General features: G+C 62.1%; 56 protein-coding genes and 1 riboswitch (2 of these 57 running past the window's edge). Of the genes, 32 read left to right on the top strand and 24 right to left on the bottom strand.

Going from position 1 to position 57119, the window contains the following annotated elements:
* A protein-coding gene (locus ACWF6P_RS20170; protein WP_452622219.1) for an ABC transporter transmembrane domain-containing protein crosses the window boundary here: on the top strand, positions 1-1557 show its 3' portion. 69 nt of this gene lie to the left of the window's left edge; 1557 of the gene's 1626 nt are visible here — the last part of the coding sequence; its start codon lies off the left edge, out of view; the stop codon is at positions 1555-1557.
* Positions 1554-3335 (top strand): ABC transporter ATP-binding protein, encoded by a 1782-nt coding sequence (locus ACWF6P_RS20165; protein ID WP_452622218.1) that lies wholly within the window; start codon positions 1554-1556, stop codon positions 3333-3335. The genes ACWF6P_RS20170 and ACWF6P_RS20165 overlap by 4 nt, the downstream gene beginning before the upstream one ends.
* Positions 3336-3369: 34 nt before the next feature.
* Here the strand turns inward: ACWF6P_RS20165 and rlmB are convergent, their stop codons facing one another.
* Genes rlmB through carD form a run of 5 tightly spaced genes read right to left on the bottom strand, consistent with a single transcriptional unit; the run spans position 3370 to position 7442 of the window.
* Entirely contained in the window at positions 3370-4347 is a 978-nt protein-coding gene (gene rlmB / locus ACWF6P_RS20160; protein WP_230816683.1) for a 23S rRNA (guanosine(2251)-2'-O)-methyltransferase RlmB, read from the bottom strand.
* A 2-nt stretch (positions 4348-4349) separates the two neighbouring features.
* The gene (gene cysS, locus ACWF6P_RS20155; RefSeq protein ID WP_095970890.1) at positions 4350-5744 is read right to left on the bottom strand and encodes a cysteine--tRNA ligase; all 1395 of its coding nucleotides are present in this window, start codon (positions 5742-5744) and stop codon (positions 4350-4352) included.
* Between the two features lie 11 nt (positions 5745-5755).
* A complete protein-coding gene (ispF, locus tag ACWF6P_RS20150) occupies positions 5756-6232 on the bottom strand; it encodes a 2-C-methyl-D-erythritol 2,4-cyclodiphosphate synthase (protein ID WP_095970889.1) in 477 nt (158 codons plus the stop codon).
* Positions 6233-6931, bottom strand: coding sequence for a 2-C-methyl-D-erythritol 4-phosphate cytidylyltransferase (gene ispD, locus ACWF6P_RS20145; protein ID WP_378448209.1), 699 nt, complete (start codon positions 6929-6931; stop codon positions 6233-6235). It abuts the gene before it with no gap.
* 22 nt (positions 6932-6953) lie between these two features.
* Positions 6954-7442 carry an RNA polymerase-binding transcription factor CarD gene (gene carD, locus ACWF6P_RS20140; RefSeq protein WP_003945666.1) on the bottom strand — a complete coding sequence of 163 codons (489 nt, stop codon included), beginning with the start codon at positions 7440-7442 and terminating at the stop codon, positions 6954-6956.
* 265 nt (positions 7443-7707) lie between these two features.
* Here carD and ACWF6P_RS20135 point away from each other — a divergent pair, with 265 nt between their 5' ends.
* Positions 7708-8343: a copper chaperone PCu(A)C gene (locus tag ACWF6P_RS20135; RefSeq protein WP_378448208.1), complete on the top strand. Its 636-nt coding sequence runs from the start codon at positions 7708-7710 to the stop codon at positions 8341-8343.
* 98 nt (positions 8344-8441) lie between these two features.
* A complete protein-coding gene (gene radA, locus ACWF6P_RS20130; protein ID WP_378448207.1) occupies positions 8442-9875 on the top strand; it encodes a DNA repair protein RadA in 1434 nt (477 codons plus the stop codon).
* A gap of 23 nt (positions 9876-9898) precedes the next feature.
* Here the strand turns inward: radA and ACWF6P_RS20125 are convergent, their stop codons facing one another.
* Positions 9899-10459 (bottom strand): PaaI family thioesterase, encoded by a 561-nt coding sequence (locus tag ACWF6P_RS20125; protein WP_378448206.1) that lies wholly within the window; start codon positions 10457-10459, stop codon positions 9899-9901.
* Between the two features lie 96 nt (positions 10460-10555).
* Here ACWF6P_RS20125 and disA point away from each other — a divergent pair, with 96 nt between their 5' ends.
* Positions 10556-11641, top strand: a complete 1086-nt coding sequence (gene disA, locus ACWF6P_RS20120; protein ID WP_024487741.1) for a DNA integrity scanning diadenylate cyclase DisA — start codon at positions 10556-10558, stop codon at positions 11639-11641.
* Positions 11642-11666: 25 nt separating this feature from the next.
* Here disA and ACWF6P_RS20115 read toward each other — a convergent pair whose 3' ends face one another.
* Positions 11667-12410 (bottom strand): DUF4232 domain-containing protein, encoded by a 744-nt coding sequence (locus ACWF6P_RS20115; RefSeq protein ID WP_378448205.1) that lies wholly within the window; start codon positions 12408-12410, stop codon positions 11667-11669.
* A 97-nt stretch (positions 12411-12507) separates the two neighbouring features.
* A complete protein-coding gene (locus ACWF6P_RS20110; RefSeq protein WP_007726896.1) occupies positions 12508-13146 on the bottom strand; it encodes a carbonic anhydrase in 639 nt (212 codons plus the stop codon).
* A gap of 228 nt (positions 13147-13374) precedes the next feature.
* On the opposite strand from ACWF6P_RS20110, the gene ACWF6P_RS20105 reads away from it, so the two are divergent.
* From ACWF6P_RS20105 to ACWF6P_RS20060, 10 genes are all read left to right on the top strand, one after another.
* Positions 13375-14241: an MlaE family ABC transporter permease gene (locus ACWF6P_RS20105; RefSeq protein WP_452622217.1), complete on the top strand. Its 867-nt coding sequence runs from the start codon at positions 13375-13377 to the stop codon at positions 14239-14241.
* On the top strand, positions 14241-15086 hold the full coding sequence (locus tag ACWF6P_RS20100; protein WP_452622216.1) for an MlaE family ABC transporter permease: 846 nt from the start codon (positions 14241-14243) through the stop codon (positions 15084-15086). The genes ACWF6P_RS20105 and ACWF6P_RS20100 overlap by 1 nt, the downstream gene beginning before the upstream one ends.
* Positions 15083-16264, top strand: a complete 1182-nt coding sequence (locus ACWF6P_RS20095; protein ID WP_452622215.1) for an MCE family protein — start codon at positions 15083-15085, stop codon at positions 16262-16264. Before ACWF6P_RS20100 ends, ACWF6P_RS20095 begins: the two co-directional genes overlap by 4 nt.
* Complete coding sequence (locus tag ACWF6P_RS20090) at positions 16261-17271, top strand: MCE family protein (RefSeq protein WP_452622214.1); 1011 nt, start codon at positions 16261-16263, stop codon at positions 17269-17271. Before ACWF6P_RS20095 ends, ACWF6P_RS20090 begins: the two co-directional genes overlap by 4 nt.
* Positions 17268-18260: an MCE family protein gene (locus ACWF6P_RS20085; protein ID WP_378448200.1), complete on the top strand. Its 993-nt coding sequence runs from the start codon at positions 17268-17270 to the stop codon at positions 18258-18260. Before ACWF6P_RS20090 ends, ACWF6P_RS20085 begins: the two co-directional genes overlap by 4 nt.
* Complete coding sequence (locus tag ACWF6P_RS20080) at positions 18257-19336, top strand: MCE family protein (protein ID WP_452622213.1); 1080 nt, start codon at positions 18257-18259, stop codon at positions 19334-19336. Before ACWF6P_RS20085 ends, ACWF6P_RS20080 begins: the two co-directional genes overlap by 4 nt.
* Positions 19336-20409: an MCE family protein gene (locus ACWF6P_RS20075; RefSeq protein WP_452622212.1), complete on the top strand. Its 1074-nt coding sequence runs from the start codon at positions 19336-19338 to the stop codon at positions 20407-20409. Before ACWF6P_RS20080 ends, ACWF6P_RS20075 begins: the two co-directional genes overlap by 1 nt.
* Entirely contained in the window at positions 20406-21656 is a 1251-nt protein-coding gene (locus ACWF6P_RS20070) for an MlaD family protein (RefSeq protein WP_452622211.1), read from the top strand. The genes ACWF6P_RS20075 and ACWF6P_RS20070 overlap by 4 nt, the downstream gene beginning before the upstream one ends.
* Complete coding sequence (locus tag ACWF6P_RS20065; RefSeq protein ID WP_452622210.1) at positions 21653-22192, top strand: hypothetical protein; 540 nt, start codon at positions 21653-21655, stop codon at positions 22190-22192. The genes ACWF6P_RS20070 and ACWF6P_RS20065 overlap by 4 nt, the downstream gene beginning before the upstream one ends.
* Positions 22193-22341: 149 nt before the next feature.
* Positions 22342-23223 carry an HhH-GPD family protein gene (locus tag ACWF6P_RS20060; protein WP_378536154.1) on the top strand — a complete coding sequence of 294 codons (882 nt, stop codon included), beginning with the start codon at positions 22342-22344 and terminating at the stop codon, positions 23221-23223.
* Here ACWF6P_RS20060 and ACWF6P_RS20055 read toward each other — a convergent pair.
* Positions 23220-24236 (bottom strand): hypothetical protein, encoded by a 1017-nt coding sequence (locus tag ACWF6P_RS20055; protein ID WP_452622209.1) that lies wholly within the window; start codon positions 24234-24236, stop codon positions 23220-23222. The two genes, ACWF6P_RS20060 and ACWF6P_RS20055, sit on opposite strands and share 4 nt — an antisense overlap.
* A 49-nt stretch (positions 24237-24285) precedes the next feature.
* The gene (locus tag ACWF6P_RS20050; RefSeq protein ID WP_452622208.1) at positions 24286-25197 is read right to left on the bottom strand and encodes a hypothetical protein; all 912 of its coding nucleotides are present in this window, start codon (positions 25195-25197) and stop codon (positions 24286-24288) included.
* Between the two features lie 224 nt (positions 25198-25421).
* Between ACWF6P_RS20050 and ACWF6P_RS20045 the strand changes: the two genes are divergently transcribed.
* Together ACWF6P_RS20045 and ACWF6P_RS20040 are read left to right on the top strand one after the other, a co-directional pair.
* Complete coding sequence (locus tag ACWF6P_RS20045; RefSeq protein WP_452622207.1) at positions 25422-28112, top strand: LuxR C-terminal-related transcriptional regulator; 2691 nt, start codon at positions 25422-25424, stop codon at positions 28110-28112.
* A 38-nt stretch (positions 28113-28150) separates the two neighbouring features.
* Positions 28151-28576, top strand: coding sequence for an HIT family protein (locus tag ACWF6P_RS20040; RefSeq protein WP_378534940.1), 426 nt, complete (start codon positions 28151-28153; stop codon positions 28574-28576).
* Here the strand turns inward: ACWF6P_RS20040 and ACWF6P_RS20035 are convergent.
* Entirely contained in the window at positions 28561-29298 is a 738-nt protein-coding gene (locus ACWF6P_RS20035) for an alpha/beta fold hydrolase (protein WP_452622206.1), read from the bottom strand. The genes ACWF6P_RS20040 and ACWF6P_RS20035 overlap by 16 nt on opposite strands.
* 45 nt (positions 29299-29343) lie before the next feature.
* Here ACWF6P_RS20035 and mhuD point away from each other — a divergent pair, with 45 nt between their 5' ends.
* From mhuD to ACWF6P_RS20020, 3 genes are all read left to right on the top strand, one after another.
* Entirely contained in the window at positions 29344-29652 is a 309-nt protein-coding gene (gene mhuD, locus ACWF6P_RS20030; RefSeq protein WP_007726927.1) for a mycobilin-forming heme oxygenase MhuD, read from the top strand.
* Positions 29653-29740: 88 nt separating this feature from the next.
* Positions 29741-29879: riboswitch (cobalamin riboswitch) on the top strand.
* A gap of 25 nt (positions 29880-29904) precedes the next feature.
* Positions 29905-30099, top strand: a complete 195-nt coding sequence (locus ACWF6P_RS20025; protein WP_003945915.1) for a CbtB domain-containing protein — start codon at positions 29905-29907, stop codon at positions 30097-30099.
* Positions 30090-30866, top strand: a complete 777-nt coding sequence (locus tag ACWF6P_RS20020; protein WP_378534934.1) for a CbtA family protein — start codon at positions 30090-30092, stop codon at positions 30864-30866. Before ACWF6P_RS20025 ends, ACWF6P_RS20020 begins: the two co-directional genes overlap by 10 nt.
* 58 nt (positions 30867-30924) lie before the next feature.
* Here the strand turns inward: ACWF6P_RS20020 and ACWF6P_RS20015 are convergent, their stop codons facing one another.
* Positions 30925-32760, bottom strand: coding sequence for an NAD(P)-binding domain-containing protein (locus ACWF6P_RS20015; RefSeq protein WP_452622205.1), 1836 nt, complete (start codon positions 32758-32760; stop codon positions 30925-30927).
* Between the two features lie 211 nt (positions 32761-32971).
* Between ACWF6P_RS20015 and ACWF6P_RS20010 the strand changes: the two genes are divergently transcribed.
* Complete coding sequence (locus tag ACWF6P_RS20010; RefSeq protein WP_378639130.1) at positions 32972-34435, top strand: MFS transporter; 1464 nt, start codon at positions 32972-32974, stop codon at positions 34433-34435.
* 39 nt (positions 34436-34474) lie between these two features.
* Here the strand turns inward: ACWF6P_RS20010 and ACWF6P_RS20005 are convergent, their stop codons facing one another.
* Positions 34475-35620 carry a hypothetical protein gene (locus tag ACWF6P_RS20005; protein WP_452622204.1) on the bottom strand — a complete coding sequence of 382 codons (1146 nt, stop codon included), beginning with the start codon at positions 35618-35620 and terminating at the stop codon, positions 34475-34477.
* A gap of 220 nt (positions 35621-35840) precedes the next feature.
* Here ACWF6P_RS20005 and ACWF6P_RS20000 point away from each other — a divergent pair, with 220 nt between their 5' ends.
* Together ACWF6P_RS20000 and ACWF6P_RS19995 are read left to right on the top strand one after the other, a co-directional pair.
* A complete protein-coding gene (locus tag ACWF6P_RS20000; RefSeq protein WP_452622203.1) occupies positions 35841-36620 on the top strand; it encodes an acetoin reductase in 780 nt (259 codons plus the stop codon).
* A 59-nt stretch (positions 36621-36679) separates the two neighbouring features.
* Entirely contained in the window at positions 36680-37981 is a 1302-nt protein-coding gene (locus tag ACWF6P_RS19995; RefSeq protein WP_452622268.1) for a GAF domain-containing protein, read from the top strand.
* Here ACWF6P_RS19995 and ACWF6P_RS19990 read toward each other — a convergent pair.
* Genes ACWF6P_RS19990 through ACWF6P_RS19980 form a run of 3 tightly spaced genes read right to left on the bottom strand, consistent with a single transcriptional unit; the run spans position 37927 to position 40683 of the window.
* Positions 37927-38571, bottom strand: a complete 645-nt coding sequence (locus tag ACWF6P_RS19990) for a DsbA family oxidoreductase (protein ID WP_223257813.1) — start codon at positions 38569-38571, stop codon at positions 37927-37929. The genes ACWF6P_RS19995 and ACWF6P_RS19990 overlap by 55 nt on opposite strands.
* Before the next feature lie 55 nt (positions 38572-38626).
* Entirely contained in the window at positions 38627-39280 is a 654-nt protein-coding gene (locus ACWF6P_RS19985) for a response regulator (protein ID WP_452622202.1), read from the bottom strand.
* A gap of 47 nt (positions 39281-39327) precedes the next feature.
* The gene (locus ACWF6P_RS19980; RefSeq protein ID WP_452622201.1) at positions 39328-40683 is read right to left on the bottom strand and encodes a sensor histidine kinase; all 1356 of its coding nucleotides are present in this window, start codon (positions 40681-40683) and stop codon (positions 39328-39330) included.
* 24 nt (positions 40684-40707) lie between these two features.
* Here ACWF6P_RS19980 and ACWF6P_RS19975 point away from each other — a divergent pair, with 24 nt between their 5' ends.
* Together ACWF6P_RS19975 and ACWF6P_RS19970 are read left to right on the top strand one after the other, a co-directional pair.
* Complete coding sequence (locus ACWF6P_RS19975; RefSeq protein ID WP_452622200.1) at positions 40708-41223, top strand: DUF4352 domain-containing protein; 516 nt, start codon at positions 40708-40710, stop codon at positions 41221-41223.
* Positions 41220-41702: a hypothetical protein gene (locus ACWF6P_RS19970; RefSeq protein ID WP_378639106.1), complete on the top strand. Its 483-nt coding sequence runs from the start codon at positions 41220-41222 to the stop codon at positions 41700-41702. Before ACWF6P_RS19975 ends, ACWF6P_RS19970 begins: the two co-directional genes overlap by 4 nt.
* Here ACWF6P_RS19970 and ACWF6P_RS19965 read toward each other — a convergent pair.
* A complete protein-coding gene (locus ACWF6P_RS19965; RefSeq protein ID WP_452622199.1) occupies positions 41677-42111 on the bottom strand; it encodes an OsmC family protein in 435 nt (144 codons plus the stop codon). The two genes, ACWF6P_RS19970 and ACWF6P_RS19965, sit on opposite strands and share 26 nt — an antisense overlap.
* Positions 42112-42209: 98 nt before the next feature.
* The gene (locus ACWF6P_RS19960; RefSeq protein WP_452622198.1) at positions 42210-43433 is read right to left on the bottom strand and encodes a TetR/AcrR family transcriptional regulator; all 1224 of its coding nucleotides are present in this window, start codon (positions 43431-43433) and stop codon (positions 42210-42212) included.
* A gap of 340 nt (positions 43434-43773) precedes the next feature.
* Here ACWF6P_RS19960 and ACWF6P_RS19955 point away from each other — a divergent pair, with 340 nt between their 5' ends.
* From ACWF6P_RS19955 to fadD5, 3 genes are all read left to right on the top strand, one after another.
* On the top strand, positions 43774-44763 hold the full coding sequence (locus ACWF6P_RS19955; protein ID WP_452622197.1) for an NAD(P)H-dependent flavin oxidoreductase: 990 nt from the start codon (positions 43774-43776) through the stop codon (positions 44761-44763).
* A complete protein-coding gene (locus tag ACWF6P_RS19950; protein ID WP_452622196.1) occupies positions 44760-45539 on the top strand; it encodes an enoyl-CoA hydratase in 780 nt (259 codons plus the stop codon). The genes ACWF6P_RS19955 and ACWF6P_RS19950 overlap by 4 nt, the downstream gene beginning before the upstream one ends.
* Before the next feature lie 95 nt (positions 45540-45634).
* Positions 45635-47224, top strand: coding sequence for a fatty-acid--CoA ligase FadD5 (fadD5, locus tag ACWF6P_RS19945; protein ID WP_452622195.1), 1590 nt, complete (start codon positions 45635-45637; stop codon positions 47222-47224).
* 57 nt (positions 47225-47281) lie between these two features.
* On the opposite strand, the gene ACWF6P_RS19940 is transcribed toward fadD5, so the two are convergent.
* The 5 genes from ACWF6P_RS19940 to ACWF6P_RS19920 form a co-directional block, all read right to left on the bottom strand.
* Positions 47282-47761 carry a nucleoside deaminase gene (locus ACWF6P_RS19940; RefSeq protein WP_378546273.1) on the bottom strand — a complete coding sequence of 160 codons (480 nt, stop codon included), beginning with the start codon at positions 47759-47761 and terminating at the stop codon, positions 47282-47284.
* Between the two features lie 77 nt (positions 47762-47838).
* On the bottom strand, positions 47839-50382 hold the full coding sequence (locus ACWF6P_RS19935) for an ATP-dependent Clp protease ATP-binding subunit (RefSeq protein ID WP_003945604.1): 2544 nt from the start codon (positions 50380-50382) through the stop codon (positions 47839-47841).
* 297 nt (positions 50383-50679) lie between these two features.
* Positions 50680-51570, bottom strand: a complete 891-nt coding sequence (locus ACWF6P_RS19930; RefSeq protein WP_378639081.1) for an esterase/lipase family protein — start codon at positions 51568-51570, stop codon at positions 50680-50682.
* Between the two features lie 5 nt (positions 51571-51575).
* Entirely contained in the window at positions 51576-52517 is a 942-nt protein-coding gene (locus ACWF6P_RS19925) for an esterase/lipase family protein (protein ID WP_378639077.1), read from the bottom strand.
* A gap of 105 nt (positions 52518-52622) precedes the next feature.
* A complete protein-coding gene (locus tag ACWF6P_RS19920) occupies positions 52623-52961 on the bottom strand; it encodes a histone-like nucleoid-structuring protein Lsr2 (protein ID WP_378546685.1) in 339 nt (112 codons plus the stop codon).
* 183 nt (positions 52962-53144) lie between these two features.
* On the opposite strand from ACWF6P_RS19920, the gene ACWF6P_RS19915 reads away from it, so the two are divergent.
* The 4 genes from ACWF6P_RS19915 (at position 53145) to ACWF6P_RS19900 (ending at position 56424) form a co-directional block, all read left to right on the top strand.
* Positions 53145-53939 (top strand): hypothetical protein, encoded by a 795-nt coding sequence (locus ACWF6P_RS19915; RefSeq protein ID WP_452622194.1) that lies wholly within the window; start codon positions 53145-53147, stop codon positions 53937-53939.
* A gap of 85 nt (positions 53940-54024) precedes the next feature.
* A complete protein-coding gene (locus tag ACWF6P_RS19910) occupies positions 54025-54837 on the top strand; it encodes a hypothetical protein (RefSeq protein WP_452622193.1) in 813 nt (270 codons plus the stop codon).
* A complete protein-coding gene (locus ACWF6P_RS19905) occupies positions 54830-56050 on the top strand; it encodes a hypothetical protein (RefSeq protein WP_378639066.1) in 1221 nt (406 codons plus the stop codon). The genes ACWF6P_RS19910 and ACWF6P_RS19905 overlap by 8 nt, the downstream gene beginning before the upstream one ends.
* Positions 56047-56424, top strand: a complete 378-nt coding sequence (locus ACWF6P_RS19900; RefSeq protein WP_452622192.1) for a hypothetical protein — start codon at positions 56047-56049, stop codon at positions 56422-56424. Before ACWF6P_RS19905 ends, ACWF6P_RS19900 begins: the two co-directional genes overlap by 4 nt.
* A gap of 48 nt (positions 56425-56472) precedes the next feature.
* Here ACWF6P_RS19900 and lysS read toward each other — a convergent pair whose 3' ends face one another.
* On the bottom strand, positions 56473-57119 hold the 3' end of the coding sequence (gene lysS, locus ACWF6P_RS19895) for a lysine--tRNA ligase (protein WP_452622191.1). It continues 865 nt past the right edge of the window; 647 of the gene's 1512 nt are visible here — the last part of the coding sequence; the start codon falls outside the window, past its right edge — the gene reads right to left on this strand; its stop codon occupies positions 56473-56475.

Below are 57119 nucleotides of genomic sequence, written 5' to 3'. Positions count from 1 at the left end.
CGCGGCCCGCGACTGGTTGCAGCCGTCACCGGTCAGGCGTCGTACCAGGTCGCTCAAGCCCTCATTCCGGTGCTGATCGGCACCGTCGTCGATCGGGCAATCGGAAAGTCCGACAGCACAGCACTTCTCGTGTGGCTGGCGGTGCTGTGCGCTCTGTTCGTCGGACTCGCCCTGTCGTGGCGCATCGCAGTTCGCCTGAACACACAGGTCTTCGTCTACGGCGAACACGACCTACGACTGAACGCTGCCAGACGGGTACTCGACGCAAGGGGCATGCAAGCTCAGCGTTCGACGGGTGAAGTCCTCACTATCTCCACTTCGGACGCCTCGCACGTCTCGGGCTTCTCTTGGGTTGTCGCCGAGCAGGGCTCAGCTTTCGCAGGGCTTGCCGCGGCAGTGATTTCGCTTGCCTTCGTATCGTGGCCGCTGGCACTGATCGTCGTCCTCATCACGGCTGCGCAGCTCGTTTTCATCCACAAGATCAGCGGTCCACTGGACGAGCGTGTATATGCAGAGCAGAAGAAGGCAGCCGAGGCAGGCATGCTCGCAACTGATTTCACGCTCGGACTGCGAGTACTCAAAGGCTTCGGAGCCGAGCCCACTGCTCTCTCCCGATATGTCCATGCCAGCCGGGAGTCGATGAAAGCAGCGATCCGGACGGTCAGGGCAATGTCCAGTCTGACCGCACTCAACTCAGGGGTCTCCGCGTTGGTACTGGCGTCAGTCGCATTGGGTGCCGCGTGGATGGCGCATCAAGGCACGATCACCGTGGGCAACTTCGTCACCGTGGTCGGCCTGAGCAGAGTGATTGCCGGTCCGATGGAAACGCTGGGGTTCTTCGGTGCCGAACTCGCTGCCAAGCGGGGCTCCGCGCGCAGACTGTCCGAACTCCTGGCCGAACCGCACCTGATCGATTCGCTGCTCTCCACGGCCACGGTCAGCTCCGACAGAAGTGAAGACGCCCTGCTGATTTCGGCCGACAACGGAACCGTCGTCTCAGCTCGCCCCGGAGAAGTGGTGGGCGTGCGCGCTGACGATTCTGCTGACCGGCTGGCACGACAACTCGCCTACCAGACCCCGCTCGTCCCCGACTGCTACTTCGTATTCGGCACCGATGCAACCGAACTCGGTCCGGACGGAGTTCGCGATCAGGTGTTCGTCTCCGCTCATGAAGGAACCGTGTTCACCGGTACCGTCTTCGACAATCTGGCTGCACCGAGCGTCGACTCGTCGGCAATGACGTCATCTGCACTCGACGACGTGTTGACGCATCTGCCCGACGGCCATCTCTCCGAGGTAGGTGAGCAAGGAAAGAAGCTCTCCGGAGGTCAACGCCAACGCCTTCTCCTTGCCCGTGCTCTCCATCAACCCCAGCCGATCCTGGTCCTTCACGAACCCACCACTTCCGTGGATTCTGTCACCGAACATCGAATTGCACACTCACTGAGAAACTTTCCCGACAAGGCCATTGTGGTGATCACCTCGAGTCCGACCTTGCTCCATTCGTGCGACCGCGTCGTGACGATCGACGATGCGCGGGACGGAGACTCGCTGTGACCGAAACTCTTCCGGATGCATCTGCTGCTCCGGTTGTATCTGCCCTGCCGATCGCGTCGACCAAGCAGACCGTCCGCGCATTGATCGCACTGCTTCGGCCACGCAAGCGAGCACTCGCACTCACGACCGTCGTACTTCTCTCCGCTACGGCCTGCGGCCTGTCCACCCCTGCGCTGCTCGGACTCATGGTCGATGCGGTCACGGAGGGCAAGCCGTTTGTCTCACTTCTACGTATCACCGCGTTCATGCTCGGCGCAGCGGCCGCAGGAGTCGCGCTGACCTGGTGGAGCACACAGCTTCTCGCGAAAGTCGCGCAGAACGTGCTGGCCGATCTTCGTGAGGACGTGTTCGCCGCTACGCTCGCGCAGCCGTCGTCGCTGGTCGAGGATGCCGGAACCGGCGATCTGATTTCCCGGGTCTCGGGTGACGTCGAAGCGGTCAACACCGTCATCGCTCGGGTGCTCCCCGCAACGGTATCGGCCCTGTTCATGATTTCGCTGACGCTTGTCGGTGTGGGAGTGATCGATTGGCGCTTCACCCTGGCCATCGTTGCGGTCGCGCCGATCCACTATTTTGCTCTTCGTCATTTCCTCCGACGCTCCGGACCCGTCTACCGACGCTCCCGCGCTGCGCAGGCCAGTCGGGGACAGCAGCTCATCGAAACTCTCGGTGGCGCAGGCACTGTCACTGCCCTACGGAGAACTGACGAGCACATCGGCCGAATCGCCGCGACCTCCGAGCATGCCATCAGCTTCGACATGCAGGCAGTTCGACTGCGTACCAACTTCTTCGCGCAACTGAACGGCGCCGAACTACTCGGATTGGCCGCCGTCCTGAGCGTCGGCTACTGGCTCGTGACCACGGGATCGGTGTCCATCGGCGCTGCTACCGCTGCCGCGCTCTACTTCCACAGTCTGTTCAGCCCCATCGCGGTATTTCTCTCCAACATCGACGAATTGCAGGATGCTGGTGCCAGCTTGGCTCGCCTGATCGGTGTCACCGCGATGCCCGGGCGTCCTTCGACCATTCCTGCCCCGGCTCGGTCCGAACCCATCGGCGTCGAGGTGGACCGGGTTTCTTACTCGTACAACAACTCCACCCCGGTCATCGATTCGATCTCGATCGCCATCGCACCGGGGGAACGAATCGCCGTCGTCGGAAGCAGCGGCGCCGGAAAGACCACACTCGCCAAACTGATTGCCGGCATCATTCCCGTCGGAGACGGGCGAATCACCGTCGACGGCATACCGATCGACGACCTCAGTGATGCCGAACTTCGGCACAAAATCGTCCTGGTCAGCCAGGAAGTTCACGTGTTCGTCGGGACGATCGCCGATGATCTCCGGTTGTGCGCACCCGATTCGGACGATGCGAAGATCGCCGAAGTCGTCGAAACGATGAAAGCTCAATGGATTCACGAGCTTCCGGAAGGGATCGAGACCCGAGTCGGCGCCGGCGGGTACCAATTGACTGCGGCTCAGGCACAGCACATAGCCCTCGTCCGACTGGCTCTGCTCGATCCACCCGTCGTCATCCTCGACGAGGCCACTGCCGAAGCCGGAACCACCGCAGCAGGTCTGCTCGATCAGGCGGCCGAGCTCGCGGTCAGCGCCAGGACTGCTGTGGTGATAGCGCACCGCCTGAGCCAAGCAGTCCGCGCCGATCGGATACTCGTCATGAGCGGTGGCCGCGTAGTCGAGAGCGGGACACATGACGAACTGATCGGCGCGGACGGTTCCTACGCTGCACTGTGGGAAGCCTGGTCGGTCCGGAGCTAGAACCCCGCCAGGCTCACCGGCAAGCCGTTACAACTCAGCTGCTACGACGCCTGCGGGCGATGTCCGCCAGGACAACTCCGGCGGCAACCGACGCGTTGAGCGACTCGACCGGACCGGCCATCGGAATCGAGAGGATCGCGTCGCAGTTCTCGCGGACGAGACGTGAAAGACCCTTGCCCTCGGAACCGACCACGATCACCACAGGACCGCTGCCGTCGAAATCGTCGAGAGTGGTGTCGCCGCCGGCGTCGAGACCGACGACCTGAACACCCTTCGACGCCCAGTCCTTGAGCGTGCGAGTGAGGTTGGTGGCCCGCGCAATCGGCAGACGAGCGGCAGCGCCGGCGCTGGTACGCCAAGCAACAGCACTCACGCTCGCGCTACGGCGCTCCGGAATCACGACGCCGTGTCCACCGAAAGCTGCGACCGAGCGCACAACGGCACCCAGGTTGCGGGGATCGGTGATGTTGTCCAGCGCGACGAGCAGCGGCGGCTCGGCGTGCTTACGTGCCTCGGACAGAAGATCGTCCGGATGCGCGTAGCGGTACGGCGGAACCTGCAGAGCGATGCCTTGGTGAAGACCGTTGGCGCTGAGGCGATCGAGATCCGAGCGCGGCACCTCGAGGATGGAGATACCGGCGTCGGCAGCCCGCTGAACAGATTCCTTCAACCGGTCGTCGCTCTCGGTACCGACAGCCACCCACAGCGCCGTCGCCGGAACACCCGCGCGCAGGCACTCCACCACCGGGTTGCGACCGAGCACGGTTTCGGGACCGTCGAGAACCTTGCGGCCCGGACCCGGACGGCCACCGCGGCCCTGGTTCTGCTTCTCGTCGGCCCGGGCGGCGCGCGCTGCACGCTTCGCCGCGGGGTGCTTGGTGCGTGCCTCGGCGGGAGGCGTAGCACCGCGGCCGGCGAGACCACGCTTGTGCTGGCCACCGGAACCGGCAACCTGGCCCTTCTTGGTGCCGCCCTTACGGACTGCGCCGCGCCTGCTCGAGTTTCCAGCCATTGTTACTGCCCTGCCTTAAGGGACCATTCGGGTCCGTCGGGAGTATCGGTTACTTCGATACCCGCCTTGATGAGGCGATCACGGACCTCGTCCGCCACCGCCCAGTTCTTTTCCGTACGTGCCTGCTGCCGACGATCGAGATCAGCCCGCACCAACACGTCCAAAGCTTCCATTGCCGTCTCGGTGTCGCCACCGGACTGCGTCCAATGCTCGTCGAGTGGGTCGACGCCCAGGATCGCGAGCATGGCCCGCACCTGGCCGGCAGCCACCCGAGCCGCGTCGAGATCACCGGCAGCAAGCGCGGAATTACCCTCGCTCGCCTTGCCGTGGATCTCGGCCAACGCGATCGGCACCGACAAGTCGTTGTCGAGAGCCGCCGCGAAACCTTCGGTCCACGTGCCGAGTTCGACCCCACCTGCGCGCTTGTGTGTGCGCAGGACAAACGACTCGAGCCCTTGGTAGGACTTCGCACTTTCGTCCAATGCCTCGTCGGAGTACTCGAGGTTGGAACGGTAGTGCGCACTACCGAGGTAATACCGAAGTTCTTGCGGGCGAACCTTCTTGAGCACGTTCGGCACCGAGAGAACATTGCCCAACGACTTGGACATCTTCTCGCCACTCATCGTGACCCAGCCGTTGTGCAGCCAGTACTGAGCGAAATCGTCGCCGGCGCACTTGGCCTGAGCGATTTCGTTCTCGTGGTGAGGGAAGACGAGATCGCGTCCACCGCAATGTATGTCGAATGCCGCGCCGAGGTAGAACTCCGCCATGGCCGAGCACTCGAGGTGCCAGCCCGGACGGCCGGGTCCCCACGGTGTCGGCCACGAGGGCTCACCGGGCTTGACGGCCTTCCAGAGAGTGAAGTCGCGGGGATCGCGCTTTCCCTCGGCCGCACTCTCGCCCTGATGGACGTCGTCGAGTTTGTGGCCGGACAATGCGCCGTACTCGGGGTAGCTCTGTACGTCGAAGTAGACGTCACCGCCCGCCGCGTACGCGTGGCCGTTCTCGATCAGGCGTTCCATCATCTCGACCATCTGCGTCACGTGACCGGTGGCCCGCGGTTCGATGGACGGGGGAAGCACACCCAATTGGTCGTAAGCCCACGTGAACGAACGCTCGAACGTCGTCGCCCACTCCCACCAAGGTCGGCCGGCGTCGGCGGCCTTGTTGAGGATCTTGTCGTCGATGTCCGTCACGTTGCGCACGAAGGCAACGTCGTTGCCGTGCGCCAACAGCCAGCGTCGCAGCACGTCGAAAGCGACGCCGCTGCGAACGTGTCCGATGTGAGGGTCGCCCTGAACTGTCGCCCCACACAGGTACACCGATGCATGTCCGGGGGCCAACGGAACAAAATCCCGAAGGGCCCGCGTACCGGTGTCGTATAGGCGCAGGGTCACGACCAGCGATCTTACCTGTCGTGTTCGGTTGTCATGACCAACGCGGTGGCCATGGCGGCGATCCCCTCGCCGCGACCGGTCAAGCCGAGGCCGTCCGTGGTGGTCGCAGACACCGAAACAGGGGCGCCGAGGATGTCCGAGAGCACCCTCTGAGCCTCGTCGCGTCGCGGCCCGATCTTCGGGCGGTTACCGATGACCTGCACAGCTGCGTTGCCGACGGTGAACTGGTTCTCCTCGAGCAGTCGGCGAACCTCGGCCAACATTCGAGCGCCACTCACGCCGTCCCATTCGGGCCTGCCGGTGCCGAAAACCGAACCGAGGTCACCGAGGCCCGCCGCGGAGAGCAACGCGTCACAGAGCGCGTGGACGGCGACGTCGCCGTCCGAATGCCCTGAGCACCCGTCTGCTTCCTCGAACAGCAACCCCGCCATCCAGCAAGGTCGGCCCACCTCGATGGGGTGGACATCCGTGCCGAGACCGACGCGCATCTAATTTCCGTTCCGTGAGTCCGCACTCAACTCTGTCTCCGAGATCAGGAGCGCCCGGGCAAGGACGAGGTCGAGTGGAGTGGTGATCTTGAAGGCGAGAGCGTCGCCGGGAATCGTCTGCACCGAAACACCGAGACGCTCGACCAGCGCGGCATCGTCGGTCGCGGCGACATCACCGGCGTCGTACGCACTCCGCAGGACGTCGGTGGAGAAGCCCTGAGGAGTTTGAACAGCACGCAACTCCGAACGAAGAGGCGTACCGGTGACTGCGCCGAGTACGTCGACCGACTTGATCGTGTCGGTAACCGGAAGTACCGGAATGACCGCGGAGCTGCCGGCCTGGAGAGTTTCGACGACACGTGCGATCAGCGCCGGCGGCGTCAATGCCCGCGCGGCGTCGTGCACGAGTACAAAATCCGCGTCACCGGCAGCACTGAGGCCGGCTCGAACCGAATCGGTTCTTTCGGCGCCACCACCGACGACGTCGACGTCCGCTGCACGGCCGAGGTCTGCCACGACGGATTCGACCAGCTCAGGCGGCACAATGACAACAACGCGGTCGATCGCTCCGGATTTCCGGAGTCCATCGACCGCGCGTGCAAGCATGGTGCACCCACCGAGTTCGACGAATGCCTTGGGCAATTTCTCGCCCAAACGCACTCCCCGACCTGCAGCAGGTACCAGGGCTACTACTGCCACTGTCAGCTTTGTTGTATTACCGTCAGGACGCGGCCGCGAGGACCTCGTCGAGAATGGTCTCTGCCTTCTCGGTGTCAGTGCCCTCGGCGAGCGCGAGCTCTCCGACGAGAATCTGACGAGCCTTGGCGAGCATGCGCTTCTCACCAGCGGAAAGTCCACGGTCCTGCTCACGACGCCACAGGTCGCGAACAACTTCTGCAACCTTGTTCACGTCACCTGAGGCAAGCTTCTCGAGATTTGCCTTGTATCGACGAGACCAGTTGGTGGGCTCTTCGGTGTGCGGTGCTCGCAGAACCTGGAAAACCTTGTCGAGGCCTTCTTGGCCGACCACGTCACGAACTCCGACGTACTCTGCGTTGTCTGCAGGAACCCGAACTGTGAGATCGCCTTGAGCGACCTTCAGAACCAGGTACTCCTTCTGCTCACCCTTGATGGTGCGGGTTTCGATAGCTTCGATCAGCGCCGCACCGTGATGGGGGTATACGACGGTGTCTCCGACCTTGAAAATCATGTGTCCCGTGCCCCTTTCGATTCCACTAGTTTAACACGTGAAAGAACCGACCACTCATCAACTGTGCAGGTCAGGGGCATCCTTGCTCGAGCGTAGGGGTTGACAGGGCTTGTTGTACGTGCATTCAACTGGTCTGGAGCACCCCTGTGTAACCGACTGAAAGCCCACGCAGACAACCGTTGTGGCGACCCGACGGCCAGCCTGCGGGACCTTATCTACTACTCTGCCTAGTGGAGTGCGAACCTGACGCCGTGGAGGACAAATCGTGACTGCTATCCGTAAGCCGACTCGTCGAGTCGCTACCGCCATTGCACTGGCTGCAGGCGCAGCCATCGCGCTGTCCGCTTGCGGTTCCGGACAGGTGAGCCAGACCGCCGTCCAGCAGGCCGCCGTGAACGGCAACAGCGCCAACCTCGGTGAGATCGCACTGCGCAACGTGCACATCGCTTACCCCTCGTCCGAGGAATACAGCATCGAGCCGGGCGGCAACGCCGTGCTCGCCTTCACCATCGTGAACGACAGCGCCGAGACCACGGACAAGCTCGTCAGCATCACCACCGATTACGCAGCACGCGTCATCGCCGGTGAAGAGGTCGGCGGCTTGACGATCAAGCCGCAGACGTCACTGCAGGCCGGTCAGTTGCCCGCCGGCGAGGGCGCCGCAACCGAGGCCGAGACCCAGATCAAGAACAACGAAGAGAACGACGACGCTCCCGCTGCGCTCACTCTCGTCGTCCTGCAGGACATCAAGGCAGGCGTTCGCCCGGGCTTGACCGTCCCGATCACCTTCAAGTTCGAGAAGGCCGGTTCGGTCACCGTCGACGTGCCTGTCGATGCCGGCCCGCAGCTCGAGCGCAACGAGTCGGACAAGTCGCCTGACGTTGCAGAAGCTGGGCACTGAGCCCCGAATCACCAAGGCGCACACTGCGCCTCGCAGAACAATTTCAGCATCGCACTAGAGGCGGGGTCCATGTCGGACCCCGCCTCTAGTCTGTCCCGGTGGCCAAAGTGAAATCGAACTACCGATGCTCCGAATGCCAGTCGGTAGTGCCCAAATGGGTCGGTAGATGTCCGGACTGCGACTCGTGGGGCTCGATGACCGAGGTCGCCGTCGTGGCACCCGTCGCCAGTCGCGCCGGCGCTTCACTCGCGAAAGCGGGGTCAAGCGCCGTACTACCCACGACGCCGGCCACCCCGTTGACACAGATCGACAGCACCTCGACGCAGGCCAAGCCCACCGGAATCGGCGAGCTGGACCGCGTCCTCGGCGGTGGTGTCGTTCCGGGTTCCGTAGTTCTGCTCGCGGGAGAACCCGGTGTCGGGAAATCGACGCTACTTCTCGAGGTCGTCTACCGCTGGGCGATGCGCAGCGCGGATGATCGAGCGTTGTACGTCACGGGCGAGGAGTCTGCCGGTCAGGTTCGACTGCGGGCAGATCGCACCAACTCGGTCCACGAGCGGATGTACCTGGCAGCGGAATCCGATCTCGCGACCATCCTCGGCCACGTCGAGCAGGTCAAGCCAACTCTGGTCATCGTCGACTCTGTGCAGACCATGCTTGCCGCCGACGTCGACGGAGTCGTCGGCGGCGTGACTCAGGTCAAAGCCGTGACCAGCGCCCTGACCTCCTTGGCCAAGGCAAGTGGAATCCCGGTGCTTCTGATCGGCCACGTCACCAAGGACGGCGCGGTCGCCGGTCCACGCTCGCTCGAGCATCTCGTGGACGTGGTCCTGCACTTCGAAGGTGACAAGCACTCCACCCTGCGCATGGTCCGTGGCGTCAAGAACAGGTTCGGCGCGGCCGACGAAGTGGGATGCTTCGAACTGAGCGAGCAGGGCATCAACGAGATCAGCGATCCGTCCGGCCTTTTCCTTCACCACCGTGAAGAGGCCGTGGAAGGTACTGCCGTCACCGTGATGATGGACGGTAAGCGTCCTCTGCTCGGTGAAGTTCAAGCACTCGTCGCCACCACACCCCTGCCGACACCTCGCCGTGCCGTCAGCGGACTGGACACCGCCCGTGTGGCCATGGTTCTGGCCGTGTTGGAGCGCCGCGTCGGAGTGTCGATCTCGAAGGCCGACGTCTACGCCGCGACCGTGGGCGGAATGCGGATGACCGAGCCGGGCGCAGACCTGGCTCTCGCCATCGCCGTCGCCTCGGCGGTGAAGGCCAAACCCGTCCCCAAGGGGCTCGTCATCCTCGGCGAGGTCGGACTCGCCGGGGAAGTTCGGCGAGTTGCCGGCGTGAACCGGCGCCTGATCGAAGCTGCCCGCTTGGGATTCACCAGCGCGATCGTGCCGGTCGATTCCGGCCCGAACATTCCCGGCATGCGGGTCAACGAAGTAGCGAATCTGGCCGAGGCGTTGGCTTACGCCGGATTGATGGGCGGCAAACAAGCCCCGTCTCGCCCCAAGCTCACGCCGGTGAAGTGATCGGCCTGCGGACGACTACCGCTTCAGACCGACGAGGTGCCGAACGGGGAAGTCGGTTCGCCGTCCACGAACTCCTTGGTCTTGGCGAAGTGTTCCGAGGTGATGGTCAGGAACAGTCCTCGGGACGTCCCCACTACTGCGTCCGGATCTGCTGTCGGACCTTCGACGATGACCGCTTCCGCGCTGGTGTAGACCTTGCGACGCAAAACGCCGTCGATGCGAGCCCGAAACTCGAGCACCGATCCCAACGGGATCGGACGGGCGAAGTCGATCTCGAGGTGCCCGGTCACCACCGGCGAGCCGAGAGCCATGCATGCCATGCCCTGAGCCTCGTCGAAGGCCGTCGACAAAATGCCGCCGTGAATAACTCCCGGACCGCCCTGATACTTCTTGGCGACCTCCAGACGGCCGGTCACTTCCAGCCCGTCACCGGCCCTGAAACTCATCGCCATTCCCGCAGGCTGGTCGTCGCCGCAGCCGAAGCATTTCGACCAGTGCTGAGGCAGCTTCTCGCCGGCGGCCGGAAAGAATTCGGTCGGCTCCGGGAGGGTCAGGTCGTCAGGCAGGGTCCAGGTACTACTCATGGATAGGTAATCTAAACGGGGATCAGTCCGGCACAGGCATCGGACCCGACCGAAGTGACATCGACCTCAGCAGGGAGTTTCTCAATGATCAGTGCGATGGCGGACACACAGTCGTCGTCGGCATTGCGAGAGACCATCGCCAGGTTGGCGCCGGGTACCGCGTTGCGAGACGGACTCGAGCGCATTCTTCGCGGTCGTACCGGCGCGCTGATCGTCCTCGGATACGACGAAGAGATGGAAGCGCTGTGTGACGGCGGATTCAATCTCGACGTGGAGTTCGCCCCGACCCGATTGCGCGAGCTGTCGAAGATGGACGGCGCGGTTGTCCTCTCGACGGACGGCACACGCATCGTTCGCGCCAACGTCCAACTCGTTCCCGATCACAAGATTCCCACCGTCGAATCCGGCACCAGGCACCGTGCCGCCGAGCGCACGGCGATTCAAACCGGCTATCCCGTGGTGTCGGTCAGTCAGTCGATGTCGATCGTCAGTGTGTACGTCGGCGGTATCCGGCACGTCATCGACGGCTCGGCCACCATACTTTCGCGCGCCAACCAGGCCGTCGCGACGCTCGAACGATACAAAGCGCGCCTCGACGAAGTGACACGGCAATTGTCGGTCGTCGAAATCGAGGATTTTGTGACCCTGCGCGACGCGTTGACCGTCGTACAGCGACTCGAGATGGTTCGCCGTGTGTCGATCGAGATCGAGCAGGACGTCCTCGAGCTCGGCACCGACGGTCGCCAGCTGGCACTGCAGCTCGAAGAACTGGTCGGCGACAACGACATTGCACGTCAACTGATCGTTCGGGACTACCTTGCCGGCCCCGAACCCATCGGTACCGCGGCGATGGACAACGTCCTCGTCGCGCTCGATCGCGTCACCGACGCCGACCTACTCGATCTCACGACGCTTGCGCGTGTTCTCGGTTATCCGGGCACGATCGAAGCCCTCGACACCCCGATGACCCCTCGCGGATATCGCGTACTGATGCGTGTACCTCGATTGCAGTTCCATCAGATCCACCGGTTGGTCGGATCCTTCGGCACTCTCCAGTCGCTGCTGGCCGCTACGGCTGCCGATCTGCAGTCGGTCGAGGGCATCGGCGGGCTGTGGGCCCGTCACATCCGTGAGGGACTGTCCCGGCTAGCGGAGACGTCGATCACCGGATCGTTCAACTAGCCAACCGTTCGCCGCTTGCTCGCTCTCACGCGATGTTGAACGGCTCCGGGGAGCTTCGCAATGCGCCGAGCTGACCGACAACCGTGTACGCGCCTGCGCCCACCGGATTGCGCTCGGGGTTCTGCGCGGTCGCGCACTCGGGGTTCGACGTCGTGGCCGACCAGGCGACCTTGAACGCGGCTTGCTCGCCCGGGGCGAGATTTCGCACGTCGGCAGCGGGCTGCGGGTAGCAGTCGACGTTGGACCACAGACGGGTCTTTCCGTCGATGCTGTAGACGAGCACCTGCTGAAGGCCGCCCGCCAGATCTCGATCACAGGGTGCCGACCCGATATTGGTGATGACGATCGTGAACGACGGCTCTTCGCCGGGAGCGAAGGTCGCCTTGTCTGCGGTTGCCTTGACTGCCAGCGACGAGTCGGCGCACTGACCAGCCGGAACCGGGGCGCCGGTGGTCGACGAAGACGACGCCGATGTCGACGATCCCGAAGCTTGCGTGCCCGAACCGCCCGATCCACCGGCGGCGCCCCCACCCGAACCACCGTCACCGGCCGGCGCGTTGGATCCGGAAGGGTTGGGAGTGAACGAGACGTCTGTTGTCAGCGAGGAACTCGCAGCGGCCGAATCGGCCTCCGGGGTATCACTTCCACCGCCGAAGAGAGCGGACGCCGCCCAGATGATCAACGCCAGCGCAATAACGGCAGCACCAATGGCCAGCGCCCGGCGACGCCAGTAGATCTCGGGGGGCAGTGGTCCATTAGGTTCCAACACGGACTCAACGGTAGTTGGCGCAGGGTCCACTAACCGTCAGCTGAGGCGGCGTGTCGGTACCCATTGTCTGCTGCCAGGTACCACTGCCCCGGAAGTTCTAACCTTCGACGGTCTCGACGCTCTCGCCGATGTCGCCGACTGCGCCCTGAACTCGCATGTGACCGTCGGACAACGTGTACGTGACGCCGACGATCGCGCACGCACCCTTGTCCACCTTGTCGGCGATGATCCGGGACCTCTGCATGATCAGCGAGCCGGTCTCCACGACGTGACGGCCTTCGAGTTCGTCGACGGTGGACAAGCCTTCGTTGCGGCCCATCAGGATGGACGGGGCAACACGCTCGACCACACTGCGGATGAATCCATCGGGAACTGCGCCCTTGTCCAGGGCGTCGAGCGTTGCCTTCACAGCACCGCAACCGTCGTGCCCGAGGACGACGATGAGCGGCACGTTGAGCACGTGAACGGCGTACTCGATCGAACCGAGAACCGAATCGTCGAGTACATGACCGGCCGTACGCACGACGAACATGTCGCCGAGGCCCTGGTCGAAGATGATCTCTGCGGCTACGCGCGAATCACCGCAACCGAACAGAACCGCTGTGGGGTGCTGCCCGTCGACGAGTTTCGCGCGGTCGGCGATTCCCTGGCTGGGATGGATGGATGCGTCGTTGACAAATCGCTCGTTGCCTTCGCGAAGAGACTTCCAAGCGGAAATGGGGCTTGATCGTGGCATTCACTCATTGTGCACCCGCCGCATTTCGGGCTCTCACCGGGAATGTTGCGTAGACGCAAACGAAAGATCCGCGTCGGCTTTCACACCTTGTGATGAAGCAACCGACTTGGAACTTACTTCAGAGTCAGTTTCCTGATACCGTCTCCCAACGTGACCTGGAGCACTTCGAGCATCCGAGTGTGATCGAAGAAACCCGACCAGCACGATTCGGCCGGAAAGGGGGATGGCGTGAGCACCGAAGTTGAAACAACCGGAGACAACCCCGAAGTTGGAACAATCGGGGACGCAACACCTGCCTCCCCTGCCAAGACGAATATGTTCTCGAACCTGCTGTCCGAGATCGGACTGCTGTTCACCTTCACCGTGCGTGTGTGCGTTGCCGCGGTCACGACCCTGCGACGCCGGCGCCTCGCCTGGCGTGAAGCGCTCGACCAGATGTGGTTTCTCGCCCACGTCACCTCGGTCGCGTCTGCTCTGGTGATGATTCCCCTCGGTGTGGGAGTAGCACTGCAGATCGGTGCGCTGGCAGATCAAATCGGCGCGGGTGCGTACAGCGGTGCCGTCGTCGCGTTCCTCATCATTGGACAGGCCGGACCTCTGGTGTGCGCCCTGATCATCGCAGGCGTCGGCGGTTCCGCGATCTGCGCAGACTTGGGAGCGCGAACGATCCGTGAAGAAATCGACGCACTCGAAGTGCTGGGCCTACCCGTGCTCGAACGCCTGGTCGTGCCCCGGATGATCGCGATCGCGATCGTCTGCCTCCTACTGAATTCGATAGTTCTCGTAATCGGTTTGGGCGCAAGCCTCTTCGTTCACGTCCTGATACTCGACGGCAACGCACAGAGCTTCCTACGTAATCTCGTTCAATTCAGTCAACCCAGCGACTTCGTCGTCTCCGGCATCAAAGCCGTTGCCTTTGCTCTCATCTCGGGAATCGTGGCCTGCTACAAGGGCTTGACCGTCAAGCGTGGAGCCCAAGGCGTCGGCGATGCCGTCAACGAGACCGTGGTGCTCTCGTTTGTCCTCGTGTTCGTCGCGAACCTCGCGATCACCCAGTTCTACCCGCTGTTCGTCTCGGTGAAAGGTGCCTACTGATGCACCTTCCCATCGCAATTCGTGCCAAGCGGGTCACTTCGCGAACCGTCGACGGGTTGAGTCGACTCGGCGATCAGTTCACCTTCCACGCGCGCGTGATCACCTCGATTCCGGCAACCCTGCAGCGTTACTGGCGTGAAGTGGCCCGTCTGGTCGCGCAGGTGGCATTCGGTTCGGGCACCCTGCTCGCCGGCGGCGGCAGCGTCGTCGTCATCTTCGCGATCTCGTTCTTCGCCGGTTCCCAGATCGGACTCGAGGGCTACCGCGGGCTCAACCTCGTCGGCCTCGCTCCACTGTCGGGGGTGATGTCCGCCATCGCGAACACTCGCGAGGTCGCACCGCTCGTTGCCGCAATCACCTTGGCAGCCAAAGTCGGAACCGGATTCACCGCGCAACTCGGCGCCATGAGGATCTCCGAGGAAATCGACGCACTCGAGGTCATGGCGATTCCCTCACTGCGGTATCTGGTCACCACCCGAATGATCGCGGCACTGATCGCGGTGGTCCCGCTGTACCTCGTCGGCCTGTTTGCCTCGTACATGGCAACGGCGCTTGCCGTGATCCGGGTCAAGGGACAGTCCGAGGGAACGTACGGGTACTACTTCAGTCTTTTCCTCTCCCCCAACGACATCTGGCTGTCACTGATAAAAGTCATGGTGTTCGCGGTCGTGGTGACCCTCGTGCACTGCTACTACGGTTACACCGCCACAGGTGGCCCCGAAGGCGTCGGACGAGCCGCCGGGCGAGCCTTGCGCACCAGCATCGTCTTCCTTGCTTTCACCGACGTCGCGATGACCATTGCGCTGTGGGGACTCAAACCTCAAGTACCCGGGTTGACCGGATGATCGTCACGAACACCAGTCGAATCACGCTGGCATTGCGGGGTTTACTTGCCGTTGTCTTGCTGATCATCGCCTACGTCTTCCTGTTCAGCAGGGGAACGGACACCTTCGGTTCCACACCTCAGGTCAGCGCTGTCGTCCCCGCCGCCGCCGGTGCGCTGCGCGTCGGATCGTCTGTTCAGTACCGCGGCGTCGTAGTCGGAACGGTAGCCGACATCGAGCCGGGCACCACCGCGTCCACCGTCTCACTCGCAATCGACGAGGGTGCGTTCGAGGACATACCGTCGACGAGTCAGGTGCGGCTGATGCCCCGCAACATCTTCGGCGACTTTTTCGTAGACCTGATTCAACCAGCCGGACTCTCCCGTGGACCTGCTCTCGCGCCGGGTACGGAGTTGGTATCGGATCAGTCCGAGGTCGCGGTCCAGCTCTACCAATCGATCTCGCGGATCTACTCGCTCGTTTCTTCCCTCGACCCCGCCGACATCAACGTCGCGCTCACGGCAGTCTCGGACGCGATGAGCGGCAAGGGAACCCAGATCGGTGAATCTCTCGATTCAGTTCACCACGCGTTGGTCGGTGCGCAGCCCGTCATCGACGGGCTCGGTGACGACCTCGACGACATAGCCACCCTCGCCGACAGTCTCTCGTCGAGTGCGCCGGACATGCTCGCCGCATTCGAGAACTCCATCACCACATCCAAAACCGTCGTCGAAAAATCCGACGGATTGGCGGCGCTTCTGCGAGCCGGCACCAGCACGGGTTCTGCTGCCGCGACTGTGATCGGTGACAATCGTGACCGCATGATCACCGTGATCGACGACGCCGATTCCCTCACCGGCGCAATCACTTCACGACCCGACCACATCACAACCTTCTACACCGGCCTGCGCAATCTCACGATCAAGCTTCCGCCCGCGTTGGCCCACGGGCCATGGCTGAGCACCGACCTGCGACTGTCCGTCACAGATCTGTATCCGTACGGCAAAACCGACTGCCCACAATACGACGCGGCCCGCGGCCCCAACTGCCCTGCCGCCGCCGCGTTGGGTGGAACCGTCGGACCGGTCGGCAGTCCCGTCGAACAGTCGCTGATCGCAGCTCTCACCCAGGGAGGTACAGCGTTGGACACTCTGGTGGCCGGACCGGTACTTCGTGGCACGACGGTGGTGGGCGAATGAGCGTGAAGAAGTCTCTGATCAGATTCGGAGTGTTTGCCGCACTGTCGATTCTCGCCACCGTGATCGTGGTGAGCACCCTGATCAACCCCGTCTCCGGGCCGAGTTCGCAGTACCAGGCCGTCTTCGTCAATGCCTCCGGTCTGGTCACGGGCAGTGACGTACAGATCGCCGGGGTCCGAGTCGGGCGCGTCGAGAGCGTCGAGTTGGTGAACAATCAAGCCGTGGTCGGTTTCGAACTCGAATCCACACAACGCATTCCGACCGACGGTCGAGCAGTGGTGAGGTATGCGGATCTGTTGGGGGCACGAACGATTTCGATCGAATCAGACCCACACGAACGAGCAACCGGCAACTACCTCTCCCCCGGGGCCACCATTCCGGTGGAACGGACTCAGCCGGCGATCGACCTCACCGACATCCTCGGCGGCTTCCGTCCACTGTTCGACGCACTCGACCCCGCAGAAGTCAACGAGCTTGCCGGACACGTCGTGCAGGTATTCCAAGGACAAGGTTCCACCATCGAAAGCCTGCTCGAGCGCACCGTTGCCGTCACCGAGAACTTGACGTCCCGCGACGCGATCCTGGACCAGCTACTGACCAACCTCGACCGGGTACTGACCGTCACCACGACGAATCGACCCAACTTCGTCGAGATGATCAACACCCTCGACACACTGGTCGGTGGTTTGGCACAGGACCGCCAACAGATCTCGGCCGCAGTGGATTCCGCAGGTGCCCTGACCTCTTCCCTTCAGGACTTGGTCACGCGGGTCGAGCCTGACTTGGCGGGCACACTGACCTCCATCGATCAGTCGGCCCGCGCCGTCGTCGACAATCGCGACTCGCTCGCGACAGGTATCACCGCCTTCGATCAACTGTTCACCCAGTTGGGAATCGCAATGAGCTACGGCAGTTGGGCGAACATCTACATCTGCAACTTTCGACTCAGTGCACTAGGTCAATCGGTGGCGCTGGGTGGTCCCGAGCGCTCGGCGGTGTGCCGATGAACTGGCTCACCGTCAAGAACCCGGTCCGCAACGGAATCATCTGCATTCTCGTCGGAGTCGGAGTCGTTCTGGCCGCACTTGTTGTCCCTCAACTGATTTTGAAGGTCAAGACCAACGAGTACCACGCCGTATTTGCCAACGCCACCGGGTTGACGCGAGACGATCCGGTCAACGTCGCAGGAGTTCCGAGCGGGGTAGTCACGTCGTTGGCGGTCAGCGGCAACTCCGTTGACGTCACCTTCCGACTCGACGACGGCGTCACTCTCGGCGAAGACTCGCGTGCGGACATCAAGATCTCGACTCTGCTTGGCCGACGCTCGCTCGACATCACCCCGAACGGATCGCGCTCGTTGCCCGCAGGTTCGACCATCCCCATCACGAACACCAGTGTTCCGTTCACTCTCGACGACCTCGGACGCAGCGCACAATCCACGTCGGAAAACCTTGACCTGCAACAACTGCGAAACATGCTGACCGTGGTCTCCGACAACTCACCGAACGATCCCGAACTCATCCGCCGCTCACTCGAGGGCATCGACGCACTCTCCGGGGTCGTCAACGACAACGACAATGCACTGCGCTCCCTTCTCACCGGGGCGCAGCAGACCACGACCACCCTGATCGAGCAGAAGGACACTCTGCAAACCCTTCTGGGAAATGCAGATCTGGTGATGGCCACGATCGCCGACCGGCGGGACGTGTTGAACGCCCTTGTACAAGACCTGAATCAGTTGAGTACCACCATTGCCCAGTTCCTCGGTGACAACCAGGCTCTGGTCGACTCGGTCATGGGAGACATCCACGAGGTGACGGGAGTTCTGTCCGAGAACGAACAATCGCTGACCACACTGCTCGACAACTTCGCGCCCAGCGTCCGCTACGTCACCAACGCGACCGGCAACGGCAACTGGCTCGATCTCAACTCACCCTCCACGCTCATCCCGGACAACTGGTTGTGCGTCGTAGGGCTTGTTCAGGGGTGCCGATGACCACGACCGTCAAGAAACTTGCTGCTCTGGCCGCAATAGTGATCTGCGCGATCGGCGCGATCTTGTTCGTCACGCGTGACGAGCACCGACTCACTCTCACTGCCGAATTCACTTCCACCGATGCCATCTTCACCGGCAACACGGTGACAATTCTGGGAGTTCCCAGCGGGAGTGTCGAGAGCGTCACACCGGACGGGCCCCGGGTACGAGTGACACTGAGCCTGCCACCGGGAACACGCGTGCCAGCCGACGCGCAGGCCTGGGTCCTCTCTCCTTCGGTCATCAGTGACCGCACGATCGAGCTCGGCCCCGGCTACGAAGACGGTGAGTTCCTCACCAACGGCGCGGTGATCCCTCTCGAACGCACTCACTCTCCTCTGACGTGGGACCAGCTCACTGCTTCGGTGAACGAACTGACGGTCGCGCTCGGCCCTGGCGCCGACGGCGGTGGGATCGGTGACCTCATCGGAGAAGGCGCCCACGCGGTGGACGGCAACGGGCAAGCATTTCACGATGCCGTGCAGTCCATCTCACAGGCAAGTTCGGTACTGGCGGGTGCAAGTCCTGACATCTCCGAGCTGGTGAAGAACCTGAACACCCTCGTGCAGTTGATCGCGGACAACCAGACCCAGGTCGATTCGCTGTCGAACTCGGTGACAGTGACCGCCCGCACGTTCAGCGAACAACGCGAAGACATCAGCGGGGCGCTCGATTCCCTGACCACATTGCTCGGACAGGTCTCGGCGCTACTCGCCGAACACGGCGAGAGGGTCACCGCCGACCTGGGTGCGCTCGCACAGTTGACCGGAGCAGTGGCGACCAAGCAGGACCAACTGCGCGAGATCATCGAAACGGCACCAACGGGATTCGAGAACGTCGCCAACCTCGTCACCGAAGATGGCAGAGCACGCGGCCGCTTGGACATCGCCACCGACCTCTCACAGTTCGACACGACACGAGCACTGTGCGAGAAGATGCCGATTCCACTGTGCACCGGGCCGGGAATCGTCAATCCCATCGAATTCCCTTCCGCAGGCAGTTCCGAGCTGGCACGCATCCTGGGTGGAGGCAACTGATGGCGTCGAACAGGTCCGTGGCGAGCATTGTTGTGGCACTTGCCATCGCAGCGCCCTTGACCGGCTGCAGTCTCAACTTCCAGCATCTCCCCCTCGGTCGCGGACTGCCAGGACAGTCGTACCCGTTGAACATGGAGTTCGACGACGCGTCGCTACTTCCCGTCGGCGGCGAGGTACGGATCGGGCAGGCTGTCGTCGGCAAAGTCACCTCGATGAGCGCGGAAACCTTTGCCGCCGTCGTCCATACCGACATCGAGTCCGACATCGAACTACCCATCGGCACCCGCGCCCGAATCGAGCTGTCAACCCCGATCGGCGATGCATTCGTCAACCTCGAAGTTCCGGCCGATGCGACCGGCCCCGTCCTCGAACCAGGTTCCACCATCAAGCGATCGGAGACCGTGCGCGGGCCCGATGTCGCACAACTACTCGGCGCCGTCGGAACTCTGTTGAACGGCAGCGGGTTGGCGCAGGTCAAGAACATCGTCAGCGAGGCTGATCAGATTCTCGACGGCAGGGACGAGACGATCCGCGATCTGCTTGCGCGCCTTGACGCTTTTCTCGGAACACTCGAAAACCGAAAAGAATCGATCAACTCGGCCCTGGACTCACTGAATCGGCTCAGCGCCTTGATCGGTGACGAGAGCGCCACCATCGACGAAGGGTTGCGCGCACTCACCCCTGTCTTGGGTGTTGTCTCCGACCAACGACAACCACTGCTGGACCTTCTCGATGAGACCGACAGGCTCAGTACCGCAACCAATTCCGTCCTCGATCAATCGGACGACCAGATTTCCGACATCACCGATCGACTCTCACCCATCCTCGACCAGTTCTCGGCAATGGGCCCGACACTGGGTGAGACGATGACCAACCTGGACAACGCGAGAGTGCTCCTCGAACGCGCCAGCCCCGGTGACTACGTGAACATCGACCTCGACGTCGATCTCGAGGGAACAGTGACCGGAGTGCTCAACGAGATCATTCCCGGTGCCGCACCGCCACTGCCGCCTCTGCCGGCCTCCGACCGGGAGCTGCCGATCACGACACCCCTGCAAGGAGGCGCGCGATGAAGAACCGAACCGTCTATTTCGAGATCGTGGCCTTCCTCCTCATCGCGGTGATCAGCACGACGTACGTACTCCGGCAAGTAGGTGCCGGAGATCCGTTCACCGGAACCTACTCGGTCACCGTCGAATTGGAGAACGCGGCCGGAATCGCACCAGGTTCGGAGGTGGCATACCGCGGAGTCACCGTCGGCGACGTCGAGTCGGTGCAGGTGGACTCCGCCCGGGACCTCGTCGTAATGACGTTGAGCATCGCCGCCGACCAACAGATCCCCAACGATTCGCATGCGGCCATCAGCCAGGACACCGCAGTTCCGGTACTGAAAGTTCAGTTGTCCTCGCAGACCGACGGCGGTCCCTACCTCGCCGAAGGTTCGGTGGTTCCGGCAGAGCGCACGTCGATCCCGGTCGCGTTGGGAACCGTCATCGCGAATTTCAACGCTGCTGCCGACACCGTCGATCCGGCAGACCTGCGGACCCTCTCGCACGAACTCGGTGAGGGATTGAACGGATCGGGTCCGGATCTACAGGCTCTCGTCGACAACTTCGACGTACTCGCGCGCACTGTCCGAGCCGATCAACCGCAAGTCAACACACTCGTACAGAATTCGCGCTCACTCTTTGCCGCGAACGAAGACAACGTCAATGCTCTTCCCGAAGTTGCACTCACACTTCGCCAATTGACAGATCAGGTACGAAACTCCGATCCGCAACTGCGCACACTCCTCGATCGAAGCCCGAGCGTTCTCGACAATCAGATACTCCCTCTCATCGAGCAGAGCCGTGAACCGTTCAGTCTGCTGTTGGCCAATTCTCTCGTCTCCACCCAGATCGTCACCGCACGGATGCCCGCCGTCGACGCCTTGTTGGTGGTGGTCCCGAAAGGTTTCGAGAAGTTCGGAAGCATCGTCAAAGACGGACGCGCACAACTTGATCTGATCACAGCACTCGGTCCGGTCTGCCTCTACGACACACCCCGGCGATCGGTACAGGACACCTCACCGACCACAATCGACAAGAACCAACACTGCACGGACCAGTCGGGCCGCATCCAGAACCGAGGTTCGCAGAACATCCCCACCGCAACCGGGGCAAACACTGGAACGATCGACGGGGTCGCGCAATACGATCCTGCCGTCGGCACGGTCGCTACCGGCGACGGAACATCGATTCGCCTGGGCCTCAACGGTGGTCAGAACACCGTTCTCGGTGACAACTCGTTTGCCGCACTACTAGTTCAAGGAACGCAATGACCGAGACAGCTGAACCCCAGACACCCGAGCCCCCGACACCCGCAATCGTCGAGAAGCCCAAGCGGCTTCGCAAGCAGACCGTAGTGATCATTGCCGGCGTCCTGGTCGTCGTCGCTGCGCTCGGATGGGGTGCATTCGCGACCTGGCAGAAATCCGTCGACGACGACGCCCGCACCAGCGCACTCGAGAGCGGACGGCAATTCGCCACCGACCTCGCGACATACAACTTCGAGAACCTCGATCAGAATCTCTCCGTGGTGCGCGACAACTCCGTCGGTGAGTTCGCCGGCCAGTACGCCCAAGTGGCAGCCAACCTGCAGAACATGATCGTGCAGTATCAAGCGACCTCGTCCGCGCAGATCATCTCAGCCGGGCTGGCGAGCAGTGACCGCGACAACGCCGAAGTTCTCGTTTTCCTCGATCAAACGATCACCAACACCAACTCCCCCGATCCGAGGATCGACCGCAACCGCATGCAACTCTCACTGGTCCGTGAAGACGGCGAGTGGAAACTGAGCAACGTGCAATTGTTGTGACCGGGAGGTCTGCCATCAGCAAGCGGCCGTATCGGAACGCAGCCGTATCGGAACGCAGCCGTGTCGGCGCCTGCCGATAAAGTGGCCTCCACAAGTCGACGTGTCCTTCGTCGGCCGGGAGCGCAGGTTCGAGGAGTGTGTCGGTAGCGGTGGCAGTGGAATCCTCGGTGCTGCTGAAGTGGTACTCCGATACGGCCCGTGACCTGCCGTGGCGACGTGAGGGCGTCAGTGCCTGGCAGATCCTGATGAGCGAGATCATGCTCCAGCAGACGCCGGTGGTGCGTGTTGCGCCCATCTGGGAAGAGTGGGTGGAGCGCTGGCCGGTTCCGTCGGCGATGGCAGCGTCCAGTCAGGCAGAAGTGCTTCGCGCGTGGGGCAAACTCGGTTACCCGCGACGTGCGCTGCGCCTCCACGAATGCGCCGGCGTCCTGGCCACCGAGCACGGTGACGTGGTGCCGCAAGACGTCGACATCCTGCTCTCACTGCCGGGAATCGGTTCGTACACCGCCCGCGCCGTAGCGTGCTTCGCGTACGGACAGCGAGTACCGGTGGTGGACACCAACGTACGACGCGTAGTTGCGCGGGCCGTCCATGGCAATGCGGAACCTGGCAATCCATCCAACACGCGCGACCTCGCCGACGTCGCGGCACTACTGCCGAGGACGCGAGAGCGCGCCGCCACCTACAGCGCAGCTCTGATGGAACTCGGCGCACTGATCTGCACGGCGCGGACACCGAACTGCGAAAACTGTCCGTTGCCGAATTGCGCCTGGGTCGCGTCGGGCAAGCCGGCACACACCGGACCGCCCAAGAAAGTGCAGAAGTTCGCCGGCACCGATCGCCAGGTACGTGGAAAATTGATGGCCGTTCTGCGTGAAAGTCACCGTCCGGTCGAACGTGCGCAACTGGACATCGTCTGGCCGACCGATCCTGGTCAACGTGACCGCGCGTTGCATTCCCTGCTGGTCGACGGACTGGTCGAGCAGACCGACGACGGCCTGTTTGCGCTGGCGGGAGAGGGTACGGCTTAACCGACTCGCATCGGGTCGCATGCTGCTGCGGGTTCGGCGGTCTGGGATGGTGCGACTTCAGGATCCGAACGTCGAAGTGCAGCGGGAACGACGGGTACAACCGGGTCGCAGGGCGGAAGGGTCAGAATCGGCAGTGCAGCGCCGGGCGGTGGCCCGCTGGTCGAGGTCGCAGGCTCGGCGCCGACGTTCGGGCCGTCAGTGGACACCGCGTGCGACCCGTCTGGAGAGAGGGCGATCAGCAATCCCGTCAGCATGAGCAGAAGCGGCAACACTATTGCCGCTGCCCACCGGATCCTGTTGACGGGCTGAACAGCCACGCCAGGCCGAACTTCATTTCCCCTCGCGGCCGCTACCAGCGCAGCGCCGATCGCCAGTTGTGCGCGCTCGCTCAGAAACAGGAAGCCGAGCCCGGCCAGTTCGGCGGCTTCGGCGCAGGGCTGCCTGGCCTCTTCCTTCACCAGCATCGCGACGAGCATCTTCGGAGCTGGGTCTTGTTCGGCGACGAGCAGATCCAAAGTCGCAGCAAATGTCGAGCTGTCTGCAAGCAACTCGGCGGTGGCGTAGCGGTGAGCCGAGTCCACGACGCCGGCACTCGGATCAATGGCCGCGATCACAATCTCGCTGCCGTCCGGCCAGAATGCGAGGATCGGCGAAACACCGTTCAGCGCGTCCACAGTCCGCAGGTAGGCAAGGCGGGCGTCCAGACCGTTGACCAACTCGACGTTCTCGAAAGCACTGGAAGACAACACATCCGGGACAAGTTCGCGCACGTCCGCACGCTCGCACATCACTCCGACGACGGTGGGGCACAGATTCGAGCGCAAAGCTCGGCTGGTGGCGACCTCCGCAGCGGAGGCGAGCGCGTGTGCCGACGTCTGCGCAGAGGGAAGAGTCCCGTCTACACCCCACGGGTGACGGAACTCGTCGATCGAACCAAGTAGCGGCGTGTCGGCATCTACGAGAGCTGTTGAAATGGAACTGTTTTCGAATACAACGCCCAGGCTTTCACGCACTGGATCCTCCATTGACTGTTGCGGGGGTCGAGATCTCTGCGGAGCCGTATCAGAACGTCAGGCCACTGAGCGCCATTGCGCCTGGTTCCAGCACGAGGTCCACCGGCGCTCGGCCGTCGACCGTGACGCGATACCCACCCGGGAGAAGTCCGACAAACGAGAAGCGACCTTCGAACGGCTTGACCGTCCGTGTTATCGCATGCCCGCATTGATCGACACCGTCGATCCTCACTGCTTCCGATATTCCGGACGTCACCAGACCCGAGATCTGCCCGTTCGCCGCAACCGGATTTCCCTGGACCGTCTGACCGTCGACAGAATTCCCTTGCGGATCACACACTCCCGGGGTAGTCGACACTCGCACGGTGACGTCGCCCGACCGCACGCGCACCGCACCCCGATCCGCAGTGACCACTGCCGCTATCGGTAAACCGTCAGCGTCGTCCCGATTACCTGCAGTCATCGTCGCGGTTCGAGTGACGTATCGACCTGCTTCCAGATCCCCTACCCGGCAGAGTAACCCGACCTCGTCGATGCCCGAGTCGTCTCCGCAGTAGTCCGGCACGGACGGCAGAGTAAAACCTCGAGGCACCGGAAGTTGCACCACCACGTCCGAGAGCGACTGGTCTCGAACACCGATGTCGACGACGTACGTCACCGGATCACCCTCTCGGACAATGCCGTTGGACGGTCCCGAATCGAGCCCTGGACCGTCAGCGGGATCGAAGGGCGGTGCACCCTCGATCGCCGTCAGCTCGACGGTGAAGGGAGGCACGAACTCTCCTTCGGCTGCCAATCGAACATCCGACTGCATCGGCAGCACGCCGAGCGCAGCAGCGCCGACCACCAGAGCTCCGGTCACGACAACTACGCCGATGCCTCGTACTCCTCGGCGCCACGCCCTCGGCCGGAGTCCGACCGTAACGGCCTTCGACCACACCTCTGACAGACGAGTTCTCACGACGCTCCTTCGATGTCTGACTCTCGGGCCCCTGGCGGGCATCCTCGGCCGCATTTGGCGAATCCCGAGCTACGTTCAATAGAAGTCGCTCGAGGGACTCGAAAGCCAATGGTGAAGGCATGATTGTGTGGGTGAACTTCTCTCACCCAGGGTGAAGTCCCGGGTGAATTGCCCGGGATGGCACACTCTGGATTCGCACCAGCTACGCTCCACCCTGTAGATAGATGGATCGAGACAATCCGCCCAAACGCTTCAATTACAACGGGGCGCGAAGGCAGAAAGGGTCCGCGTTGATGTTCGGGATGGACGGCCATGACTGGGCAGCTATTCCCGAAAGACGCACGATCGCCGTGTCGATTCCCAGGCAGGCTCTGTTCGCGAAACTCGACCGCCGCGCCGCTCTGACCATCGTCCGCGCACCGAACGGCTACGGAAAATCGTCGTTGATCGCGTCGTGGCTACGCGCCAATCTGGCGTCCGAACGTATTCTGGTGTGGGTCTCGGCGCCACCTCCTTCATCGACACTCGCAACTTTCTGGGCACTGGTCCTGGAGCGAATTCACGCCGCCGGAATAGCACTACCCGACGCCGGTGGTCTCGCCGATCCTTTCACCGCGATCACCAAATCCTTGAACGATCTGTCCCGACCCGTACTGCTCGTTTTGATCAGGCCGGATCTGGTACCGGAACCGGAGTTGGATGATCAATTGATCGAACTCCTCACTCGCTGCCACAATCTTGACCTCGTGGTGACGCTCTCAGGCTTCGGAATGTTCTCCGAGCCGTACCTTCTCGACACAGATCATGAGGTTGTCAGCGCGGGCGAGTTGTTGTTCACGGCAGCCGATACCGCCCACGTACTGGAACAGACCGACGCTCACACGGCTGCGGGCGATGCTGAAAGAATCACATCTTTGACTGGTGGGCTTCCCTCGCTGGTCCGCGCCGCCGCTGCCGCAGTCGCAAAAATTCCAGGCGGCGACAATCGCCGGCAGGTAATCGAGGAGAACGTCGCGCGAGCGATAGACGACTACGTGACTGGTTCCGTCCTCACCATCGCCGAGCGCGTGAAGCAACACCAGTTCCTGCTCGCGATCGCCTTTGCTCGATCGATCACCGTCGACATCGCCGCAGTCCTGTTCGAGTCCCAACACCACGATGCTGCAGAGACTATTCGTCGAATTCGGGCGAGACTGGTGACACTGGAGACTGCCGGATTACTGTCGCGTTCAGAAAGCGAGGCCGACGAGACCTGGGAGTTGTCGCCCGCCATTCGGCAATCATTACTCGCGCGCCACACCCGCAGTGGAATCGAACCGTCGCAACGTCTTTCATTCCTTGCCCATAATCGACTCGACGTCGGCCATCACGCGTCGGCGCTCGACTACGCGATCGAGGCACAGAATTGGACCCTCGCAGTCGACATCGTCGAACAGCATTGGGTGACGATGATCGTGAGCAGCCTGGACACGGTTCGCTCTGCACTTCAACGGATTCCGGTGGAGGCTGCCGACAAACACTCCGCTGTCCAGGCCGGGCGCGCCCTGTTCACCATGCATCCGAGCAAGCGTGCAAGTGTCGTCGACTCGCTGCCCGAATCGCCCGCCGAACTGTGGAAACTCGGCGCCGGGGCAGAGGCAAAAGACGCCCTCAGCATCGGTTGCGTCCAATCGATCATGCTCAGGCTCGCCGGCGAGTACGGACTAGCGGCAGAGACCACCAGGCGTCTGGCTCACCTCAGTCGCAGTGCGCTGGAGAACAACCCGGAGACCGTCAACGCACAACTCCCCCTCATGCGACTTCAATGGGCGATCAATTTCCAATTGAACGGCAGACTCACCGAATCCACGATCAAAGCTCGAATGGCATACCACGGTGCTCTGTCTCGAGGAGTCGACTTCATCGCTCGCAACTCCGCTGGCAGCGCCGCTCTGAATTGGGCGCTGGCAGGTGAGCCGCGACAGGCCGCACATTGGTTCGAACTCGAGCAGAAGCATCCGGACCCCGGAGGTTGGCTCGAACCTGTGGTCAAGATCGCCGGCTTGACCGCATGGGCTCTCACCGCTCTCGACACGCTTGACTTCGATGACGCACGTATCGCATTGACCGAACTCGGCGTTCCGTCCGACGCCGAGGAACTGTGGGCGTTCGTCGTCTATGCGCACAGCCAATTCGCCCTGACTCAGGGCACTGCATCTTCCGCTCTGTTGTTGCTCCACAACGCGATTGAAGCTCATTCCAAGCAGTACACGGCTACATCTTTCGCGCTTCCTCTGTTGCAATCTGCCGAGATCGACCTCCTGCTCGCACTCGGCGAGGGAAACAAGGCAGTTGCTCTGGCCAAGGATATCGCTGATCCTGCAGCCAACCCGTGGACACTCGCGTCGGTGGCACGTTTACGCCAACGGATCGGCCAGAACGAAGCCGCCGTGGCGCTGTGTCACCAGTTCGACTGGTCGGGCGAATCCTATCCGCGGGCACAGATGGAATCGCTTCTGGTGCAGGCGGTTGCACACTCCGAATTGGGTGAGCCACGCCTCGCCGCTCAGGAATGGTCCAGAGCGTGCAGTATCGCGGAGCAAACCGGACTTCTGCGTTCGTTCGCGACCATCGCATCGACAGACGTCGAGAAACTCGAATCGATGGCGAAGTCGAATTCGCGAGCACTCGCCGAGTTCGCGAAAATGCCTCGAGCTGAATCATTTCCGGAATTCGTGCACATCGTGGAACTGACCGAACGCGAACAGAAGGTACTTTCACTCCTGGCACTGGAAATGGGGTCGGCCGCGATGGCCGACAAACTGTACGTCTCCGTCAACACGGTCAAGACTCAACTACGCACTCTCTACAAGAAACTCGACGTACACAATCGAAACGAAGCGATAACCAAGGCACGTCAACTGCGCCTGCTGTAGTCCCGGACCGGATCTGATTCGGACTACATTCTGTAGACATGAGCACCGATACCTGTGTCTTCTGCAAGATCATCGCACTGACCGAGCCGGCGATTCTCGTTCACGAGAGCGAGACGACTCTCGCATTTCTCGACGCCCGACCGGTGAGTCGCGGACACACTCTGGTGGTCCCCAAGCGTCATGCGGAAAACCTCGATGCTCTCGAAAGCCATGAGGGCGCAGAGATGTTCCGCGTCGGGACGCTCATCGCCGGTGCTCTGCGGCGCTGCGACATCGCCGCAGACGGCGTCAACTTCCTGGTCAATGACGGTCGCGCCGCGGGCCAGACCGTGTTCCACTCGCACCTGCACGTGGTCCCCCGCCATCGCGGCGACAAGGCGAAGTTCGCTGCCGGACTTCTGGCCAGACGAGCCGTCGAACTGGAGCAGGTGGGCTCGTCGATCCGCAGTCAGCTCACTGTCTGAAGGAAGTCCGTCACGACGTCGCGGTAACGCTGCGGTTGATCGTCGTGGACCAGGTGACCGGCGTCCGCAATGCATACGTACCGGGCTTGCGGCCGCTCGGCCATCTCTCGCATCTGCCCCTCGGGGGTGATGGTGAATTCCCCCTCGATGAGCAAAGTCGGCGCCTCGATCGCCTTCCACTGATCCCAGAAGTGCCGCGTGCCCCACTCCTCCGAGATGTCGCGGAAGGTCGAGACGTCACCGTGCAGGTACCACCCGTCGTCGCGGCGGTCGAAGGAATCGAGAAAGTACTGGCCGGCGACGGGGCCGAAGAATTCCTTCATCGCGTCCTCGGAAGCAAACGGTTGCGGCCACGCCGAAATCATCTGCGCCCAATCCGCTGCGGTGCGTCCGCGAAAGTCCGGGGCCATGTCTTCGAGGACCAGGGCACACACCTTCTCTGGATGCGCAGCGGCGAAGCACCACGCGTGCAGAGCGCCCATCGAATGACCGATCACGATCATCGGACCTTCGATGGAGGAAACGGCCGATGTCAGGTCCTCGACGAATGCCTCGGTAGTCAGTTCCGCCGGCGCCGGCCTGCCGTGACCGGCGGCGTCGAAGGTGTAGACGTGGCCGAACTCGCGGATCCACGGCACATGGCGACGCCACGTTCGGGAACTGCCCATGAGGCCGTGCAACAACAGAATCGGCTGTCCCGTTCCACCTTCGTCATGCAACACGAGTGTCACGGTACGCGGTGAAGGTACACGGGTAATGTCGCTTTCATGGCAGTCGTGAAGATCAATGCAATCGAGGTCCCCGAGGGCGCCGGCCCCGAACTGGAGAAGCGCTTCGCAGCACGCGCTCACGCAGTCGAGAACTCCCCGGGCTTCCTCGGATTCCAACTCCTCCGCCCCACCGCAGGTGAGAGCCGCTACTTCGTGGTGACTCAGTGGGAGTCCGAGCAGGCGTTCGCCGATTGGCGTGACGGCCCTGCCCGTGAAGCCCATTCCGGCGAGCGTGCGAAGCCCGTCGCTTCGGGTGCGTCGTTGCTCGAGTTCGAAGTTGTCTTGGACGTCGCCGCCAAGAGCTGATCTCGAACGATTGTGCCCGCCTTGCCGGGCACAATCGACGGTCATCTCGGCTTCACGCGTTGACACGGTGCGGGCAGTAGTGCAAAAGTTCGCATGTAAACGCGATGGTCCGACAGGAATCCGGTGAAAGCCCGGAGCGGTCGCGCCACTGTAATTCGAGGTGAAGTGCCTTTTTCGGTACGGCTCTCTCGACAGCCAGACACTTCGGCCATCGCATGGACCTAGGGGACGCGAAAATCCCAGGAGGCTTCGATGGCTCTCGCCTATTCTCCCGATACGTCGATCGATTCGACTCGTCTTGCTTTCCTCGCCGCTGCGGTAGTTCTGTTCGCGATGCTGGCTCTCTACCTGGTCGGATTCGACCAGGGCGCGATCTCTCGCACCGGCATGTACATGCATGAATTGATGCACGACGGACGCCACTTGATGGGCCTGCCGTGCCACTAGTCGACAGTTTCACGAAGCTTCTCATTCGTGGATTGTTGGCTGGTTTGATCGCGGGCATTCTTGCCGGCGGTGTTGCGTTCGTGCTGGGTGAACCCCACGTCAACGCTGCCATTGCGATCGAAGAAGCCAACAGTGCCGCTGGAGAACATGCCGGCGAAGCCGCTGGGCATTCACACGGTGACGAAGAAGAACCACTGGTGAGCCGCGACGGGCAGCGCGCTGGGCTGTTCCTGGCCACCGCGCTGGCCGGACTCGCGCTCGGCGCTATCTTCTCGGTCGTCGCCAACTACGCGCGACGACTCACCGGAATGTCCGGGCCGTTGTTGGCGATCACCATCGCCGTCGGCGGTTGGCTGGCCATCGAGGCGGTGCCGTTCTTCAAGTACCCGGCAAATCCGCCGGCCGTCGGAGATCCGGACACCATCAACCAGCGGACACTGCTGTGGCTGGCGGCCGTGATTCTCGGGCTGCTGTCCGTCACTGCGGCGGCAGCTGCAGCAAAGGCAGTTTCCGGGCACGAGTTCCTCAGTGTGCGCATCGCCGCTCCGGTGGCTGCGTTCCTGGTGATCGTCGCGATCGGTTACGTCTCGCTTCCCGGCATCAACGAGGTGGGCGAGGACTTCCCGGCAACTCTGCTGTGGGAGTTCCGACTTTCCTCGCTTGCTACGCAGGCGACACTGTGGCTCGTACTCGGATTGGCATTTGCCTTCCTCACCGAGCGCGCGACCAAGAATGCCGACGTGGCAAAGAAGTACGCCCTTCGCTGAACCTGCTGTGCGCCTTTATTAACCGCGGGCGGTTAACAAAGGCGCACAGCAGTAGTTTTCAGCTCAGATGATGCACTTCCTGCAGCCCGTACACCGGCGTCGGAATGCCCTCGTAGCGTGCCTTCAACTGCAGCGCGAGGTACAGCGAGTAATGCCGCGACTGATGCAGATTGCCGCCGTGGAACCAGAGCGCTTCCTGCTGCGTCGGCTTCCACATGTTGCGCTGCTCGCCTTCCCACGGCCCCGGGTCCTTGGTCGTGTTCGAGCCGAGGCCCCACACCTTGCCGACCTTGTCAGCGGTGTCCTGCCCGATCAGATCCGCCACCCAGCCGTTCATCGAGCCGTAGCCGGTCGCGTAGACCACGACGTCGGCAGGCAATTCCGTACCGTCTTCGAGGATCACGCTGTTCTCGGTCAGCTCACGAATGTTGCCGTGCGCGAGCTTGATGTCCCCGTTGGCAACCAGTTCTGCAGCGCCGACGTCGATGTAGTAACCCGAGCCGCGTCGTAGGTACTTCATGAACAGGCCCGAACCGTCGTCGCCCCAGTCGTGCTCGAAGCCTGCCTTCTCGAGGCGATCGTAGAAGTCCTTGTCGCGCTCACGGATTGCGTCGTACACCGGGATCTGGAACTCGTGCATGATCCGGTACGGCAGCGAACCGAACGTGAGATCGGCCTTGTGCGTCGTCATGCCGGCGGCGAGGGCGCGTTCCGAGTACAGATCGCCCAAGCCCAGATCCATCAGTGAATCCGACTTCACGATGTGCGTCGAGCTGCGCTGCACCATGGTGACGTCTATGCCGTTCTCCCACAGAGCGCCGCAGATGTCGTGCGAGGAATTGTTGGCCCCGATCACGACGACCTTCTTGCCCACGTACTGATCCGGTCCGGGGTGCTTGCTCGAGTGGTGCTGATCGCCGAGGAACTTGTCCTGGCCGGGGAACGTGGGAACGTTGGCCTTGCCGGACATACCGGTCGCCATCACCAACTGCTTGGGACGCAAAGTCAGCTTCTCGCCGTTGCGGTTGACCTCGACGGTCCATTCCTGAGTCTTCTCGTCGAACGACGCGGAGGTGCAGGTCGTGGAACTCCAGTACGGAACCTCCATGACCTTGGTGTACATCTCGAGCCAGTCACCGATCTTGTCCTTGGGCGCGAACACCGGCCAGTTGTCGGGGAACGGCATGTAGGGCAGATGGTCGTACCAGACCGGATCGTGCAGGCACAGGGACTTGTAGCGTCCACGCCACTGATCGCCGGGCCGCTCGTGGCTGTCGATCACGATGGCCGGAACTCCGAGCTGACGCATCCGGGCGCCGAGCGCGATGCCGCCCTGTCCGCCGCCGACGATCACGACGTAAGGCTGTGTGGTGTAACCGAGTTCGCGGTCCTCGATCTCCTTCTGCTCAGCCCACGTGATGCGGTTCGGATCTGCACCGTGCTTCGCTCCACGCGGCCGGCGAGTGCCCTTGCCTTCTTCGTGCCCCTTCAACTCCTGCAGCGACGTAAGCAGGGTCCAACCTTCGTCACCCTTCAGGCGAAGGTGCCCGTGCGCGCGACCGGTTGCCGTCTCGAATTCGATCCAGGCAGACGTGACGCCGTCGGCTTCGTCGGGTGTCTCGGTGGTCCGAAATCCTGAAGGATCGGTGTCGTCGAGACGTTCGGAGAGCATGTCGGCGATCTGCTCGCGACCTTCGACGGTCTTGATGTTCCAGGTGAATGACACCAAGTCTCGCCAGAAGCTGTCGAGCGCGAATTTGCCTGCAACACGCTCGATGTCACGAGCGGCGAGTGCCGATTCGAAATCCGCCAGCCAGGCGTCGACGCGCTCCTGAGGTGTCACCGCCGTCGCCTTCACCTCAGGGGCGACTGCGGAATCGATGGTTTGCGTCATCACTTCTCCTTGTTTGTGAATGTGACACACAGCACATCGCATAAGTGGCCCCGGTCACAAGCGTTGCAGCCTGTTGCAATCCGAACCACTGTGACCAATCCCTCGATCAAAAAACTAGTTGAAGTATGCAACGGTATGTACGATTCAAACCGCTTCGATGATGCAAATCCTTCGCATCGCCAACCACCCTCGACCCGCACAGGAGACACGCATGCCAAGTGTGAGCGCTACCGCCGAGCGGCCAGCACCCGGCGTCCGACCTGGTGGACTCGTCGTCGTCCTGGCTTTCGTCGGCATCGTCGCCGCACTCATGCAGACGCTTGTCGTCCCGCTGATCGCAGATCTACCCAAACTGCTGAACACGACGGCATCGAACGCGTCGTGGGTCGTCACCGCAACTCTGCTGGCGGGCGCCGTCGCCACTCCGATAGCCGGTCGCCTCGGCGATCTGTACGGCAAGCGACAGATGATTCTGATCTTCACAATCCCACTCATTGCCGGATCGATCATTTGCGCAACCGCCAATTCGGTCGTTCCGATGGTGATCGGTCGCGGATTGCAAGGCACCTGCGCCAGCCTGATCCCGCTCGGTATCAGTGCGCTGCGCGATCTGCTTCCGCCGAAAAGGGTAAATTCTGCGATCGCACTGATGAGTTCGTCGATGGGAATCGGCAGTGCACTCGGTATGCCGATCGCCGCGGTGGTAGCCGAGAATGCAAGCTGGCGGGCTCTCTTCTGGGGATCTGCGGTGCTCAGTGTGCTGATTCTGATCCTGACCTGGTTCTTCGTTCCGGCAACTCCGGTACACGAGGCCGGCGGACGGTTCGACCTGGTCGGCGGGGTCGGGCTCGGAGTCGGCCTGGTTTCTCTCCTCCTGGCCGTATCGAAGGGCGGCACCTGGGGTTGGACAAGCGTCACCACCGTGGGCTTGTTCGCCACAACGATCATCGTTCTTCTCGCCTGGATCTGGTTCGAACGACGCACCGACGAGCCGCTTGTCGATCTACGTGTCACTGCGAGGCCACAGGTGCTACTGACCAATCTCGCCTCCGTTGCAGCCGGATTCGCGATGTACGGACAGTTCTTGATCATCCCGCAACTCCTGCAACTGCCCGAGTCCACGGGATACGGCATGGGACAGTCGATGCTGGCCATGGGATTGTGGATGGCTCCGCCCGGATTCGTGATGATGGCGGTGTCACCGCTCGGCGCACGGCTCTCCGCACTGCGCGGACCGAAGTTCACACTCCTCACGGGCATCCTCGTGGTCGCCCTCGGGTACGGGTCTTCGATGCTGCTGATGGGCTCGACATGGGGACTGCTGATCGTCGCCTGTATTGCCAACGCCGGCATCAGTCTTGCGTACGGCGCCATGCCTGCCCTCATCATGGGCGCGGTACCGCCGTCTGCCACTGCCGCCGCCAACGGATTCAACAGTTTGATGCGCTCGATCGGCACGTCGATGTGCGCCGCTGTCATCGGTGTAGTTCTCGCGCAGATGACCGTCCAGGTGGGTGACCACACTCTGCCGTCGGAAGCCGGATTCCGGATCTGCCTGCTGATCAGTTGTGGGGCCGCTTTGATCGCCGCAGCGATCGCGTTGTCGATTCCGTTTCGAAAGATGTCTTCCCGGATCGAAATACCCGCAGAGCCTGCGACTGCCGCGGCGAGCTGACCGCTGTCGGTTGCCCGCACCGTCGTGCGGGCAACCGAGTCACCCCTCGGCAGGCTTCAGTTTGCCGAGTCCCAGCGACTGAAATCCCACGACATAGAACAACGTCCACAGCACGGCCCAGTCCACGAAACCCAGTGCATTGCCGTGCAATCCGTCGACGACTGCCGGCTCGTGAAGAATGTGCTCTGCCGCAAAACGGTAGTAGAACAAGAAGGTCACCACCGCCAGCGCAAACGTGAGCACAGCGCGGATCGCCAAGTTGACCCCGTCCGCAAAACCCGTCGGCTTGTTACCGAAAGCGTTGGCCCAGAAGATCATCCAGAAGGCCCAGCACACACCGAGCTGCGCCGGGAACTGATGGACTACGCCGCCCAATTCGGCAACGGAATCGCTGCCCAACAGCGCCTTTACGACCGGCAGTGCCACGAAGTACAAGCCTGTTCCCAAGGCGAAGTTGCCGACTGTGGCTGCGAGTGCCGTCCTTCCGCCGCCGCCGAACAGTCTCCACGGCCAGTTGTCGAGCGTCTGGCCGGTCAAGATCACGACCACCACGACGCAGTAGAACCACCCGAGTACGGTGTCGACGGTCATCAACGGATCGGTGGCAGAGAGCGACACGGACGGCAGGCCGAAGACGAAGTACAGCGCCAGCGTCGGAACGGCGACAAACGCGATCTCACACAGTCCCACCAGCGGCTGCTTCATCCCCAGGGAAGTCCACGGCCAATGCTGCCAGTTCAGGACCACCATCACCCAGGTCCCGAAGCCGAAGAGCACGAACAGCGCACCCGCGAAATAGCCGAGGCCGCCCTCACGATCGGCCGCGAAATCCGGGTACAAGCTCCCCAAGCCTTTTGCCAGGAGCCACGTCACCACGACGGCGAAGACCGCGGTCGCGACCATGATCGCCAGGCCCTTCACCGGCTGCGGAAGTCGATCGAAACCGGCGAACTCGCAGTTGAAGCCGATGAACACCACAAAGAGGATCGCCCAGAAAAGCGCCGCATTGAATGGCAATGGGTAGAAATTCCACGGACTGGTGGTCGGATCGGCCAGAAGGTACCAACTCGCCACGGCCAGCACGAGAACGATCACGAGGTTGGCGATCCCGAACCCGATCCAGCGGCGTGACGGCTGCCGACTCGGCGTCGCCGGTTCTGTGGGTGTGTCGACTGTAGCGGTCATGTTCCCTCTCCCAGATTGTCTCGCAAGATGATTCGCGAAGTGGTGGCGCAACTATGAAGCTGTTGCGCGGGGCACCGGGAGGGTTGCCGAGGGTTGCAAGCGCCGTCCGATTTTCCGGAATTGCAACACGGTGCAACCCTTCCGCATTGTGGTCGCCGTCACATACAAATCACTCATCGGTTCCCAGGCAACCGGTTCACTGCTTACGAGGAGAAACTGCATGAGCATCACGGGCAAGGTAGTACTGGTCACCGGCGCCGGCCAAGGCATCGGGCGCGGAATCGCACTCCGCCTCGCCCACGACGGCGCCGATATCGCATTGGTCGACCTCGACCAGACCAAGCTGGATGCGGTTGCCGACGAGATTCGACGGATCGGGCGTCGCACAACCACGTTTGTCGCCAACGTCAGCGATCGAGCGCAGGTCAACGCAGCCGTCGAACACGCACACCAGGAATTGGGCGGATTCGACGTCATCGTCAACAACGCGGGAATCGCTCTCGTCGGCCCGATCTCCGACGCGACGCCGGAAGAGGTTTCCAAAATCTGGAGCGTTAACGTCGACGGCGTCCTGTGGGGAATTCAGGCCGCAGCGGCAAAGTTCCAGGCGCTCGGTCAGCGCGGAAAGATCATCAACGCGTCGTCCATCGCCGGCCACGACGGGTTCGCCATGTTAGGTGTTTACAGCGCAACAAAATTCGCGGTCCGAGCACTCACACAGGCTGCGGCCAAGGAATACGCATCGGACGGAATCACCGTCAACGCGTACTGCCCCGGCGTTGTGGGTACCGACATGTGGGTGACAATCGACAAGAGATTCGCCGAGTTGACCGGTGCGCCGGAGGGCGCCACCTACGAGAAGTTCGTCGGCGGAATTGCTCTGGGGCGCGCTGAAACCCCGGACGACGTAGCAGGATTCGTCTCGTACCTGGCCGGGCCCGACTCCGACTACATGACCGGGCAGGCCGGTCTCATCGACGGCGGCCTCGTTTACCGCTGACCGCGGTGTCTTCACTGAAAACGGCGCCTTCGCTGAAAAAGCGGTTGCCCGAGCCCGCGATGCCGCCCGGTGAGGATCCTCGCGACTACGCGAGGACCCTCGCCGCGGTGTACGACGCGACGATGGCCGGAGACCGCGCACCGGCCCGCCCAAGGGACGTGGTCCGCCAATCGTGGCAGCGCCTGCGCGAGTTAGGTATCGACCCCGAACACAACCGGGTCGAACCGTCCATGGACGTCGCCGAACTCGATCTCCGTCGTCGTGAGTCCGGACTGTACGACGTGCTCGACGACGTGACGCGTGGACTCGAATCGGTTACCGCGAGCGGTGAGAACATCATGGTCGTCGCAGATCTTCGCGGAACTGTTCTGTGGCGCAGCGGGTCCCATCGAGTACTGGACCAAGCTGCGCGTCTGGGATTTGTCGAGGGTGCGAACTGGGCCGAGGACAGCGTCGGCACCAACGCCATCGGAACGGCATTGGTGTCACGACAGGCGGTTCAGATCTTCTCGGCGGAACACTATGCGCGCAGCCATCATCCGTGGACCTGTGCTGGAGCACCCATCCGCGATCCGCGGGACGACCGTGTCATCGGCGTAGTCGACATCAGTGGTCCCGCCAAGACCGTCCACCCCACCACACTGGCTCTGGTCGACGCCGTCGCACGTCTTGCCCAATCACACCTGCGCGACAAGCATCGGGACAATCTCGATCAATTACGTTCTGTTGCAGGGCCGATGCTTGCACGGAGCGGATCACCTGCATTGGTGATCGATACCCATGGCTGGGTAGCGGCGGTCGACGCGCTACCCCACCGCTCGCGCGTGCTGCTCCCCGCAGCTTTGGCTCCCGGCAGGACGTGGTTCCCCGCCCTGGGCCTGTGCGAACTGGATCCGCTTCCCGGCGGGTGGCTGGTTCGGCCGATCACCACCGGCGAGAAAATCACCGCCCCCACGGTGCATATCGATCTGCGCGATTCCGAGAACATGTCGGTGACCGTCACGTCGGGGTTGGGCGAATGGGCGTACTCCCCGACCCAGCGGCATGCGGAGATTTTGTTCCTCCTCGGATCCGAGAGGCGCGGACTGACGGCATCTCGGTTGGCGCAGGATCTGTTCGGAGATCCGGCCCGCACGGTGACCGCGCGGGCCGAGATGTCGCGTCTGCGAAAGAACCTTGCCGGAGTTGTTGCGGCGCAGCCGTACCGGTTCGTCGATGCAGCACAGGTCACGCTCTCCTGCCCCGACGACGGCGCACATCTGTTGCCGTTCTCGAACGCGCCGGCAGTTCGTGCCGCTCGCCGTACTCAGGCCGGTTCGGAGGCCTGCGTAAGCAACTGCAAGAACACCTCTTCGGGCTGAGCGCCGGATACTGCGACCGCACGGTTGGCGACGAAGAACGGGACGCCGCTGACCTGGAGTTGGCGCGCCATGGACAGATCCTCGCGTACCGCCTCCGCGGCGGCATCGGAGTCGAGTTGCTCGCGCACGACATCGGCGTCGAGGCCGACGCTTACTGCCAGCTCGACCAGCACCTCACGGTCGTCGATCACCTTGCCGTCGCTGAAGTGAGCCTTGAACAGCGCTTCGAGGAGTTCGTTCTGCCGCTCGCCTGCGAGATGCAGCAACCTGTGTGCATCAAAGGTATTGGCGGCGATCACGGTTTCGAAGTCCAAGGTCAACCCGACCTCGGCTGCCGTCGCGCTGACGTGGGCGAACATCTGACGTACCTGATCAGGCGCCATACCCTTCATCTCGACCAGGGCGTCGAGTTCGGTGCGTCCTTCTCCCACCGGAGTCTCCGGAGCGAGCTGGTACGAACGCCAGATGACGTTGACGCGGTCCTTGTTCTCGAAACGATCCAGAGCCGAGAGGAACCTGGTCTTTCCGATGTAGCACCACGGACAAGCAACGTCCGACCACACTTCGATGGTCACGTCTTGGTCAATCACGATTTGATCAGTCACCGAAGGTGCAACAACAAACAGGGGCGGGATTAGTCCCGAGTCACGCGACCAGGCCACACCGGAACGCGATCAACGACGCACTCACCCGGTTGGGCACACCGAGCTTGGCGAACAGCGAAGAGATATGCGTCTTGACGGTGGTCTCACCTAGGTACAGTCGCTCCGCGATGACGCTGTTGGCCGCGCCCGTCGCCAGGATTGTCAGCACTTCACGCTCGCGGTCGGTGAGCGAAGCGAGCGGAGTCTGATCGGGTGCTTGCCGACGCGGCGACGAGGCCACGATGGCGCGTAGAGAATCGGAGCTGAACAACGAGTGGTCCGACGCAACCACCCGTACTGCCTGCTGGAACGCCTCCGGCGCCGCATCCTTGCTCAGGAAACTGTGCGCACCAGCCTCGACTGCCTGCACGACCATGTCGTCGACATCGAAGGCGGTCATCGCGATGACCTTCGGCGGATTGCTCATGGTCATCAGTTCTCGGGTGGCCGCCAAGCCGCCCACCCGTGCCATTTTCAGATCCATCAACACCACGTGCGGACGAAAACGAGTGACCTTGGCTGCGACCTGATCGCCGTCCTCGGCCTCGGCAACCACCACGATGTCCGGCGCTGCTTCCAGGATGTCCTTCATCCCGCGCCGAACCCAGGCGTCGTTGTCGACGATCAAAACTGTGATTCGTGAGTCAGCGTCCATAGTGCGCTCAGATTACCCAGTGACCCCGACAGTTAGAGCTAGTCGGGCTACGACGACCAGGGCACCCAGCAACTGACGAGGAAATCGTCCTCCAGCGCGCCTGCCTCGACCTTGCCGCCGATCTCTCTTGCCTGTTCGGCCAACCCGCGTAAGCCGGACCGCGAACCGATCGACGTCATGGGTGCAAGCTCGCTCAGCTTGTTGCGTGCGAGGATACGAATTCCGTCGTGCGGCGACCCGGTCACCGAAACGACGAGCATCTGGTCGCTCGCGTACTTCTGGACGTTGGTCAACGATTCCTGAACGACGCGATAACAGACGTGCCCCGCCAGCATTCCGACATCACCCGGGAGCAACTCCGATTCGAGACGGCAGTGAATGCCCGCGGCGCGTGCACCGTTGACCAGATCGCCGATCGCGTCGATCCCCTGGTGCCCGCCGTGTTCGCGGCGATCACCGCTTCCCCTGAGCACTCCGACGATTCCCTTCAATTCGTCCAAAGCCTCGTGCGCGGTGGTTCTGATCATCGCAGCGGTGTTGACGACCTTCTCGGGATTGTCTGCCGCGCTGACCTGTAACCCACCGGCGAACAACGAAATCCGGCTCAGACTGGCCGCGATCGTGTCGTGCATGTCGCGCGCGATCCGCGTTCGTTCCTCGGTGCGAATCATCTCGTCGCGCATCACGTCTGTTTTCTCGGTGGCAAGATCCCGTACGTGTTCGGCCTCGACGAGTTCGGTTCTGGTCCGAATCAGGAGCGAGAGCGCCACGACGATGCCGACCATGACGGCTGCGACGAGCCACGGGATCCAGATGGCGACGTCGTATTGAACAACCGCCGAACCGTCCTTGGGTTTCATCGTTCCCATCGTGAGAACGGAGTACTCACGATTGCGAAAAGCGTCGTAGGTCAACGAAATTCCGCACGCGACGAAGACAGCTGCCGCAGCGGCAGCAAGCCGAGGCCCACGCGCGATCCGAGCAACGGCGAACAATGCGATGAGCGCCGCCGTCGCATCGGTGGGGAAGAACAACGGGCCGACCAGCGTGATCGCCAGAACCACCCAGGGATACTGATGGCGCCAGACAAGAGATATCCCACCGGCCACGCCCAGGACGAACCCGATCCCGACCAATACCGGTGGCATATTTCCCGACGCGCCGGCGATGCCCACCGTCATGAAGGAACAGAAAAGGCTGAACGCGACAGCGGCGGTAGTCCACACGCGTCGTCGCACAACGGTTCCTTTGGTGGTGATCACCGAGCAAGCGTATCCACCGCCACCGACGCCTCGAATCAGCCGAACGGGTGGACGAACCGTCAAGCTCCGACCGAAAGGATGAGGCTCCCCGATCTTTCGACCGAAGCGGTGAGCGGTCCCCACATCGTTGACTTGTGCCATACCAACTCTCGAAAGGCGCACATCATGCGATCACTCCGTACTCCCCTCGCCCTCCTCGCCGTCGGCGCAGCCCTGTTCGCAACCATCGCCTCGGGCGAAACAGACGAAGCGAAGAAGGTCGACGACAACGGTTCGTCCGCCGCACCTGCGGCTGCGTTCGGTATCGGTGACGTCGTCGAACTGGGCGACTGGCGCGTCCAGGTACACGGCGTTGTCGATCCCTACGTCTCGACCAATCAGTTCATCACCGCGGATCCCGGAAACCGCTACGTCGTCGTCGACACCGAGGTCACCAACAACAGCGACAAGCCGTCGACTGTGTCATCGGTAATGTGCTTCGAACTGCAAGACTCGACCAACAAGTCGTACAACATCACGTTCACCGACAGCAGCACGTCGAGTGTCGACGGAGAACTTGCGCCGGGCGCTGCCAAGCGAGGCGAATTGGCGTACGAGGTCCCCGAAGCCGCCACCGGTCTGCGCCTTCAGTTCAAGTGCGATCTGTTCTCGTCCGGCTCGGCAACGATCAACCTGTCGTGAACCGTCCGGGCGATCTGCTGCTGAGTCCGTGGGCGCTGGTCTCGGTGGCCGTCATCTTGGTCAACGACCACGTACTCAAAGGAGCCTTCGGGAACACGATGACGGGCAAGCTGTCCGACGTCGCCGGTGTGTTCCTGTTTCCCCTGCTTCTTCTCTCGGTTCTCGAGGTGCTCAGGCGAAACCTGGTGGGGCGAGCAGCGATCGCCTGGTCCATCGCAGTCACGGGAATCGGCTTCGCCGCCGTGAAGGTGGTACCGCCGATCGGCGACGCGTACGAGTGGGTGATCGGGTTTCTCCGCCTGACCGCAGGAGGATTCCGCGGAGATCTCGTGCCGATCGTGGTCTTTCGCGATCCCTCGGATCTGTGGGTGCTCCCGATACTGTTCGCGAGCTACCTGGTCATCACACACCACCGCACTCGGGCGCCGGAGGGGGCGCCCGAGCACGAGATGATCAGTCCAGGGCCGCGTCCAACGTGATGTCGACGCCGGTGAGAGCCTTGCTGATCGGGCAGGTTTCCTTTGCCGCCTGGGCAACCTTGGCAAAACCGTCGGCGTCGAGGCCGTCGACCTCGGCGCGAACGGTGAGCTTGATTCCGGTGAGCTTGAAGCCGACCGCGTCGGGGCCGAGTGACACGTCCGCGGTGATGTCGAGGCTCTGCGGGGTTCCGCCGGCCTCGGCGATCAGGGCCGACAACTGCATCGCGTAGCAGGACGAATGCGCCGCGGCGATGAGTTCCTCGGGGCTGGTGGTTCCGCCGGCCTCCTCAGCTGCGCGCTTGGGGAACGACACGTCGAAGGTGGCGACGCCCGAGCTGGTGAGTTCCACCTGTCCCGATCCGGCCTCGAGGGTGCCGTTCCAGGCGGTGCGTGCGGTACGAGTTGGCATTGCTGTCCCTACTTCCGTCTTCACATGATTCGGTGAACGCCTTGCGATCACGAACCTACCCGCGATACGTGAAGTCACACCTACTGTTTCGGACTGCTCTACCCGAGGAGCGTCGCAGACAGCAGTTTCTCGACACGCGCCTGCGCGGAGTTCCCGGAGGAAAAGTGCACGATTCGGCCGATGTCGAAGACCAGTCCGAGCGCCGCATGGACGAGGAACCGCGCTTGGACGATCGTCAACTCCGGACGTGCCTCGACGCACAGGTGCGCCCACTCCTCGACATTGAGCCGCTGAATGTTGCGCAACTCGGTCCGTGATCGATCCGGCAAGCTGCCGATCTCGGCAAAGTACACGGCCAACAGTTCGCTGGTCCCGAATGAAACCTCGACGTACATCTTCGCCAACGTCTCGACGGCCGCGAGAGGAGTCTCCGACTCCGCCAAGGCCGAACCCAACGTCATAGTCAGACGATCGGACGCCCGGTGGAATGCAGCAGCAAGTAGGTCGGCCTTGCTCGCGAAGTGCCGATACACGCTCGACGCATTGATACCCGCCGCGGCACCGATCTCCTCGATGCTCACGTCGTGGTAGCCGCGCTGATAGAACAGCAAAACTGCTTCCTGAAGCAGCACTTCACGTTTCGACGTCCGCACCAGGCCGGTCTTGCGTTCGGACGCCGCTACCCTCGCGCCATCCTCCTCACCAACGGGCAATTCGACGCCGATGACAGACCAGCATGCCGAAAGAATCAGCGCTTCGATCTGCTTGGCGGACAACGCCGATCGGTGTCCGGTAATACTGGCGATCACACTGAGCACGGCCGGTGCGATCAGCTCTACATCGGCCGGATCGAGTTCGGGACGCACCGCGGCAAGCGGCTCGGCGATCCGAAGATTGAGCGTGCGCATTCCCACCCGCAATTGCTCACGATCCTCGTCGACCAGGTAGCGCCCCTCCCAACGGTAGAGCCCTCCCCTGCGCCGATTCTCGATCGTCGCGCGGATGACACCCACCATCGTGGAGTTCAACTGCTCGCGTGGATCTTCGTTTCCGTGTACCGCTGGATCGCTGGCATCCAACAACGCCTGCGTCAGGTTGTTCACCGTGTAGACGAAAAGCGCGTATTTCGTTGGGAAATGACGGTAGAGGGCCGGCCCGGAGATTCCGACCTTCGCTGCAATCTCGTCGATACCGACCGCGTGGTAGCCACGTTCACTGAACGCCTCCGCGGCAGCGGCCGCGATTTGCGCCTTCCGATTCTTCGGACGCGTCCGTGGTGCAGGTTCACTGCCGCGCACGGAGACGCGTGTCTGTCCGGGCACCAAACCCTCCACTTCCGTTGCTTTCCTCTTCTACGTCCTTCGTCCGCTGCACCGCTCTTTCACAAGCGCGAGTCCGAACGGATCATGGTAACCGTCACGAAAGTCGCAATTCGCGCCCGGTACAGCTTCACCCGAAACCCTACAACGCAGGTGTTGCGACGGACGGATTCCGCAAAAAGAGTCTTGACACACGCTCTCACCCCGGTGTTATGTTAGTGACGATTCGCACAAACTTGCACGAGTCCGCTGGCGGGCTCATTCCATGCTGCGTGGGGTTTTTCCTTGCCCCCAAGAGGGTTCGACGTCGATAGACCGACCGTAAGAAAGTAGTTGTGAGCACATGATTCGCACTCGATTCACCGAGATGTTCGGCGTAGACCATCCCATCGTGCAGGGCGGCATGATGTGGGTAGGACGCGCAGAACTTGTTGCGGCCACGGCAAATTCCGGTGCCCTCGGGTTCTTGACGGGCCTCACCCAGCCCACACCGGAAGACCTCGTCAAGGAAATTGCTCGGACCCGCGATCTCACCGACAAGCCTTTCGGCGTCAATCTCACTATTCTGCCGTCGATCACGCCGCCGCCGTACGCCGAATACCGCCAGGCGATCATCGAATCCGGGATCAAGATCGTCGAGACCGCCGGTTCCAATCCGATCGATCATCTTCCGCATTTCAAGGACGCGGGCGTGAAGGTTATCCACAAGTGCACTGCAGTTCGACATGCGGTCAAGGCTGAGAGACTGGGCGTCGACGCCGTCAGCATCGACGGTTTCGAATGCGCCGGGCATCCAGGGGAGGACGACATACCAGGGCTGATTCTGATTCCGGCTGCCACGCAGCAACTCACGATTCCCGTGATCGCTTCGGGCGGAATCGCAGATTCCCGAGGACTCGTTGCGGCTCTTGCTCTCGGAGCGGACGGCGTCAACATGGGAACTCGATTCATGTGCACCGTGGAATCCCCTGTAGCACAATCGGTTAAAGAGCAGATTGTCGCAAACACCGAGCGTGATACCAAGCTGATCTTCCGGACCCTTCACAACACGGCACGCGTGGCCGCGAATGCGATCAGCGCGGAGGTCGTCGACATCGAGGCACGCGGCGGCGCAGAGTTCAGCGACATTCAGCATCTGGTCGCCGGAGCACGCGGGCGCAAGGTCTTCGAAGACGGCGATCTCGATGCGGGCATCTGGTCGGCCGGCCAAAGCCAGGGATTGATCAACGACATCCCGACCGTCGCCGACATGATCGACCGTATGGTCTCGGAGGCCGAACACATCATCACCTCACGGCTTTCCGGATTCGTGACGGCGGTGAGCGCGGCATGACCGCCACTGCCGAGGCTGGCTTCCGCTCCGAAATCACCGACGGTGTACTGCGATTGACTTTCGATCGCCCCAAGCGCATGAACGCGATCGATCTGCCCACGATGAACGCTTTCGCGGCCGCCGTCCACGACGGCGGCACAGACCCGGCAGTTCGTACCATCGTCATCACCGGCTCCGGTCGCGCGTTCTGCACCGGCGCCGACCTCGCCGCAGCGGCCGTCAACCCCGCAGACCCGAAGGTCGTCATGGATGCGGCAACTTCTCTGATTCGCGCCATCACCAGCGCCCCAGTCCCGGTGATCGCTGCGGTCAACGGCCCGGCCGCCGGCGTCGGTGTATCCATCGCCCTAGCCGCGGATCTGACGTACGCAGCGTCGAGCGCCTACTTCCTTCTCTCGTTCGTCAACATCGGCCTGATGCCCGACGGCGGTGCCAGCGCGCTGGTACCGGCGGCGATCGGACGCGCCCGCGCGGCCGAGATGGCGTTGCTGGGCGAGCGGGTTTCCGCCGAGGACGCCGAGCGTTTCGGGCTCGTGTCTCGCACCGTCTCCGACGACGCGTTCGACGCACTCGTCGACTCCGTCGTCGATCGCACGTCGAAGGCTCCTCGACGCGCCCTCGAACTCACCAAACGCGCACTCAATGCGGCTACGTTGGACCGCCTCGACGCCGCCCTGGAGCTCGAAAATACCGGTCAGGCAGAACTTCTCACTGGCGAGGACTTCAAAGAAGGCGCGATGGCGATGCTCCAGAAGCGTGCACCGCACTTCAAGTGACCGCTGCGAATTTTCGTTAACAAAACCACTGTGCACTTCGACGGCTCACTGTAGCCTGAGTCACACAATCACCCACGCATGAGAGGAACCCATCGATGGCCTCCACCGATGCAGTCTCCGAGGCGCAGCGTTCACGCCGCACCAACTGGAACAATCAGATCGCCAGGCATGCGCAGATGATTCCCGATCGCACCGCGCTGCGATTCTTGGGCGATTCCATCACCTGGAGCACCCTCGACGCACGCGTCGAGAAGCTGGCGGACGCTCTCGCCCGACGCGGCGTCAGCTTCGGCGACCGCGTGCTCATCCTGATGCTCAACCGCCCCGAATACCTCGAGGTCGTGCTCGCGACCAACGCACTGGGCGCGATCGCTGTTCCGGTGAACTTCCGTCTGACACCACCCGAGGTCGCTTACCTGGTAAACGACTCCGGCTCCAAAGTCATTGTCGCCGAAGGACCGTTGGCTCCGTTGGCCGGAGCTGCGCGCGCCGCGTCCGAGGGGATCGACATCTCCATCACTGTGGGCGCCCCCGCCGAGGGTGACAGCCTGAAATACGAGGACTTGATCAGCGAAGACGGCGAGAAGCACGCGTTCGTCGACATCCCGGACGACACTGCGGCTCTCATCATGTACACGTCGGGAACCACCGGTCGCCCCAAGGGTTCGGTGCTCTCCCACTCCAACCTGTCTTCGCAAGCATTGACCTGCATCAGGGCCTTCCACTTGTTCAATGCCGATTCCATCGGCTTCTGTGCGTCGCCCATGTTCCACATCGCAGCGCTCGGTTCCATCGCACCGAGCCTGCAACTCGGTACGACCACGGTGATCCATCCGGTCGGCGCATTCGACCCGGGTCAACTACTCGACATTCTCGAAGCCGAGAAGGTCACCAGCTTGTTCCTCGTGCCCGTGCAATGGCAGGCCGTGTGCACCGTACAGAAGGCGCAACCTCGAGCACTGTCACTGAAGAACATCTCGTGGGGCGCCGCACCGTCGTCCGACACGATCCTGCGGGCAATGGCCGAAACCTTCCCGGACGCATTCAATGTCGCGGTCTTCGGTCAGACCGAGATGTCGCCCATCACTTGCGTTCTCGACGGCGAGGATGCGATTCGCAAGCTCGGATCCGTCGGTCGGGTCATCCCGACCATCTCGGCCAGAGTCGTCGACGAGAACATGGACGACGTGGCGCCCGGTGAAATCGGTGAAATCGTCTACCGCGGGCCCACGATGATGAGCGAGTACTGGAACAACCCCACCGCCACCGCTGACGCGTTCCACGGTGGATGGTTCCACTCGGGTGATCTCGTTCGCGTCGACGACGAAGGCTTCGTCTATGTCGTCGACCGCAAGAAGGACATGATCATCTCCGGCGGAGAGAACATCTATTGCGCCGAGGTCGAAAACGTCCTCTACGAACACGAATTGATCATCGAAGCCGCCGTAGTCGGTCGCCCCGACGCCAAGTGGGGTGAGGTGCCGGTCGCGATCGTCGCGATGGCGCCAGGTTCAGCCGTGGACCTGACCATCGAGGAGCTGAGCATCTTCCTCAATGATCGGCTCGCGCGCTACAAGCACCCGAAGGACATCGTCGTCGTGGAAGCGCTGCCGCGTAATGCAAGCGGCAAGGTCGTCAAGGGTGAACTGCGAGAGAAGGTTCGAGCAGTCGACGCAGTTTCCTGACTCCACACACAAACGGGCGGCTCCTCCAGCGAGGTGCCGCCCGTTTGTGTGTGCCCGTCAAGCGCTCTGCGAATGCAACTTCCGATGCAGTTCTCGCACCTGCGGAACCAACTCCGGTACCGGGCCTTCGACCGGGATGTTCGGCGCAACCTCGTTGACGGACAAAGACTTCACCGGTGCCGGAGCCACACCCCACTCCGCGAGCCAGTCGCCTAGTTGGGCCGAAGAGCAGATGTAGACGATACGTCCCAGTCCCACCCATGCGTGCGCTGCCGAACACATCGCGCAGTGCTCGCCCGAGGTGAACACCGTTGCTGTGGAGCGCTCTTCCGGCGTCAGGTATTGAGCCGCCCACCGCGCCAGCTCGAACTCGGGGTGGCGGGTGTTGTCGCCGCCCGCAATCCGGTTTCGATCCTCCGCCAGAAAGGTTCCGTCGGCCGATGCCAGGACGGAACCGAAAGGTTCGTCACCGGCATCCAATGCCTCCGAAGCCAATTCGACGCAACGGCGCAGGTGACCCAGTTCGATGTCGTTCATGTGCACATCCTCTCCCGTGATACACGAAACGGGCGGCACCGGTGAGGTGCCGCCCGTTTGTTACTTACTCTGCTGTACTACTCTGCTGCGCTTTCGCTTTCGCCGGCCTTGGTCAGCTCGATCGGCGGTGCGTCCGGCACGTCGATCGGCTTCTTGGTGGGCGTGAACGTGAACTTCGCGTCCTCGCCCGAGCCTTCGCCGTCCCAGTTCTCGACGTCGACGAGCACGATGTGGCCCGGTCCGATCTCTCCGAAGAGGATCTTCTCGGACATCTGGTCCTCGATCTCGCGCTGGATGGTACGACGCAGCGGTCGTGCACCCAGTACCGGATCGAATCCGCGCTTGGCCAGAAGCGACTTGGCCTTGTCGGTGACCTCCATGGCCATGTCCTTGTTCTTGAGAGCCGCCTCGACGCGAGCGAGCATCAGGTCGACCATCTGAACGATCTGCTCGTTCGTGAGCTGATGGAAGACGACGATGTCGTCGATACGGTTCAAGAACTCGGGACGGAAGTGCTTCTTCAGCTCGTCGTGAACCTTGAGCTTCATGCGCTCGTAGTTCGACTCCGTGCCCGTTCCCGAGCTGAAGCCCAGGCCGACTGCCTTGGAGATGTCCGACGTACCGAGGTTGGACGTGAAGATCAGCACCGTGTTCTTGAAGTCGACGGTACGTCCCTGACCGTCGGTGAGACGGCCGTCCTCGAGCACCTGCAGGAGGGTGTTGTAGATCTCCTGGTGTGCCTTCTCGATCTCGTCGAACAGCACAACGCTGAACGGCTTGCGACGCACCTTCTCGGTGAGCTGGCCGCCCTCTTCGTATCCGACGTACCCGGGAGGGGCACCGAACAGACGCGAAGCGGTGAAGCGGTCGTGGAACTCGCCCATGTCGATCTGGATCAGAGCGTCGTCGTCGCCGAACAGGAAGTTGGCGAGCGACTTCGCGAGCTCGGTCTTACCGACACCGGACGGGCCGGCGAAGATGAACGAGCCCGAGGGACGCTTGGGATCCTTCAGACCTGCACGCGTACGACGGATCGCCTTCGAGACGGACTTGACTGCCTCTTCCTGGCCGATGATCCGCTTGTGCAGTTCCTCTTCCATGCGGAGCAGACGAGTGGTCTCCTCCTCGGTGAGCTTGAAGACGGGGATACCGGTCCAGTTGCCCAGAACCTCGGCGATCTGCTCGTCGTCGACCTCGGCGATGACGTCGAGGTCGCCCGCACGCCACTGCTTCTCACGCTCAGCGCGCTGAGCGACGAGGGTCTTCTCCTTGTCACGCAGGTTCGCGGCCTTCTCGAAGTCCTGCGCGTCGATCGCGGACTCCTTCTCGCGACGCGCGTCGGCGATGCGATCGTCGAATTCGCGCAGGTCCGGCGGTGCAGTCATCCGACGGATGCGCATTCGCGCGCCCGCCTCGTCGATGAGGTCGATCGCCTTGTCCGGCAAGAAGCGGTCGTTGATGTAGCGGTCGGCCAGCGTCGCCGCTGCCACGAGAGCACCGTCCGTGATGGACACACGGTGGTGAGCCTCGTAGCGGTCACGAAGACCCTTGAGGATCTCGATGGTGTGCTCGACGGTCGGTTCGCCCACCTGAACGGGCTGGAAACGACGCTCGAGAGCGGCATCCTTCTCGATGTACTTGCGGTACTCGTCGAGCGTGGTGGCACCGATGGTCTGCAGCTCACCGCGAGCAAGCTTGGGCTTGAGGATGGAGGCCGCGTCGATAGCGCCCTCGGCCGCGCCCGCACCCACGAGGGTATGCAGCTCGTCGATGAACAAGATGATGTCGCCGCGGGTGTTGATCTCCTTGAGAACCTTCTTCAGGCGCTCTTCGAAGTCACCGCGGTAACGGCTGCCGGCCACGAGCGACCCGAGGTCGAGCGTGTACAGCTGCTTGTCCTTGAGGGTCTCGGGGACCTCACCGTTGACGATTGCCTGAGCCAGGCCCTCGACCACAGCGGTCTTACCGACACCGGGTTCACCGATGAGAACCGGGTTGTTCTTGGTACGACGCGAGAGAACCTGCATGACACGCTCGATTTCCTTCGAGCGGCCGATGACCGGGTCCAGCTTGCCTTCGAGGGCAGCTTGCGTCAGGTTGCGACCGAACTGGTCGAGCACGAGCGAGGTGGACGGCGTGCCGGCCTCTCCGCGGGTGCCACCGGTTTCGGTGGGCTCTTTGCCCTGGTAGCCCGACAGCAGCTGGATGACCTGCTGGCGGACGCGGTTGAGATCGGCACCGAGCTTGACCAGAACCTGGGCTGCAACGCCCTCACCCTCACGGATGAGACCGAGCAGGATGTGCTCCGTACCGATGTAGTTGTGTCCGAGCTGCAGCGCTTCGCGCAGACTCAGCTCGAGGACTTTCTTGGCGCGCGGTGTGAAGGGGATGTGACCGGACGGAGCCTGCTGGCCCTGGCCGATGATCTCCTCGACCTGGCTGCGGACTCCCTCGAGGGAGATACCCAACGACTCCAACGACTTGGCTGCAACACCTTCGCCCTCGTGAATGAGGCCGAGAAGGATGTGCTCCGTGCCGATGTAGTTGTGGTTGAGCATCCTGGCTTCTTCTTGAGCCAGGACAACAACGCGCCGCGCGCGATCGGTGAACCTCTCGAACATCGCTCTCCCTCACACTCTCCGGCGGGCAGGTTCGAGACCGGATGTCTCGTCCCTGGTCGCCGCGTTTCGCTCCGGCACTACAGACTGATCGCCTCGCCGGTCAGCGGACTGACGTCCACGAATCGACAAAGGTTGCACGACCCCACTTATTACTCTAGAGGGCGCGAAGTCCACCTGCTGCTCCTCCACCCGATTGGCGGCGGAAGCCGGACTGCTTACCGTTCACAACGTCGCAGCTGAGGGAATCGTTTCCCGGTTCCTGTACGCCTGAAGCGAACAGCGATTTTCGACGCCTGATCAGCCGAATATCGGGAGTACCCGAGCGCACGGCACCTCACGCGGATTCGACGGATCCAGCGCGTTGAGCGTCAGAGTCGCCGTTCGCTGCGACGCCACCAGCGCGATGTGATCCGACAGGTCCTGTTCGCAGCCGTCCTGAACAACGATGTTCGACGCATTCGACGCGGCGAGGATTCCGCTGCTGTACGGAACGACCACTTGATCGAACCGAGTCACGATGTTGGTGTACTCGACGCCCTCGGAGTAGACGCCGGCGTCGCGCAGCTCTGTCACGAAGGTGGCGTTGTCGAAATCCGGTCCCCCGACGCCTTCAGGCGGACCGACCTCCGAGCCGTCCCACAACGGAGCGATGGAGACGATCGTGGAAACCTTCGCGTCGCCGCCGAGGAACTTGGCGTAGTACGCACTGACCGTCGTTCCCTGAGAGTGTCCGATCAGGTCGACCTTCGAGGCACCCGTCGCAGAGAGGACGTCGTCGACGAATTCCGACAGCTGCTCTGCGCTGTCTCTGAGTGGCGCGAGACCGCCGGCTGCGGAAATCGGCCACGGCTGGTCCGCTCGATTCCCGAAGGTGAGCGCAAAAACGCAGTACCCCTCGTTGGCCAGTACGGGCGCGAGTACGCCCCAATTGGTCTGACGGTTGGCCGCCGTCCCGTGCACGAGGACTACCGGATCAGGATGAGCAGCGGAAGGCTTGCATGAGAAATCGTTGGTACCGGGAGCCGATCCGCCCGGGTTGATCGCTTCGAGAGCGATTCCGCTGAAGAAACCCGACGGAACGGGGAGAGGTTCGTTCGCCGACGCAAGCGGCGCGGCGGACGCGGCCACGGCTCCCGCCAGAGCGAGAGCGCCCACGCATGTTCTGATCCCCACCGAAGGCCTCCGCATATTGATCAACCCACGACGGGCAATACCGAGTTGCACGGTACCGGCCGCTGATGCGCGGGGTCGAGTGCATTGAGAGCAAAAGTCGCGGCGCGCAGCGATGCCGCGATAGCGAGGTGATCAGAGATGTCTTGCTCACAACCGTCCTGAACGACGATGTTGGTGGCGTTCGGCCCGGACTCGAGACCATTTGTATACGGCAGCACCAGTTCGTCGTAGCGAGTCGTGATGTTCGTGTAGTGAACACCCGGCGCGTAAACGCCTCCCGCACGGAGATTTTCGATGAACTCCGAACCGGCCCCCATGTTCAGGCACGCCTTGCATATCGGGAATCCGGCCTGCGCTGCCTCGGATACCCCGAGTTCGCGAAGGCTGCGGCCGACACTTGCCTGCTCGTTTCCGAGCGTTCCCTTCCACAGCGACGCCACCGAGACGATGTTGTCCACTTTGTCAGCACCGCCGAGGAACTTCGCGTAGTACCCGTTGATGATCGTGCCTTGCGAATGGCCGATGAGATCCACCGACGTTGCGCCGGTAGCGCCGAGAACTTGATCGACGAAATTCGACAATTGCGCTGCGCTGGAGGGAATTTCCTGCATTCCACCGATTGCTGACAACGGCCACGGCTGCTCGGGGAAGTTGCCGTACGTCAGCGCGAAGACGCAGTAGCCCTCGTTGGCGAGCAACGGCGCATAGGTGGCCCAGTTGGTCTGCCTGTTTCCACCGGTTCCGTGAACGAGCACAACCGGATTGGGATGTTCGGCAGTCGGTTTGCATGAAAAGTCATTGGATCCAGGAGCTGAACCGCCAGGATTTCCCAACTCCTGAGGAACTCCTGCGAGGAATGCGTTGGGCACGGGCAATGGAGCCTGAGCCGAAGCCACGGATGTGAACCCGACGAGCATCAGAGCGGCAAGAACCACGCCCCCGAACAACCTGATTCTGTGCACGACCGACTCCTCTGAGAGAGATGCGAACCGTGCAGACGCTAACAAACTAGAACGCGTTACCAATCCGTTTCGGGAAAATGCGCCCAAATCCATTCGCGATCCATTTCAGACGGCCTTTTCGTAGGCTCGGCGCACCTCGGTGGAAATGCGTCCCCGGGCCGAGATCTCGAAACCCGCTCCCTTGGCCCATTCACGGATGGCGGCACTCTGATCGCGGTCGGCAACCGGGCGCGATTTGGCCACCGACCCGTTGACCGATTTGGCTGAATTCGACTTTCTTGCATGGGGAATCCACTTTTTCAGTGCATCACGCAGTTCCGCGGCGTTGGCGGCGGTCAGATCGATTTCGTATGCAACTCCGTCGACGGAAAACTCGACAGTTTCGTCAGCGGGCGATTTCTTGTCCAGATCGTCAACCATCGTGACAACAACCTTTTTCACCACGACCATTCCTCCCCGGATCCTTCGATAAGCAGCGACAATAGCACCTGGACAAACGTCCTGTCTCGGCTGATCCGGATGATTGGGACTACTCACCACCGGGTATGCCGGTTGACTTGTCTTGCGACAAGGACAGTGCGGATACACTCTTCGCGACGCATCGGGGGATGCATCCGGAGGGGAATCATGACAGAAGACGGCTCGCGAAAAGACCTCTACCGAGCGCAACTCCGAATCGGCGGAGCCATCGCCGGACTCTACGCATTCTTTTTCATCATGGGACAGATCAGCAACGCACACATCGACGAACTCCCATCAGCGGAATCACTCGCAACCGCACTCGCCCCACCTGTCGACACCACAAGCACAACGCCGCCCCCACCACTGCCACCGAGATTCCCATCACTGGATCGACCACCACCCGAAATCGAGGTCGAACCCGGCCAACCCCAGCCCATAGCCACCAAATTCGGTCTCACATACGACATTCCGCCAGACTTGCGTAACGGTTCGGACGCAATTGCCGGATGGAGCACGGCAGCGGGATTGATCGCCTTCGGTGCGATCGGCGAATATGCCTACGATTTCTGCGAGGCTTCCGACGGCGCAAAACTCGCGATGACGGGAGCGACTGGACGGAACGGCGTCGACATCGACACCGCAGCACAAGAATGGGTCCACAAAGCCCAAGCAATCTTCACCGACAAAAAGGGCAACACCGCCAACATCGCATACAGCAAGCCCACCGAATTCACCATCTCCGGACGCCCTGCGATCCGATACACAGCAACCGCAACAAATATCCCCGCCGACAACGAATGCGACCCGCCCTCCTCAACATTCGACATCGTCGCAACACCCAGTTACGCCACAGCCGAGGTCATGATCTTCCTCGTCCAATCGCATCAGGGGCTGCCTAACGCCCTCGCCCAGGACACGATCGACCAAATCATTTCAACAATCCGTCGAACAACAGATTGACGCGCTACCGCCTACCGACGTCGTTGCGCGGTAGACGGTAAAGTCCCCGGAACGCATCGGGGGATGCATCCAGACGGGGGGAATCATGACAGAAGACGGCTCGAGAAAAGACCTCTACCGAGCGCTACTGCGAATCGGCGGAGCCATCGCCGGACTCTACGCATTCTTTTTCATCATGGGACACATCAGCAACGCACACACCGACGAACTCCCACCAGCGGAATCACTCGCAACCGCACTCGCCCCACCCGTCAACACCACAAGCACAACGCCGCCCCCACCACTGCCACCGGGATTCCCATCACTGGATCGACCACCACCCAAAATCGAGGTCGAACCCGGCCAACCCCAGCCCATAGCCACCAAATTCGGCCTCACATACGACATCCCGGCCGACTGGAAGAACGCCGCAACCTCAGTCGCTGGATGGAATACGAAATGGGGTCCGGTTACATTTGGTGCGCTCGGCCAGTACAGAAGAAACTATTGCTCGGCCGTTGATGGCAGCACCCTCGCCCTGACTGGGGCCACAGGGCGCAACGGCGTCGACATCGACACCGCAGCACAAGAATGGGTCCACAAAGCCGAGGCAATCTTCGCCGCCAAGAACGGCACTCGCGCCAGCATCGCTTACAGCGGACCCACGAATTTCACCATCTCCGGACGCCCTGCGATCCGATACACCGCAATCGCCACCAATATCTCGGCGGACAACGAATGCGATCCGCCCTCAGCACAATTCGATGTCGTCACCACACCCGGTTACTCCACAGCCGAGGTCATGGTCTTCCTTGTCCAGTCAGATCAGGGACTGCCTGACACACTCAACCAGAGCACGATCGACCAAATCATCGCAACAATACGAAAGTCCGAAACTCAGGCGACCGCGCATGGATGAATCCTTTACCGCCGATTCGAGCGAAATCGCCGGGCTGTCGAAACTTGCTACTCAGATCGGCGAGGACGCTGGCGTCGGCTGCCGCTTGGTATTGCACCACACCGCTCCGTTCGGAGATTTTGATGGCGAGTTGATGCGACTACTCTCAACGCCACTCCAGACGTACACCGATGTCACCTACCGCCGCTATGCCAACTTGGCATCCGATTGCGCTACTACCGGCATGCATCTCAATCGTGCTGCGTGGATGTACCACGATCAAGAGAAGCGAAACTACGATGCGCTGAACGCGCACAGTGAAATGTCAATTGTGGACATGTCGCCCTACAATTCCGAGAATCCAATATCTGGCCCCGCCGTGCCGTACGACAGTCCAGCAGAGTTCAAGCCGGCAAACGCCGTCGACTTTCCACCACCCCAGTCTGCGACCGACGACATCCGAAAGGTCATCGCGGAATCTGCGGGGTGGGTGGGAGACGTCGACAACGGATTCAAGATTGTGACCGGATGGAGCCCGCTGGAACGACTGATCGCACCGCTGAGCGGTAATTGGAACGAGCTCAAACGGATCGGCGACGCATACAAAACCGGCGGCGACGGCATCGAAAAATGCGGCTTGAATCTCGAAGACGGAACGAAGCGAGTCGGCGAGAGCTGGGACGGCCTTGCCGCCCAGTCGTTCGACGGATACTCACGCAAACTGTCGGAAGCGTTGAAATGGGAAGGCCCACACGGTCGAGTCGTCAAAGAGATTCTGTACGTTCTCTCGGATCAGATCCGACGCGGTGTCGAATCAGCCCTTCGATTCTTGGAACGAAAACTCGATGATCAGGTTCAAATTACCGACGGGACATCGGCGATGAAATGGGTTCTTCGCCGAGTTCCGTATGCCGGACCATCCATCATCACGGTAGAACTGGTCAGCGCAGCATTCTCGACCGCACAGAAAGTTCAGGAAATTGTCGACGATATCCGAGTCCTGGTCGAATGTTTGAAGGAGTTCCTCGATCTCGTCACCTCACCATCCGGCAAGCTGAGCGAGATGTCCGAACGGTTGCTCGCACCGGTCGTCGACACACTCGACGACGCGAAGAAGAAGACCGAACTCGGCCTGTCGATCGCCGGTGTCGCGGATGCGGAGGGCGTGTTGAATACGCCGAAGACCGGCTACAACCCGGGGACCGGTCGCGATCCGTGGGCTGATGCCGTATGAACTCCGAGATACCTCCCGAGCTGCGCAGCAGCTACGACAAGATCATGAAAGCAGCGGCCGCGGTGGCCGATGCAGCGATCAAGTTGGACCGGGTCACGGACGGGGACTGGGACTCCCGGATCGACGTCACCGACCACTTGCTGAACTTTCTTGCCGACAGACCCGAAGCCTCACCCGAACTTCGCCACTACGCAGCAAGGGTGGCGGCAGGCGAATGTCGTTGGGAACAAATCGAATCCCAACTTCGAGCGCTCCCTGCTGAACTGGTCGAGCTGAAGAACTCACCCAGATTCATCTGGTTCTCCGCACCGCCGATATCTGACGGGGACGAAGACTACGAACCGTACCGAATCCCTTGGGAGCGTCCCAACTGAAAAAGGTTCGGCCGCAACATGTGCGGCCGAACCTTGATCGAAGTAAAGCTAGCGAGCGGAAGGACGGACGATCGGGAAGAGGATCGTCTCGCGAATACCGAGGCCGGTCAAAGCCATCAGCAGTCGATCGATTCCCATGCCGGTGCCCGTTGTTGGCGGCATGCCCTGTTCCATCGCGGCGAGGAACTCCTCGTCCAGCACCATCGCTTCGTCGTCGCCGGCCGACGCGAGGCGCGCCTGATCGACAAAGCGCTCACGCTGGATGACCGGGTCGACAAGTTCGGAGTAGCCGGTCGCCAACTCGAATCCGCGAATGTACAGGTCCCACTTCTCGGTGACACCCTTCTTGCTGCGGTGATCACGGGTCAGGGGCGACGTCTCGACCGGGAAGTCACGGACAAACGTCGGCACGTACAGCTGATCGCCGCACTGGTGCTCCCACAGCTCCTCGACAAGCTTGCCGTGGCCGTAACCCTTGTCCTTGGGAACCTCGAGGCCGACCTTCTCCGCCAGAGCGAGAAGCTCGTCGACCGTCGTATCCGGGGTGACCTCGGTGCCGATGGCCGCCGACAACGACGGGTACATCTCGAGAACCTGCCACTCACCACTGACGTCGTACTCGGAACCGTCGGCGAGAGTGAGGACCTGCGTGCCGAATGCTTCCTGCGCAACTTCCTGGACGAGTTCACGAATCA

Source organism: Rhodococcus sp. NPDC055024, assembly GCF_053608585.1.
Note: the sequence above shows the minus strand (reverse complement) of the source record. Positions and strands in the feature narration are given on the sequence as shown.

Excerpts from the sequence above, each read along its gene's own strand:
- ACWF6P_RS19995 (WP_452622268.1), top strand. The coding sequence starts at position 36,680 with ATGCCGCCCGGTGAGGATCCTCGCGACTACGCGAGGACCCTCGCCGCG.
- rlmB (WP_230816683.1), bottom strand. The coding sequence starts at position 4,347 with ATGGCTGGAAACTCGAGCAGGCGCGGCGCAGTCCGTAAGGGCGGCACC.
- ispF (WP_095970889.1), bottom strand. The coding sequence starts at position 6,232 with ATGCGCGTCGGTCTCGGCACGGATGTCCACCCCATCGAGGTGGGCCGA.
- ACWF6P_RS20090 (WP_452622214.1), top strand. The coding sequence starts at position 16,261 with ATGAGCGTGAAGAAGTCTCTGATCAGATTCGGAGTGTTTGCCGCACTG.
- mhuD (WP_007726927.1), top strand. The coding sequence starts at position 29,344 with ATGGCAGTCGTGAAGATCAATGCAATCGAGGTCCCCGAGGGCGCCGGC.
- ACWF6P_RS20010 (WP_378639130.1), top strand. The coding sequence starts at position 32,972 with ATGCCAAGTGTGAGCGCTACCGCCGAGCGGCCAGCACCCGGCGTCCGA.
- ACWF6P_RS20095 (WP_452622215.1), top strand. The coding sequence starts at position 15,083 with ATGATCGTCACGAACACCAGTCGAATCACGCTGGCATTGCGGGGTTTA.
- ACWF6P_RS19950 (WP_452622196.1), top strand. The coding sequence starts at position 44,760 with ATGACCGCCACTGCCGAGGCTGGCTTCCGCTCCGAAATCACCGACGGT.
- ACWF6P_RS20075 (WP_452622212.1), top strand. The coding sequence starts at position 19,336 with ATGGCGTCGAACAGGTCCGTGGCGAGCATTGTTGTGGCACTTGCCATC.
- ACWF6P_RS19915 (WP_452622194.1), top strand. The coding sequence starts at position 53,145 with ATGACAGAAGACGGCTCGCGAAAAGACCTCTACCGAGCGCAACTCCGA.
- ACWF6P_RS20025 (WP_003945915.1), top strand. The coding sequence starts at position 29,905 with ATGGCTCTCGCCTATTCTCCCGATACGTCGATCGATTCGACTCGTCTT.
- ACWF6P_RS19965 (WP_452622199.1), bottom strand. The coding sequence starts at position 42,111 with ATGCCAACTCGTACCGCACGCACCGCCTGGAACGGCACCCTCGAGGCC.
- ACWF6P_RS19910 (WP_452622193.1), top strand. The coding sequence starts at position 54,025 with ATGACAGAAGACGGCTCGAGAAAAGACCTCTACCGAGCGCTACTGCGA.
- ACWF6P_RS19940 (WP_378546273.1), bottom strand. The coding sequence starts at position 47,761 with ATGAACGACATCGAACTGGGTCACCTGCGCCGTTGCGTCGAATTGGCT.
- ACWF6P_RS20065 (WP_452622210.1), top strand. The coding sequence starts at position 21,653 with ATGACCGAGACAGCTGAACCCCAGACACCCGAGCCCCCGACACCCGCA.
- ACWF6P_RS19935 (WP_003945604.1), bottom strand. The coding sequence starts at position 50,382 with ATGTTCGAGAGGTTCACCGATCGCGCGCGGCGCGTTGTTGTCCTGGCT.
- ACWF6P_RS19975 (WP_452622200.1), top strand. The coding sequence starts at position 40,708 with ATGCGATCACTCCGTACTCCCCTCGCCCTCCTCGCCGTCGGCGCAGCC.
- ACWF6P_RS19905 (WP_378639066.1), top strand. The coding sequence starts at position 54,830 with ATGGATGAATCCTTTACCGCCGATTCGAGCGAAATCGCCGGGCTGTCG.
- ACWF6P_RS19955 (WP_452622197.1), top strand. The coding sequence starts at position 43,774 with ATGATTCGCACTCGATTCACCGAGATGTTCGGCGTAGACCATCCCATC.
- ACWF6P_RS20045 (WP_452622207.1), top strand. The coding sequence starts at position 25,422 with ATGGATCGAGACAATCCGCCCAAACGCTTCAATTACAACGGGGCGCGA.
- ACWF6P_RS20100 (WP_452622216.1), top strand. The coding sequence starts at position 14,241 with ATGCACCTTCCCATCGCAATTCGTGCCAAGCGGGTCACTTCGCGAACC.
- ACWF6P_RS20125 (WP_378448206.1), bottom strand. The coding sequence starts at position 10,459 with ATGAGTAGTACCTGGACCCTGCCTGACGACCTGACCCTCCCGGAGCCG.
- ACWF6P_RS19900 (WP_452622192.1), top strand. The coding sequence starts at position 56,047 with ATGAACTCCGAGATACCTCCCGAGCTGCGCAGCAGCTACGACAAGATC.
- ACWF6P_RS20040 (WP_378534940.1), top strand. The coding sequence starts at position 28,151 with ATGAGCACCGATACCTGTGTCTTCTGCAAGATCATCGCACTGACCGAG.
- ACWF6P_RS20005 (WP_452622204.1), bottom strand. The coding sequence starts at position 35,620 with ATGACCGCTACAGTCGACACACCCACAGAACCGGCGACGCCGAGTCGG.
- ACWF6P_RS20085 (WP_378448200.1), top strand. The coding sequence starts at position 17,268 with ATGAACTGGCTCACCGTCAAGAACCCGGTCCGCAACGGAATCATCTGC.
- ACWF6P_RS20000 (WP_452622203.1), top strand. The coding sequence starts at position 35,841 with ATGAGCATCACGGGCAAGGTAGTACTGGTCACCGGCGCCGGCCAAGGC.
- ACWF6P_RS20070 (WP_452622211.1), top strand. The coding sequence starts at position 20,406 with ATGAAGAACCGAACCGTCTATTTCGAGATCGTGGCCTTCCTCCTCATC.
- ACWF6P_RS19985 (WP_452622202.1), bottom strand. The coding sequence starts at position 39,280 with ATGGACGCTGACTCACGAATCACAGTTTTGATCGTCGACAACGACGCC.
- disA (WP_024487741.1), top strand. The coding sequence starts at position 10,556 with ATGGCGGACACACAGTCGTCGTCGGCATTGCGAGAGACCATCGCCAGG.
- ACWF6P_RS19930 (WP_378639081.1), bottom strand. The coding sequence starts at position 51,570 with ATGCGGAGGCCTTCGGTGGGGATCAGAACATGCGTGGGCGCTCTCGCT.
- fadD5 (WP_452622195.1), top strand. The coding sequence starts at position 45,635 with ATGGCCTCCACCGATGCAGTCTCCGAGGCGCAGCGTTCACGCCGCACC.
- carD (WP_003945666.1), bottom strand. The coding sequence starts at position 7,442 with ATGATTTTCAAGGTCGGAGACACCGTCGTATACCCCCATCACGGTGCG.
- ACWF6P_RS20080 (WP_452622213.1), top strand. The coding sequence starts at position 18,257 with ATGACCACGACCGTCAAGAAACTTGCTGCTCTGGCCGCAATAGTGATC.
- ACWF6P_RS20015 (WP_452622205.1), bottom strand. The coding sequence starts at position 32,760 with ATGACGCAAACCATCGATTCCGCAGTCGCCCCTGAGGTGAAGGCGACG.
- ACWF6P_RS20110 (WP_007726896.1), bottom strand. The coding sequence starts at position 13,146 with ATGCCACGATCAAGCCCCATTTCCGCTTGGAAGTCTCTTCGCGAAGGC.
- ACWF6P_RS19980 (WP_452622201.1), bottom strand. The coding sequence starts at position 40,683 with ATGGCACAAGTCAACGATGTGGGGACCGCTCACCGCTTCGGTCGAAAG.